The sequence below is a fragment of the Streptomyces resistomycificus genome (assembly GCF_001514265.1).
GTDB lineage: Bacteria > Actinomycetota > Actinomycetes > Streptomycetales > Streptomycetaceae > Streptomyces > Streptomyces resistomycificus.
In genome coordinates this window covers 686,606-744,102 of record NZ_KQ948989.1, presented here as the reverse complement: position 1 = coordinate 744,102, position 57,497 = coordinate 686,606, and the positions used below count along the sequence as shown (strand labels likewise).

Sequence of the window (57,497 nt, the reverse complement as noted above, 5' to 3'; positions counted from 1 at the left end):
CGGTCACGAGGGACGCGCCCCTCGACGGCGGCCCGGAAGTTGCCGGTCCAGCCGACGCGTTCCATCCAGTCGCGGCAGTGCCCGAGTGTGGCGGTGGCGTTGGTGTGCCGGCGCCGGGCCCAGAACCCTCCGGTGATCCGGACCTCGTCGAGACCGAGCGGCCGCAGCCGGCCTCGGCTCGGTGCCACCGGCACGACCGGTGACCCCAAGGTGTTCTCCTTCACGCGTCATCCCTTCAGCGCACCTGACATGAAGCCCCGTACGTAGTGCCGTTGCAGCAGCAGGAAGAGCAGGAGGCAGGGCACGGCGAGAACCACGACACCCGCCTCGGTGGCGCCGTAGTCGACTGCGCCCATGCTCTGCTGCCGCAGGTTCGCGACAGCCAGTGGGAGGGGCGCCTTCTCGCTGTCCGAGATGAGGATCAGGGGGGCGATGAAGTCGTTCCAGGCGGCGAGGAAGGCGAAGAGCCCCACGGTGATCAGCCCGGGTCGCACCGCCGGGAGCAGGACGCGGCGCAGCGCGCCCGCCGTACCGCAGCCGTCGACGAGCGCCGACTCCTCCAGCTCGCGCGGCACCGCCTCGAAGGAGATCCTCATCATGAAGGTGGCGAACGGGAGTTGGAACATGGCCAGCACCAGGCTCAGCCCGATCAGCGAGTTCTGCAGGTGGAGTCTGCCGAGCAGTACGTAGAGCGGGATGAGGAGGGTGGCGTACGGGACCATGAGGATGGCCAGCGTCAGCAGGAACAGCAGGTTCTTGCCCGGGAAGTCGAAGCGGGCGAAGGCGTATCCGCCGAGCAGGGACACACCGAGGGTCAGGGCGACGGTGAGCGCCGAGACGACCGTGCTGTTGAGGAGGTAGCGCCACAGGCCGGCGTCGTAGTCGAGGAGCGTGCGGTAGTTGCCGAGGCCGTAGCCGGACTCCTGTGCGGTGCCGGGCTGTGCGCTGACCGAGGCCCAGGTGTTCCACAGCAGGGGGAAGAGGAAGATGACGGCCAGTCCGCCGGCGACGACGTAGTAGGGCGTGCGGCCGAGGACGCGGGTGAGCACCGTGGGGTTCCTCCTCAGGACTCGTCGGCGTGGCGCAGACCGCGGAACTGCAGGGCGTTGAGCAGGAGCAGCGCCGCCAGCACGATGATCGAGAGGGCGGCGGCGGTGCCGAGGTCCAGCCGCTGGAACGCCTCCCGGTAGATCAACTGCACGACGGTGACGGTGCTGTTGTCGGGCCCGCCCTTGGTGAGGACGAAGAACTGGTCGAACGCGAGCAGTGACCCGGTCACGCACAGCAGCAGGGACAGGGCGAGGGAGGGCCGCAGCAGCGGCAGGGTGATGGAGCGGAAGATCTGGCCGCGGCTCGCCCCGTCCATGCGTGCCGCCTCGTACACCTCGTGCGGGACGCGCTGGAGGCCCACCAGCAGGATCAGCATGTAGAAGCCGGCGAACTTCCAGACGACGAGGAAGACCGTCGACAGCAGGGCTGAGGTCGGGGTGCCGAGGAAGGACACCGGGTCGTCGACGAGGCCGAGCCCTTCCAGGGTGCGGCCGAGGGGTCCGGTGGTGGGGCTGTACAGGCCCCAGAACAGCAGGGACGCGGAGGCCAGTCCGAGGGCGCCGGGCAGGAAGTAGACCGTACGGAAGAACCCGGCACCGGGGCGGGACTCCTGGACCAGCAGCGCGAGCAGGAGCGCCAGGCCGAGGAGGACGACCGTGACGATGCCGGTGTAGAGGAGGGTGAAGCGGACCGCCGGCCAGAACAGGCGGCTGTCGGTGACGTCGGTGTAGTTCTCGGGTGCGTTGCCGCCACGGTCGCCCGCGAGCAGCGGCCAGTCGCTGAGCGACATCTGCCCGACGAGCAGCAGCGGCAGCAGGAAGAAGACGGCGACGAAGACGGCCGTGGGGGCGGCGTAACCGAGCCCTTCGACCGTCCGGGAGCGCCACCTGGGGGCGGTGGACCGGGGTGGCCCAACCGCGCGTTGCGGCCGGTTTCGGGGTTCGGCCGCCGACGGCTCGGCTGCCTTCACCTGCATGACTCTCCTCTGCCGTGTGACGTGGGAGGGCGCGCCGAGGGTCGGTGCCGGTCAGTCCGCCAGGGACGCGGTGACCGCCTCGTTGTCCTGGTCGACCGACGCCCCGTCGCCGAAGACGGCGTCGCGCATCAGGCTCAGCCAGGGCCCGTTGGGGTCGTTGAAGGTCTGGCCGAACTTCAACGCGTAGGGGGTACGGCCGTCCGCGACGAGTTCGTTGATCGTCACCAGCCGCGGGTCGGCCTGCGAGTGCTTGTTGGACGCGAGGTCGGTGCGCGCGACGACGTCCTTGTGGGCGGCGACCACGTCGACCTGCGCCTCGTCGCCCAGGGACCAGGCGAGGAAGTTCCAGGCCTGGTCGGCCGACTCGCTGGTGGCCGACACGCCGATGGCGTCACCGCCGACGAAGGTGGACCGGCCGCCGTCGGGGCCGGGGATGGGCGCGACACCGAGGTCGAGGTCCTTTGGCATCAGCCCGAGGGTGGTCGAGGGCATGGGCATGACGCCGACCTTCCCCTTCGGGAACACCCCGGTCCAGGTCGTGCCCGTCTCGTCTCGTGCGCCGGGCGCCACGATGTCGTCCGCCACCCATCCGCGGTAGGTCTCGTAGACCTTCTTGGCGGTGTCGGACGAGAGCTCCGCCTCGGTGCCGTCCTGGTTCAGCACCTCCTCCCCCGCGGCCCAGATGGACGGCCACCAGGTGAAGACACCGCAGCCACCGCAGTTGCCGCCGAAGAAGGTGCCGTCGACACCACCGCCGAGCGCGTCCACGGCCCGGGCCTGCTCGTCCCACTCCGCCAGGGTGGTGGGCGGCTTCTCGGGGTCGAGCTTCGCCTTGCGGTAGAGGTCCTTGTTGTAGAAGAGCACCGACAGGTCGAGAGTGTGTGGCACGACGTACTTCCTGCCCTCGTACGTCCCGGCCTTGATGTGCGACTGGGCGAGGCTGTCGGCGAAGGGCAGGGCCTCGACGCGTTCGGTGAGGTCGGCGAAGAGTCCGCTGGAGGTGTAGTTGGGGACGAACACCACGTCGGAGGCGAAGAGGTCGGGCAGGTCCTTGGACCCGGCGGCGGCACCGACCTTGGCCTGGTAGTCGTCGGTGGGGACGACGGTCAGCTCGATCTTGTTCTCGTGGCCGGCGTTGTACGCCTTGACCAGTGCCTCGCTCTGCGGCCGGGTCGCGGCGCGCGTCCACATCGTCAACGTGGTGCCGTCGTCGACACCCCTGACGTTGGCCGCTCCGGCTCCGGAGCCTCCTGTGCCGTCCGAACCACCGTCCCCGGAACCGCATGCCGTGACCAGGCTCGCGGCTGCGAGCAACGCGATGGCACCGGTGACGAGGCGGCGTGCGGTTCCAGGCGGTCCGGCCGTGCTCCCCATGGCAATCCCCCTGTGTCGCGGCGGCCACGAGCAGGCCGACCGATCGGGACGACGGATGTGGTGGCACCGAACCTGAGAGAGAAAGCGACCGAAAAGGCTTTCAGAAAGCTAGAACCGGACTGACAGTCCGTCAATCCCCCTGCACGCAAAGGCCGCAGGGCGGTGAACGAAACCAGTGGAATCCGTCCGCGCCCACCTCGACCGAAACAAGTCGCGTACGGTTTTACGCGCGACGTGCCGCCCTGCCACCCCGCCAACCCGCCACACCGCCACCCCGACGGCTTCGGCACGCGAGCGCGAGACAGGAGATCACCCGTGACCCAGACCGCCGACCCCGCTCGTTCGCAGCCCGCCACACTCAACGACGTCGCCCGGCTGGCGGGCGTCTCCATCGCCACCGCCTCCAAGGCCCTAAACGGCCGCAGTCAGGTCCGCGCCGAGACCCGGCAACGGGTGGTGGAGGCGGCCGAGCGGCTGTCCTTCCGGCCCAACCAGCTGGCCCGCGGGCTGCTGGCCGGCCGGACGGGCACGGTCGGGCTGCTCACCAGCGACCTGGAAGGCCGCTTCAGCATCCCGATCCTGATGGGCGCCGAGGACGCCTTCGGAGCGGGCGAGGTGGCGGTCTTCCTCTGCGACGCCCGCGGCGACTCGATCCGTGAGCAGCACCATGTCCGGGCGCTGCTGGGGCGCCGGGTCGACGGCCTGATTGTGGTGGGCAGCCGGACCGACCCGCGTCCGTCCCTGGGCCGCGAGCTCGCCGTCCCCGTCGTCTACGCGTACGCGCCCTCGGACGATCCCGCCGACCTGTCCATCGTCCCCGACAACGTCGACGCCGGCCGGATCGCGGTGGAACACCTGGTGGCCTGCGGCCGTACCCGGATCGCGCACGTCACGGGTGACCCCGGATACCTCGCGGCGCGGGAGAGGGCCGACGGAGTGCGGGCCGCCCTGTCCGACGCCGGGCTCGCCCTGGTCGGGGAGCCGCGGTTCGGCGCCTGGTCGGAGGGCTGGGGGCGGGCGGCCACCGCGCTGCTGCTCGACCGGCATCCGGAGGTGGACGCGGTGCTGTGCGGCAGCGACCAGATAGCCCGCGGGGTGATGGACGTGCTGCGCGAGCGCGGCCACCGGGTGCCGGAGGACGTGTCGGTCATGGGCTTCGACAACTGGCAGGTACTGACCTCCGGCTCCCGCCCGCGGCTGACCAGCGTCGACATGAACCTGGAACAGGTCGGGCGCACGGCCGCGCACGCCCTGTTCGGTGCGATCGGCGGTGCCGCGCGCTCGGGCGTCGAGGCGCTGCCCTGCCGGGTGGTGATCCGTGGGTCGACGGCTCCCCTGTCCTGAACCGTTCGTACGGTGAACTCGGCTCTCACACACCTCTCTTGACACTCCGTCAGCTCGCTCCTACGTTGCGAAAACCTTTTAGGTCGTTTCAGCAAAGGGGAGCCTCCGATGCGAAGACGAACAGCACCCTTCCTCCAGCGCCTGCTGCTCGCCCTGGCGCTCGTCATCTGTTCCGTCCTCACCGCGACCCCGGCCCACGCCGCGCAGACCATCGGGTTCCCCACGTTCAGCGGCCCCTCGGTCCCGGCGCCGCCCGTCGCGCACACCACGGGCGACATGATGCGGGCGATCTACGACGCGGAGAGTTCGGGCACCGACTTCTGGATGGACCGTCTGCTGGCCCGTTCCGGCAACGACCCTGCCGGTCCCTGGCTGATGAGCCGTGGACGGGCGCTGTTCATGAAGACCCACGACCCGGCGGTGCTCGGCTTCGGCGGTCACGTCGCCTACTGGGAGAGCGTCAACGACAACAACGCCTACACGGTCGCGGTCTCCCCGGGCACCTTCACCGAGCAGGTCTCCCAGCGCCGTCAGACGCCCAGCCACTGGAAGAGCGTGCACACCGGCGGCTCGGTCACGATCGACCAGACCAAGTTCGTCACCGACAACAACGTCGCCGTCACCAATCTGTCGATCAGGAACAACGGCAGCGGGTCCACCACACTGCAGCTGCGGGCGACGTCGCCGTACGCCACCACGGGCACCGGCAGCGAGCTGACCGGGCAGGTCAACACCTACAACAACCTGACCACCCTGCGCCCCCGGCTCACCGGCGACGGGTTCGCCGTCTCGAACGGCGGTCTGAACCGGTCCGTGACGATCGCGGCAGGAGCCACGGTGACCGTCAAGGTGGTGATGGGCTTCGTCGCCGACGAGATCCCACAGTCCCTCAGTGACTACAACGCCTACGCCGGCTACTCCCCCGCGACCGCGTTCGCCACCCACGTCAAGGCCTACAACCTGTGGTGGGCACAGAACGTGCCGTACATCGACGTTCCCGAACCCGCGATCAAGAAGAACATCTACTACCGCTGGTGGCTGATGCGCTTCAACAGCCTCGACGCGGACATCCCCGGCCAGACCTTCCAGTTCCCGACCTCGACGGAAGGCGTCCTCGGCTACAACAACGCGATCGCGCTCACCCAGCCGATGCACATCGACGACCTCAAGTACCTGCGCAACCCGGCCTACGCGTACGGGGACTGGCTGAGCGTGGGCCAGACGTCGAAGGGCGGCCGCTTCCTCGACAATCCGGGTGACCCGGAGAACTGGTCCAACAGCTACACGCAGTACATCGCGGAGGCGGCCTGGAAGAGCTACCAGATCCACGGCGGCCAGCCCGCGATCGCCGCGAGCCTCGCCCGCTACGCGGAGGGCGACGTCAAGGGTCAGCTCGCCCACTACGACCACGACAACAACAAGCTCATCGAGTACGACTGGGGCGCGCTGACCGGCAACGACGCCGACGCGGTCTCCTTCCACTGGAAGCCCGGCACCATGGACCGGGCCGAGTCCGCCTACCAGTACAGCGGCGCCCTGGCCGCGGCGCAGGCCTACGAGGCGAGCGGCAACACGGCCAAGGCCACCGAGATGCGCACGCTCGCGGCGCAGATCAAGGACGCGATCGTCAACGTGCTGTGGAACCCCGACCGGCGGTTGTTCGAGCACCGGCTCAAGTCGACCAACGAGTGGGTGCCCTGGAAGGAGATCAACAACTACTACCCGTTCTCCGTCGGGGCCGTCCCCGACACCACGACGTACAAGCAGGCCCTGCGCCTGTACGACGACCCTGCCCAGTACCCGGTCTTCCCCTTCTACACGGCCAACCAGGTCGACAAGAAGGCGGCCGCCGACGCCGGGGAGCCCGGCTCCAACAACTTCTCCACCATCAACTCCACGGTCCAGTTCCGGCTGTACTCCTCGGTGCTGCGCAACTACCCCAACTCCTGGATGAACGCGACCGACTACAAGAAGCTCCTGTACTGGAACACCTGGGCGCAGTACGTCGGCGGCAACACCCAGTGGCCCGACGCCAACGAGTTCTGGGCCGACTGGAACGGCAGCACGATCGACTACCGCTCCTGGATCCACCACAACATCCTCGGCAGCAGCAACTGGACGGTGATCGAGGACGTCGCCGGTCTGCGGCCCCGCAACGACGCCAAGGTCGAGCTCTCCCCGATCGACATCGGCTGGAGCCACTTCACCGTCAACAACATCCGCTACCGGGGTGCCGACCTGTCCGTCGTCTGGGACGACCCGGCCGACGGTGTGGTGCGCTACCCGGGTGTGCCGCAGGGCTACTCGATCTACGTCAACGGCAGCCGGGCCGCCACCGTGAGCTCACTGGTGCCCTTCACCTGGGACCCGGCCACCGGCGACGTCACCACGAGCGGCACGGTCACCCACCGCACGGCCGTCCCCGGCCTCAAGGCCCCCCAGCAGGTCGTGCAGGACAGCCCCCGGATGGTCGACATGCTCGCCAAGGCCGGCGTCGACCTGACCGCCGACCTGACCAACCTCGCCGCCGGGGCGACCGCGTCCGCCTCCCACACCGGGTCCGGCAGCACCGTCTCCGGCGCGGTCGACGGCTACCCGACGAACGAGCCGTTCTGGGGCGCCGGCGGTTCCGCCGACAGCCAGGACTGGTACGAGCTGGACTTCGGCACCGCCCGCACCCTGAACGAGGTGCGCCTGCACTTCAAGGACAGCCGCCCGGCGAGCACCGCCTACCGGGCGCCGTCCGCGTACACCATCCAGTACCACAACGGCAGTTCGTGGGTGAGCGTGCCCGGCCAGACCAGGAGTCCGGCCACGCCGCGGGCCAACTACAACGTCGTGCAGTTCCCCGCGGTCAGCGCCGGGCGGGTGCGGGTCCTGGCCACCCACGCCTCCGGAGCCAGGACGGGCCTGACCGAGGTCAAGGTCTTCCACCGGGGTGGCGTCCAGCCACCGGCCAACCAGGCCACGTCGGCGACGGCGTCGGCCTCGTACACCTCGCCCTGGGAGAGCGTGAGCGCGGTCAACGACGGGCTCGACCCGACCTCGTCCAACGACACCGTCAACCCGCGCTGGGGCACCTGGCCGGAGACCGGGCAGCAGTGGGCCGAGCTGACCTGGCCGTCCGCCAAGACGCTCGGCAAGGCCGAGGTGTACTTCTTCGACGACGACCAGGGCATCGACATGCCCGCCTCCTGGAAGCTCCAGTACTGGAACGGCAGCGCCTACGTCGACGTGCCCGGTGCGAGCGGCTACCCCCTGGCCAGGAACCAGTACAACACCGTCACCTTCACCGCCACGAGCAGCACACGTCTACGGGTGCTGCTCACCGGCAACGGCACCAACTCCGTCGGCCTCCTCGAAGCGAAGGTGTACAGCCCGTGACCCGGTCCAGAAGTCTGTCCGTACTCATCGCCCTGCTCACCCTGGCGGTCGCCTTCCTGGTCGCGCCGCCACCCGCTGCCGCCGCCGTCACGTTCACCTCGACCGGCGTCAACCAGAACGGCGGCAACTGCCTGGACCTGCCGGGCGGTTCGTCGGCGAACGGAACACAGCTGCGCGCTTTCACGTGTGACACCGGCACGAACCAGAACCTCGGGTTCGCTCCGGTGTCGGGAACGGGTGACACCTACACCATCACCACCCGGTCCGGTCAGTGCGTCGACGTCCACGGAGCGTCCACGGCGGACAACGCGGCGATCATCCAGTGGCCCTGCCACGGCGGGAGCAACCAGCGGTGGCGGCTCGCGCCGGTGGCGGTGAGCGGAACCGACAAGACCTTCCACCTGGTCTCCGTCAGCTCCGGCAAGTGCGTGGCGCCGAGCGGTGGTTCGTCGGCCTCGAACACCAGCCTGGTGCAGCTGCCGTGCGGTTCGGCGAACGGCAGGGTGTGGCGGCTGCCCGGATTCACCGATGGCGGCACCGGCCCGGGCACGTTCACCAACCCGCTCTCCCAGCGCGGCCCCGACCCGTGGCTGACGTACCACGACGGCTTCTACTACCTCGCCACCACGACCTGGAACTCCGCGGTCACCATGCGCAAGGCGAGCACCCTGGCGGGACTCGCCACCGCCACCGACCAGGTGATCTTCAACCTGACCCGGCCCAACGGGGCCGGCACGATGTGGGCTCCGGAGTTCCACCTGCTGGACGGCCCCAACGGGAAGCGGTGGTACTTCTACTACACGGCCGGGCGGGAGCCGTACGACCTGGGCACCCAGCGGATCCACGTGCTCGAGAGCGCCGGCCTGGACCCCATGGGGCCCTACACCTTCAAGGCCGACCTGCTCGACCCGACCCAGGACAACACCTGGGAGCTGGACCCTGGCATCCTCCAACTCAACGGTCAGCTCTATCTGTTGGGCACCTTCTACAACGGCTCGCAGCCCATGTTCATCCGACCGCTGTCCAACCCGTGGACGGCGAGCGGCACCCGCCGGGTGCTGTCCACCCCGACCTACAGCTGGGAGACGGTGGGCGGCGCGGTCAACGAGGGCGCCGAGGTGCTCCAGCGGGGCGGAAAGACCTTCATCGTGTACTCCGCGAGCCACTGCTCCACACCCGACTACAAGCTGGGCATGCTCACCTACAACGGAGGTGACCCGCTCAGCTCCTCGTCCTGGGTCAAGTCGCCGAACCCGGTCTTCCAGCGGTCCAACGCCAACGGCGTGTACGGCCCCGGCCACAACGGCTTCTTCAAGTCACCCGACGGGACCGAGGACTGGATCGTCTACCACGCCAACAGCTCGGCGAGCGGCGGCTGCGACATGAACCGCTCCACGCGAGCGCAGAAGTTCACCTGGAACGCCGACGGCACGCCGGACTTCGGCACCCCGGTGGCCCTGGGGGTCCCGCTGACCGCCCCGTCAGGGGAGTGACCGGTCCGCGTCGGTGGGGCGTCGCCACGACGTCCCACCGACGTGCGGCGGCAGTTCTTCAGGGGGCGCACCCTCCCACGCGCTTGCTGCTCAGCGCCACGTCGTCCATGCGGACGTCGTACGCGGAGGGCGTGGGGCCGGACTGGTACAGCTGCCAGCCCAGCTTGAGCGTGTCGAAGCGCGGGAAGACGAAGTCGTCGCCGGTTCCGCCGTGTTGCTTGGTGGAGACCGTCAACTCTGACTGCTCCCTGCCGTCCAGATAGACGGTGACGCGGTTGTCGGTCGCGTCGAGGTGGAACTCGACGCACTGCCAGGTCCCGGCCTTCGCGGGCGCGGAGGTCTTCCACGCGGTCCAGTCGCCCGTGGGCCCCAGGTCGGAACCGACACCCCAGAAGTTGCCCTGGTCGGTGGGTGCGTACTGCCCGCCCAGCGGGCGTACCAGCGTGGGGGTGTCGGAGCCGGCGGCCTCCGCGATGGTCCAGTGCGCCCAGTCCGGGGCGGTCGGGAAGTCGGCCACGCGCAGCCTCAGCCGGGCCCAGAAGCTGTTGTGGGCGGGCGCGAGGTCGGACAGGACGAGGAAGGCACGGCCGTTGCCCTCCGTGCGCAGCCGCAGCTCGCGGCCGTGCCCTCTGGTGCTGGGTTCGACGGTCAGCGAACCGTCGGCGGTGTCGGTGGTCCAGCCGCGGCCGGCGGTGACCGGGCCGAGGGGAAGGCGGTCGAAGCTCTCCCGTACGAACGTGGCGTGCGGGACAGGGGCGGCGGAGGCGGTGGTGGGGGGTATCGCGATCAGTACGGCCGCTGCGGCCGACAGGGCGGCAGCGGCCTTCCTCATGCGTCTCATGCGGCCAAGTCTGCAACATCCGCAACAGGATTCACACCGTCTCCGTGGAGGAGCTTCCGGCGCAACGGCCCGCCGGGACAACGGACTTGGGAGCGGACGTCCTGGGGACGGCCGCCTCGTCGGCGGTCGGTTTGCGGATCAGGAGCAGCGCCGCGTCGTCGTGTAGGCGCCCGCCCACATGGTCCAGCAGCTCGCCGTGGAGCGCGCCCAGGGTGCCCGCCGGGTCGTCCGACACATGGCGCGCCAGTCCGTCGACGAGGGGGTAGAACTCCCGGCCGGGGTCCCGGGCCTCGGTGACCCCGTCGGTGTACAGCAACAGCTGATCCCCGTCGGCGAAGGGCAGCGACTGGAGGCGGGGGGTCTGGTCGGAGAGCGCGCGCAGCCCGAGGGGCGGGGTCGGATGGGTGGGCTCGACCGCCGCCACGTCTCCGGAACCTCGCACCAGCAGCGGAGGCGCGTGTCCGCAGTTCACCATCTGCAGTTCCCCCGCCTCCGGGTATCCGGCGACGATGGCGGTGACGAAGTCGTCGTGGCCGAGGTTTCGCGCCAGGCTCCGCTCGATCCGGTCGACGACGGCGAGCAGATCGGGCTCGTCATAGGCGGCCTCCCGGAAGACACCGGTGACCAGCGCGGCGGTCCCCACGGCCGGCAGCCCCTTGCCCCGCACGTCGCCGACGATCAGCCGCACTCCGTACGGGGTCGACATGAGTGCGTAGAGATCGCCGCCGATACGGGCCTCCGCCGCCGCGGCACTGTAGCGGACGGCCACCTGGAACGGTCCGACCGTCGCCGGTACCGGCTTGAGCAGGGCGTGCTGGGCTGCCTCCGCGACCGAGCGGACGTCCGCGAGCACCCGTTCACGGCGCCCGCGCATCGCGCTGGCCAGGCCGCCCGCGAGCGTGACGGCCACCAGGGCGGACAGTACGGCCGCCAGTTCCGGGCCCGGAATGCCGTCCCGTGCCCCGAGGCTCGCGCCGAGCGCCGCGCCGATCAGGCCGACGCAGAAGACGCCGCGCGGCCCGTTGGTGGTGGCGGCCAGCGCGGGTCCGGCCGCGAGCATGGGCAGCCAGATCATGCCCGCCCCGCCGACGAGGTCGACGATCGCGATGACCGAGACGACGAGCACGGGCAGTACGGGTGTTCCGGCCGTCAGGTGCGCGGCGGCGCGCCTGCGGGCCGAGGCCCGGGCACGGGCCGATCCATGCCTGGACGGCCGTATGGGCTGGTGCTCGCCACCACGGTCTCGGGCCTGGCTCATATGTAGTCCGCAGTCCTCACCTGTGTACGGGGCACACTCCCGAGATGCCCCTTTCATCCAGGAAACGAGGAAAGGTCCGGTCGCCACAAGAAGAGGGATTTCAGATAGTGAGCGACAGGCTCCTGGTGACGCGGCTCGCGGTCGGAAGCAGCCGCCCCAGGACCTCCTCGATCCGGGCGCGCCGGCCGACCGGCAACGAGACGCCGAGCGAGCCCAGGGTGTCCCCGCTGTAGACGGGCACGGCGACACAGACCGTGCCGAGGGAGTACTCCTCGAGGTCCGTGACGGCCGGAGCCAGGGGTGAGGCGTCCAACTGCCGGACCAGTTCCGGCAGGCTGGTGATCGTGCGTGGCGTGAGGTCGGCCAGGTGATGCCGGGAGAGGTAGTCCTTGCGGGCCTCGTCGTCGAGTTCCCGCAGCACGGACTTGCCCAGCGCCGTGGCGTGCCCGGCGTCCTCGAACCCCACCCAGAGGTCGACCCGGGGCGCCCGGGGGCCGTCGACGATCTCGGCGACCCGGATCTCGCCCTCCTCGTAGAAGGTGAGGTAGGCGGCGGTGGCGAGTTCGTCCCGCAGGGCGGCGAGGGTGGGGCGCACCCGGCTGAGCATCGCCTGTCCCCGGCTCATGGTCTGCAGCGTCTGCATCTTGTCGCCCAGCACGAACCCGCCGTCGTCCAGCTTGCGCAGATACCCGTCGTGCACCAGCGTCCGCAGCAGGTGGTAGGCGGTGGCCAGGGGCAGACCCGCCTCGCGCGCCAGCTGCTTGGCCGGCGCGCCGTTCACGTGCGCGCTCACCACCTCCAGCAGCCGCAAGGCCCGCTGCACGGACGTGATGAGCGTGGGGCCCTCCTGCGCACCCATACCCCCAGCGTGCGTCAGGGGGAGGGCGCGGGCAAGCCCATGGTGGTCGGCGGTCCGCGTCAGCGGGTCGGTTCGTACGTCAGCTGTTTGACCTGGCGCAGGGTGAGAGTCGTCTCGACGGCCTGGACGCCCTGGAGGGCTCCGATCTTCTCGCTGAGGTAGTGGTAGAGCCTGCCGGTGTCGGGGGTGGCGACGGAGGCGACCAGGTTGGCCTGGCCCGTGGTCGCCGCGGCGAAACCGACCTCGCGGTGTCGCGCGAGCGCCCGGCCGGCGTCGGCCAGTGCGGAGGGGGCGACGGTGAGCCAGAGCATGGCGCCGACGTCCAGGCCGACGGACTCACGGTGGTGCTGCACTTCGAAGTAGAGGGCTCCCGAGGCGCGCAGCCGTTCCACCCGTCGCTTGACGACGGACTCCGACTGGCCGGTCGCGGTCTGCAGTTCGCTGAACGTGGCCCGGCCGTCGCGGCGCAGCAGGGCCGTCAGGGCCTCGTCGTCCGCGTCGAGGCCGATGATCGCGTCGTCCGGCTCGAGCCGGGACGGACGCAGCGCGTCCGCCTCGTGCGGGGAGAGCGCCTGGATCTTGTCGAGCCAGCCGAGCCGGCCGCCGTAGAACTTGTGGAGCAGGCAGTGGGCGCTGACGGAGATGACGCGCGGCGTGCGCTGCAGTCGGTCGAAGAGGAGCTCGTCGCGCTCCTCCCGGCTGCGGGGCTTCATGGCGCACAGAACCTCGGTGCCGGCGGAGATGAGGTCGACGTAGGAGGTGTCGGAGCGGCGGGCCAGGGCGTTGGCCAGCTGTCCGGCCACGTCGGGGGTGCAGCGCAGCCGGACGAGCCAGCTGGTGCGGCCCAGCCTGCTCTCGTCGACCATGCCGACCACCCGCAGTCCAGCCGTGGTGCGCAGCCGCCGGAAGCGTCGCGCCACGGTCTGGTCGGACACTCCGAGCACCTCGCCGATACGGCTGAAAGGTGCCCGTCCGTCGAGTTGCAGGGCCTGCAACAGCTTCAGGTCCAGCTCGTCGAGAGGCTGGGAGTCCACGGTGACCCTCCTGGTTCGGGGCGGTGGCGGCCGGCCGTCGAGACCGGGGAACGCCTGCGGCTCCCGCCGCGCGACGGGGCCCGGGACCATCCTGCGTGATCCCGGGCCCCGGTGAGGCGCCGCGCCCGTCCCCACGGACGGCGCCGGTACCGGGCCGGCGTTCCGCTGGTGCGCGGGCCCGGTACGTCAGCGGTCAGCCGCCGGAGTGGCTGCCGGCCAGGGAGCCGGCGTCATCATGGCCCTGGGCCGGGGTGCCGGTGGGGCTCTCCCCGGCGGCCCCCGGGCGGGGGGTGACGATCGCGGGCGGTGCCGTGTGCGTCGGGCGGCGCAGCAGCACCGCGCCGACGGCTGCGGCGAGCAGGGTCAGCACGGCGGCGACGACCAGGCAGAGGTGCAGTCCGTCGAGGAACGCCTCCGACAGCGCGCCCAGGACACGGGGGGTGTCCGCGCCGAGGTCGGCCCCGCCGACGGCGCCGATACCGCCCTGCTCGGCGAGCGTCGTGACGTGCTGGACGGTCCGGCCGCTGAGGCCCGCGTCGGTGAGGTGGCCGGGCAGGGCGTCGACGGCCCTGGTGGTGAGCAGGGCACCGAGGACGGCGGGGCCGAGCGCGGCACCCACCTGCCGGAAGGCGTTGTTGCCGGCGGCTGCCATCCCCGCCTGGTGGAAGGGCACGGAGCTGACCGCGGTGGCGGTCATCGGCGTGATGACGAAGGCCATGCCGAGGCCGAGCAGGGCCAGCCGCCAGGCCAGCGACCCGAAGGAGGTGTGCACACCGATGTCGGTGAGGGTCAGCAGCGCGACGGTGGCGACCAGCAGACCGCCGGGGATGAGCAGCCGTGGCGAGACCCGGTGTACGAGGCGGCCGACGGGGGCGCCCAGCACGAGCGGGACCATGGTCACCATCAGCAGGCGCCAGGCCGCGTCGAGCGTGGACAGCTGCTGGACCAGGCCGAAGTAGAGGCTGAGGGCGAAGAAGAAGCCGATCAGACCCAGGAAACTGATCATGGCGATCAGGGTGGTGGCGGTGAAGGCCGGGCTGCCGAACAGGGTGAGGTCCAGCATGGGGTCGGCGCTGGACCGCTCCACCAGCACGAAGGCGACGGCCCCGACCGCGGCCGTCGACAGCGCCACCATGACCTTGACGTCGGAGAAGGACGCGGCGCCGCCTTCGATGATCCCGTAGACGAGGGCGGTGATCGTCAGCGCGGCGGTGATCTGGCCCGGCCAGTCCAGTCGGCGCACACCCGGTGCGCGGGAGTCGGTCAGCAGCTTCGCGCCACAGGCCGACGCGAGGAGGGACGCGGGCACGGGCAGGAGGTAGATCCAGCGCCAGTCGACGTGGTTGAGGACGGTGCCGGCGATGACCGGGCCCAGGGCCAGGGCGGCGGTGAGGGCGGTGGCCCACAGGCCGATGAACCGGCCGCGCTCGCGCGGGTCGGGCACCGCGTGGCTGATCAGGGCGAGGGTGGTGGGCATCAGGGCCGCCGCGCCCAGTCCGGCCAGCGCCTGGCCGGCCCAGACGACCTGGACGTTCTGCGCGCACAGCGCGACGAGGGCGCCGATGCCGCTGAGGGCGAGACCCGCCTGGTAGACCTTCTTGCGTCCGTGCACCTCGCCGAAGACCCCGGCGGTGAGGATGAGGGCGGCCATGGGCAGGACGAACGCGTCGGAGACCCAGGCCAGCTCGGAGGTCGAGGCGCCCAGGGCCCGCTGGATCGCGGGCAGGCTGGCCGAGACGGTGGTCACCGGCAGGTAGGCGACGAACACGCCGACGCAGGCCATGACGAGCGTGGCGGCCCGTCGGTCATGCGGCGCGTTCGCCTTGGTCGTGGGATTCACGAGAGATGCTCCCTTGCGGCGCCGTGAGGCGCTGGGCACTGGGTGAGGCTGACGTGCGCCACTCTCGGCCGCGTGAGCCACCCTGAACCAGCCACCGTCCGCCGAAGGTCGGACATCCGACATCCCGAGCCCGTTTTCCGGGGATTCTCGACCCCGCGCTCACCTCGGCAGCGGCGGGCCCGTGGCGTGCGGCCGCATGCCGAGCGGCCCCGGCTGCCCGGCCGGGACCTCGCTGCCGGTCATGCCACGCGAGAGCGCTGTCGCGCCGCGCGTGCGGGCGTGGCCGACGTGCGTACCGGCGTGGCCGACGTACGGGCAGCCTCGGCCGACGTGCGCGCGGGCGGGGCCGACGTGCGCGCTGGTGCGGCCGACGTGCGTGCGGGTCGGACGCGGTAGGTCGACTTGGCCGGATCGAGGACGGCCTCGCCGAGGGTGATCCGTCCCGCGGAGTGCAGCGCGTCGCACTCGGCGGTGGGCAGTGCGGCGTAGCAGCTCCCCCTGCCGGTGTCGGGGTCGAACGGCTGCCAGTAGCTGTATCTGCGGCGTCCGTCCGCGTGCACCGTGAGGAACACGGGAGTGCAGGGGGCGGAGACGATGCGCAGGATGTCGTGGCCGGTGGTGCTGACCGGGGCGCTGGACCGGCCGCGGTAGGGCAGCAGCATCGTCACTCCTCCCCTGCTGTGGCGGCGGGGTCCTGTACTGGTTCGGGGCTGAGGCGCATCGGCGGTGGCCTTCCTGGGCGGGGACGCAAGATCGCCTACCCCGGCTGGGCAGTCTTGATCTTGCTTTCTCGGCATTGTTCAACACACCACTGACAATGCGTCGGACGCGAGAACGGATGACCGGCTCGCCCGCCCTCCCCCGTTCCCCGCGAGGCCCCTGCCCAACGGGTCGTCAGGAGAGGGACCTGGCGGGTTCAGTGGGATTCGCGGCTCACCTCCGAGCCGCTGGAGCCGATGAGGAAGTCCAGGTCAGCGCCGGTGTCGGCCTGGAGGACATGGTCGACGTACAGCCTCTCCCACCCGCGACGGGGGTCGGCGAAGCCCGCGACCGTGGCCTCGGCAGGGGTCCTGCGGGCGAGTTGGTCCGGGGGCACGTCCACGTCGATCCGGCGGGCTTCGACGTCGAGGCTGACGAAGTCGCCGGTCCGAACCAGCGCGAGGGGCCCGCCGGCCGCGGCCTCCGGGGCCACGTGCAGCACGACCGTGCCGTAGGCGGTGCCGCTCATCCGGCCGTCACAGACGCGGACCATGTCGCGGACTCCCCGTTCCAGCAGCTTCTTCGGCAGCGGCATGTTCGCCACCTCGGGCATGCCCGGGTAGCCCTTGGGGCCGCAGCCGCGCAGGACGAGGACGGAGTCGGCGTCCACGTCGAGGTCCGGGTCGTCGACGCGGGCGTGGAAGTCCTCGATCGAGTCGAAGACGACCGCCCGGCCACGGTGTCGCAGCAGGTGCGGGGAGGCAGCCGCGGGTTTGACGAGCGCACCGTCGGGTGCGAGGTTGCCGCGCAGCACGGCGATGCCGCCCTCGGTGACCAGCGGTTCGGCGCGGGCGCGGATGACCTCTCCGTCCAGGATGGCGGCCTCGTCGAGGTGGTCGACGAGCGGCTTGCCGTTGACGGTGAGGGCGTCCGGATCGAGCAGGTCGCGCACTTCGCGCAGGACGGCGAGCAGGCCGCCGGCGCGGTGGAGGTCGTCCATGAGGAAGCGGCCGGCCGGCTGGAGGTCCACGAGGACCGGTACGCGGGAGCCGATGCGGTCGAAGTCGTCGAGCGTGAGATCGATGCCGAGGCGGCCCGCGATGGCCAGGAGGTGGACGACCGCGTTGGTCGACCCGCCGACGGCGGCCAGCGCCACGATCGCGTTGTGGAAGGAGGCCTTGGTGAGGAACGTGCCCGGGCGCCGGTCGGCGGCGACCATGTCCACCGCCAGCCGCCCGGTGTGGTGCGCGGCCTCCAGCAGCCGGCTGTCGGGCGCGGGGGTCCCGGCCGTGCCGGGGACGACCGTGCCCAGGGCCTCGGCCACGATCGCCATCGTCGAGGCGGTCCCCATGGTGTTGCAGTGCCCGCGGCTGCGGATCATCGCCGACTCGGAGCGGACGAACTGCTCCTGCGAGAGCGTGCCGGCCCGGACCTCCTCCGACAGCCGCCACACGTCGGTCCCACAGCCGAGCGGGGTGCCGCGGAACGTCCCGGTCAGCATCGGGCCACCGGGCACGACGACGGCGGGCAGGTCCACCGAGGCGGCGGCCATCAGCAGCGACGGGATCGTCTTGTCGCAGCCGCCCAACAGGACGACACCGTCGATGGGGTTGGCCCGCAGCATCTCCTCGGTGGCCATCGCCGCCATGTTCCGCCAGAGCATGGCCGTGGGCCGCACCTGCGTCTCGCCCAGCGACACCACGGGCAGGTCCAGTGGGATGCCTCCCGCCTCGTAGACGCCGTTGCGCACCGAGGCCGACACCTCGTCGAGATGCGCGTTGCAAGGGGTCAGGTCCGAAGCGGTGTTGGCGATGGCGATCTGCGGCCGACCGGCGAAGGCGTCGCCCGGCACGCCCCGTCGCATCCACGCCCGGTGGATGTAGGCGTTGCGGTCCTGGCCGTCGTACCACCGCGCGCTGCGGAGCGTCACCCAGGGCTCCTTCCAACAGTCGGTACGGCGGTCTACTGTTCGGAACGCGATGAAGCCTACGCAGACGTACGACGGGGCGACAGACCCCGGCGAGTGTGGCCCGGGTGGCGCCGACAACGCCCTCCGGCGCGCTGAACGTCAGCGCACCGGTCCACCACAGGACGCCCCCGGAAACGCCGGCCGACGTGCTCGACGAGATCCGTCTCCTCCTGGGGCCACTGGGGCTGTCGCGCCGACGAGAACGGACCTCCCGAACCACCACGGTGAGCGTCCCCCGATGCGCGCGTTCGTCCTGACCGCCCCGGGCCGGTACGCGGTCGAAGAGGTGCCCGCACCCGTGGCGGCGCCGGGGGAAGTCGTCGTCGACGTCGAGCGCGTCGGAGTGTGCGGCACCGACATGGAGTTCTTCACCGGCGAGATGGCCTACCTCCACCAGGGACACTCCTCCTACCCCATGCGGCCGGGCCACGAATGGGCGGGCCGTGTGGCGGCGGTCGGCGCGGGCGTCGACCCCCTCTGGACCGGCCGCCGCGTCATGGGCGACACGATGCTCGGCTGCGGCACCTGCCGCCGCTGTCTCCGGGAGCGTGGGCATGTGTGCGACAGCCGGCGGGAGGTCGGCATCCGCGGGGCCCAGCCCGGCGCCCTGGCCGAGCAACTGGCCGTACCCGCCTCCTCGTTGCACGTCCTGCCGGACTCCGTCGACCCGGTGCTCGGTGCCCTCGTGGAGCCGGGCGGCAACGCCCTGCGCGCCGCCCGGGCAGCGGCGCCGCGCCCGGGCGAGCGCACCCTGGTCCTGGGGCCCGGGACCATCGGTCTGCTGGTCGCGATGTTCCTCCGCGCCGCCGGGGCGGAAGTCCACCTGATGGGTCGCTCCGGCGACTCCCCCGCCTTCGCCCACAGCCTGGGCTTCGAGCACGCGTGGGCGGAGGACTCCGTGCCGGACCTGCCCTTCGACGCAGTCGTCGACGCCTCGAACGCCGTCCATCTGCCGCGCCGGGCCCTGGAGTTGGTCGAGCCCGGCGGTCGCGTCGTGTACATCGGGCTGGCCGGCGCACCCAGCGGGATCGACACCCGCGCGCTCGCCCTCAAGGACGTCACCGCCGTGGGGGTCCTCTCCGCCTCCCCCGGTCTCGACGCCACCATCCGGGCCTACGCCGACGGCTCGGTGGACCCCAGACCGCTGGTCGCCGCCACCGTGGGCCTCGACGAGGTCGGCCCGGTACTCGCGGGCGCACGCCCGGCCGGCGCCGGCCCCGGTCCCAAGATCCACGTCGACCCCCGAGCGGGTCGGGCGGGGGACCCGCCGAGGCCGGAACGGCCGAGCTGCGGTGCCTACGGGGGCGGCCGACAATAGGGGTGGCGGGGCGCCCTACCGGACCCCACGACACCTCGGCGGCGTCGGCCCGAGAGGAACGTGCTCATGCGCGCTGAGTCTTCGCCGGCCGCGCGGACGGGGGCCTTGGTCGCGGTCGCCCTTGCCCTGTCCCGCGTCCAGCGGGCGCTGATCCTGGCGGCTTCCCCTCGCGTCGCGGCCGTACGCCACCGGCTCGTGGTCCTGGGCGGGGTTTTTCCGCTCGGCTCGCGCGCGACGCGCGGCGGGAGTCCGCCGTGAGGAGCGGGGCCGAGCGGGCCGCGGTCCTGCACCGGTCGGCGCGGGTGACGCTGGCCGCGTCCGCGGGCTTCTACGCCTTCCGGTACGGCCTCGACGAACCGGTGCCCGCGTTGTACTCGCTGTTCGCGCCCATCGCCCTCGGGCTGCTCTCCTCGATCCCGGGCTCGGGGCGGCAAAGGGCCGCGGTGATGCTGAAGGCGCTGCCGGTGGGCCTGGTCCTGGTGGCGCTCGGGACCGTGCTGGCGGTGCGGACCTGGGCGGCGGTGCTCGGGATGCTCGTCGTCGGCTTCCTCCTCGCCTTCGCGGCCGTCGCCGGACCGCGGCCGGCCGGAGCGGCGCCGGGACTCCAGCTCTTCTACATCCTGGCCTGCTTCCCGCCGTACGAACCGCGGACCCTGGGGCTGCGGCTGACCGGGCTCGCCGTGGGCGTGGTGCTGCTGGCGCTGTGCGAGTGGTTCGTCCTGCCGCAGCCCGCGGGCGAGACGTACCGGTGGAGCCTCGCGAGAGCCGTGGCGATCGCCGGGGACACCCTGGCCGGCCGCACCAGCCCCTCCCCCGGGTTCCTGCGCGCCGCGGGCGCGCGGCTGCGCCTGTCACAGATCCCGCCCGCGGAACGCCCCGCGGGCCCGGGCCGCGCCGTCCGCGGTCTCGCCCAGGCGGGTTCCGCGGTCCGGCGACTGCTCGAACAGCTGGCCCATCTGACCGAGACGGGACGACTGCGCGACCTGGTCCAGGGCGGGGGTCGGGGGGACGTCAAGGGCGGGGGCCGGGGGGACGTGAAGGACGGCCGGTGTTCCGACGCGGCAGCCGAGTGGCTGCTGCCGCGGGTGGTGCTCCGGTGCGACGAGAGTGCCGCGGCGCTGCGAGCGGGGCGGGGCGCCCCGGCCCCCGCGCACATGGACGAGGCGATCGGCGCCTTCCAGGCGATGCGCGTGCGACAGGCGGCGGAACCCGCCGTTCCGGGGCGGGCGTCCCTGTCGGTGCTGCGTCGGCAGGCGGCGCTGCTGGCGGTCGCCGAGTCGGTACGTGTCCTGGAGATCTCCGTACGGGTCGGCCTCGACGGTCGGCGCACCCGGCCGATCGAGCCGCGGGAGCTGTTCTGGTACACGGAGGCGCCCACGTCCCGGCTGTGGCTGCGCCGGATCGTCGGCAACCTGACGCTCCGGTCCGTGCTGTTCCACAACGCCGTCCGGATCGCGCTGGCCCTCGGCGCGGCACGGCTGGTCGCCGGCACGCTCGACCTGACCCACGGGTTCTGGGTGCTGCTGGCGGTGCTGACGCTGAGCAGGACCACTTTCGGTCAGACGTGGGCGGCCATGCGCGAGGCGGTGGCCGGGAATCTCGTGGGTGCCGTCGCGGCGGGTGTCCTGCTCATCGCTGTCGGACAGCACACCGACGCCTACGCCGTGCTCCTCGCACCGGGCATGCTGCTCGCCTTCGCGCTCGGGCCGCTGCTCGGCATCGCCTGGGCACAGGGCCTGTTCACGCTGGTGGTGGCCACCGCGTTCTCCCAGATCGCCCCGGCGTCCTGGCGGCTGGCCGAGGCACGGATCCTGGACGTGGTGACCGGCAGCGCCATCGGTCTGCTGTGCGCGATGCTCGCCTGGCCGGCCGGTGCCCGCCGGGAGGTGCGCAGGACCATGGCGGGGCTGCTGCGCGAGTGCGCGCCGCTGATCAGGGACACCGTCGCCGCCCTGACGGCCGCGCCGCCGGGCTCCGTGCCGCCCCCGTCGACGCTCCGCGCCCTGCACCGGCTACGCCTGGCCGAGTCCGCCTACGCCCAGTTCCGCAGCGAACCGGTCGGCGGCGCCCCCGCCGGCGCCGACTGGCACGGCGTGCTGATCGCGGCCCACCAGATCCTGCTCGGTGCCCACTGGCTGCCCCGCTTCGACCTGCCCGCGACCGCCATGCCGCCCGCAGCCGTGGAGCAGGCACGCGTCGATGGCCGGGCGGCGGTCGCGACCGTCGAGCGGCTGGCCGCGCTGTGCGGCGGGGACCCGCCGCCGGACGCGACGCGGCCGGAAACCGCGCGCCCGCCCCCACCGCCGCCGGCCCCGCTGCCGACGCTGGTCGACCTCGAGGCGTGGCTGACGAGCCTCACCGCCCGGCTCTCCCGCGCCGAGACCGCCCTGACCCGTACGAGCGCCGACACGGCGGCTGAGGCGACGGGCGGGACGGCGGGCGTCACGGCGGCCGGCGGAACTGCCCGTTCCGCGACCGGGCGGGGCGGGCATTCAGGCCGCCCGCCGGAGTGACACCTCGCCACGGCCATGGCGAAGCGCCACGGTGGGGGCGTAGTTGTCGGCGCTGCGGTGAGATGTGCATGAAAGGCTGGGCCGAAGGCTCACCCAGAAGGAGCGAGACGCGGAGGACACATGGACTGGGGTCGGTTCGCGCAGCAGATGGCGTCGATGGCGCGCGATCTGCTGGCGCAGGAATCCGTGAGCTCCACGCTGGATCGGATCACCGGCTCGGCCACCGAACTGGTGGAAGGCTGCGACGCGGCCGGCATTCTGGTGCTGCACGGCAGCAAGGCCGAATCACTCGCCCCCAGCGACCAACTGGTCATCGACAGTGACCGTCTGCAGGAGCGGCTGGGCGAGGGCCCCTGCTTCGATGCCGCGCGCAAACGGGAGGGCGAGCGGGTCTTCCGTATCGCGGACTTCACCGACGAGCAGCCACGATGGCCCGCCTACGCGCCCCAGGCCCACGCGCTCGGCGTGGGCAGCATGATGGGGTTCCTGCTGTTCACCGAGGACGAGCAGTTCGGCGCGCTCAACCTCTACTCCCGCCGGGCCGGTGCCTTCACCGAGGCCAGCGAGCTGGCCGGGTGGCTGCTGGCCTCCCATGCGGCGGTCGCCTTCTCCAGCGCCCGCACCCATGCGCAGATGGAGCACGCCGTCGCCACCCGGCACGTCATCGGGGAGGCCATGGGCATCCTCATGGGCAGCCACCACCTCAGCGAGAAGGAGGCTTTCGACGTGCTACGCCGCTTCGCGCAGGAGAACAACATCAAACTGCGCGAGGTCGCCCGCCGGGTCTGTGAACGAGGCAGCCTGTCCTGACCCGACGCGCGCGGCTCCTCCAGCTCGTGGGCTGAACCAGAGGAGCCTGGCCTGGCCGGCCCCCAGGGGAACGCCGCCGACCCCGGCTTGCCCATCAAGTCCCCCACCCTGGGCTTCTCACGCGTACGGAGCGTCGATCCCGCCCAGGATCCGTGCATGACGACCCCCAGGACGGGCGGTCCGGCACGTCGATCAGCGGGAGAACACGGCCTCAGGACGGCGCGACAGCGTCGTGACGCCCTCTGTGACCGACGCCGAGGCGCCCCTACCATCGAACCCGTGGACTGGGGGACCCTCGCGGGCACGGTACTGGGCGCCGTTCTGGGCGTGAGCACGACCTTGCTGGCCGAACGGTCGCGGTGGCATCGGGAGAACTCGGCCCGTGAGCGCGCGGTCAAACAGCAGCTGTACGCCGAATACCTCGGGGCGCTCTCGCTCACCACGCACCGCCTCCGGGACCTGAGGCGGAGCACCGGCCTGACCAGGGAGGATCGCATCGAACAGGCGGGCGGGATCCTCGGGTCCACCAACGCCTACCACCTCCGCTACCAGATGCTGATCATCGCTCCCGAGCACCTCGGCGCCTTGGCGGACCAGGCGTTCATGCGAGTCCGGGACCTGCGGGACCTCTTCGACGAGCCCGACGTCGCCACGGATCCGGGGTGGCCGGCGAGCCAGGCCGCCCTCACCCAGGCCCTCCAGGCCCTTCGCGCCGCCATGCGCTCCGAACTCACCGCCGACTGAAAGTGACGCGCCCGGGCGCGGAGAGTGACCTGCCTCCAGATTGGTCCGAGTTCCGTCATGCGCTCACTGACCTCCCACGAACACTGGCTCCTCGGATCTCTCATCTCAGGCGGCTGGAGCCGACGACGGCCTCAGGCCGACTGGACGGTCGGCGAACGCGTTCTCCGAGTCGACCTCGTAGCAGATGTTGACACTCGAGTCCCCGAGAGTCGCGTCGGCGAAGCGCTGGACGTCCTCAATGGACGTCGTCTCCCAGAGGCACGTCACGACGGACCCGTCGACATGGGGGTAGAACTGCAGCACCCGGGTGCCGTCGGGCGCTCCGATGCCGTCAATCAGGGCCTGGCCACGGGGAAACGCTGTCTCCGGGTTCAAGATCTTGTGCTGGACCACGACGTACATGGGGCCCTCCTGGTCTGGTGTCGTGTCGTTCGACGATTCGACGCTGGGCGTGCGGAGGTGGACGCCGCGTCGCACATGTTCACCACTTCCATTGTGGACTGGGACAGTCTTTCCCGGCCACGTGACTCAGACCGGGGCGAACGCCACCAGGGCGGCACTCCTGACGGCCGACGAAGCGCGGCAGCAGGCCGGAGCCGGCGGTCCACTGCCTCACCACCGAGGTCGCCGGTGGTTTCACCCTGCCGAAACGGCGAGGACCGGAGGGCCGGGCGGTCAGTGGGCAGCGGCCAGCGGTCAGTGGTCAGCGGTCACGGCAGTGACTCCCCTTTCTGCTGTCGACCCGGCCGTCCGAGGCATGATCGGTACGGTGGTACCGGGACGACGAGAGGGGCGGCGCGACCGTGGGCGAGGAAGCGGAGATCAGAACGGCCAAGGAGGCCGCGGACAACGACCTGATCCTGGCGTTCGGACGGCTGCAGGGGGCGGCGAACCGACTGGAGTACGTCCTGGGCCGGGCACTCGAGGAGGAGTGCGGCATCAGCCATCTGGTGTTCGAGGTGCTGCTGATCCTCGGGCGGGCCGGCGAGCCGGGGCTTTCGATGCGGGCCATCGCCCAGGAACAGGTCCTCACCACCGGCGGCGCCACCCGGCTGGTGGACCGCATGGAGGCGGCTGGGCTCGTGACACGCGCGGAATCCCCTGAGGACCGGCGCGGAAAGCTGGTGCGGCTGACGCCACAGGGCGAGGAGACCGTGGTCCGCGCGTCCCTGGTCCACGTGGAGAACATCAAACGGCACCTCGTGGAACCCCTCCCCGCGGCCGACCGCGAACGCTTCGCGGAGGATCTCCGGATTCTCAGCCATACGGCACGGGACGTTCTGCCCCGCCTGCCCTGATCTGCGGGCGGGCGCAACAGTGATCTGATGACGCGGGCCAAGCCCACGTGTCCCACGTCACAGGAATGGAAAAATATCTGACGCGTCAGTTACTGTTCTGTCAGATACACCGCTCGCATCCGGCGGGCGCCACACTGCCGAGGTCCCCGATGAAGCTCGTCTACGTCTTCGACGCCTACTGCGGCTGGTCACACGGGTTCTCCGGAACGCTGAGCGAGGTCGCCTCCCGTCATCCCGACCTGCCGGTCGAGGTCGTCTCCGGCGGCCTGTTCACCGGGTCACGCCGGGTGCCGATCCGCGAGTTCGGCTACGTCCAGGGCGCGAACGCGAAGATCGCCGAGCTGACCGGCGCCGAGTTCGGCCGGGCGTACGAGCGGCTGATCGCCGACGGCTCGTTCGTGATGGACTCCGAGGCCGCCGCGCGCGGTGTCGTCGCGCTGCGGCAGGCCGCTCCCGCCCGTGCGGCGGAACTGGCCGCGGCGCTCCAGCGGGCCTTCTACGTCAACGGCCTCGGCCTCTCCGACCCGGCGACCTACCGGCAGGTCGCCGAGGCGGCCGGACTGGACGCCGACGCCGTGGTCGCCGCCTTCGAGACGCCCGAGGTGCGGGTGGCGGTGGACGGCGACTTCCACCGCGCCGCCTCGCTGGGCGTCACCGGCTTTCCCACCCTCCTCGCCGTCGACGGCGACCGGGTGACCTCGCTGGCCCATGGCCACGCCACCGCCGACGAGGTCGACCGTCGGCTCGCGGACCTGCGTACTCACTGAGCGTCCCCGCCCCCGTCTCCAACCCCCCTCACCGCAAGGAGTCACCCATGAGCCCCCTCTCCTTCAAGGTCCTCGACCTCGACTTCCCGGCAGGCAGCAAGAACAAGACCGCCACCCTCGTCACGGGTGAGAACGAGGCGTTGCTGGTGGACGCCGGCTTCACCCGGGCCGACGGCCACCGTCTGGCCGCCGAGATCCTGGACTCGGGCAAGCGGCTCACCACCGTCTTCGTCAGCCACGGCGACCCCGACTTCTACTTCGGCGCCGAGGTCCTCGCCGACGCCTTCCCGGACGCCGAGTTCGTCGCCACCCCGATCGTCATCGAGCACATCCGGCACTCCTACGAGGGCAAGCTGAAGGCGTGGGCCGCGCTCGGCCCCAACCTGCCGACCCGCCTGGTCGACCTGCAGCCGCTGACCGGCGGCCTCACCCTGGAGGGCCACCGCTTCGAGCTCAAGGGCGGCCCGGCCGGCCTGCCCGACCGGCACTACCTGTGGCAGGCCGAGCACCGCGCGATCCTCGGCGGCGTCCTGCTCTTCCAGCAGGAGCACGTCTGGGTCGCCGACACCCCGACCTCTGACGACCGCGCCTGCTGGGTCGACCTGCTGGACGAGATGACGGCGCTGGAGCCGGAGTTGGTCGTCCCCGGGCACCGTCTGCCCGGTACCGCGGCCGACGCCTCCGCCATCACCGCCACCCGCGACTACCTCCTGGCCTTCGACGAGGAGTTGGGCAAGGCGGCCGACGGGGCGGCACTGACCGAGGCGTTGGTGGCGCGTTACCCGGACAACGGGATGCTGATCGCCGCGCAGCTCGGGGCGAAGGTCGCCAAGGGCGAGATGACGTGGGGCTGACATGAGCGAGTTCGCCACCTCCGCAGCGCCCCGCGACGTGGTGCGCCGCCAGTATCTGGCCTCCGCGGCCGGTGACCTGGAGGCCCTGCGGGCCACCCTCGCCCCCGACGTGGAGTGGACGGAGATGGCCGGCTTCCCCCTCGCCGGCACCTACCGCACGCCCGACGGGGTCACCTCCCACGTCATGGAGAGGCTCGGCAAGGCCTGGGACGGCTGGACCGCCCACGACGACACCTACGTCGTCGACGGCGAGAACGTCGTCGTCCTGGCCCGCTACACGGCGGCCAACAAGGCCACCGGCAAGCCGATCGACGTCCGCGTCGCCCACCACTTCGTCGTACGCGGCGGCCTGATCGTGCGCTTCGAACAGTTCGTGGACACCGCCCTCGTCCGCGACGCCATGAGCGACTGACGGCGACGGTTGCGGCGGCGGCGAGTTCCGCTCACCGCCGCCGGAACCGTTCCTGCGGGGACAGCCGCCACCGCGGCCCTGGAGCGGGCGCCATTGGCGGTGCTCGACGCGGATGCGCCGGGAGGACTGGCGGCGTTGTCACCGTACCGGCTGAGTACGATCACCTGTGCCGGTCTGAGTACGCGAGTGGTTGCCCGCCCCGCGCCACGCCGGAAGGGTGGACACATGCGCCGACTTCTGCTGCTCGCCCCGCTGTTGTTGTTCACCGCCGGCTGCGGGGTGGTGCAGTCCTCCGAGGACGAGGCGACGGACGCCGCACGGGAGGTGGCCAGGAAGGCGGGCGAGCGGCTCTACGGCCAGCGTCCGCGCACGGCGGCGGAGGTAGGGCGATCCGCCTCCGGCATCGACGGGGTGGAGGTACTGCGGGTGACGGGTACCTCGACACACGACGGGGACGGCATCGACGTGGTCGTCCGCACGTCCGGCTCGGCGTACGACGGATGGCTCGACCCTCAGGAGGTCGCCGTGCGGCGCTGTTTCGCGGTGCGGGTGTCGCCCAGGTCGAAGTGGCGTGGGGATCCCCGTGACGTGGACTGCCCGGATGGCCCGCCGCTGACCTTCGCCCCGCCACCCGAACCGCCCCGGCTGCCGTACGAGGAGCTCCGCGCGAAACTCCTTAGGGTGCCGGACGGCGGCCGGGTGGACGAGGCCGAGGTCCGCCGTACGCTCGCCGCCCTGGATCTGCATCCGGCGATCCGTACCGAGGTGAAGGGGGACGGCGGCCGGGTCGGTGTTCTCCTGTCGGTGAAGGGCAACGGCTTCGACCCGCAGGACTGCCTTCTTGCCCGCGTGAGCCCCGGCGCCACCGAGGTGTGGGTGCCGCCCCGGATCCAGCGGATGCCCGGAGAGGGCGGCTGCACCGTCGGCAACGCCCTGGACCCGGCACCGTCACCGCACTGAACGGCGTGCCTGGCTCCCTCGGGCCACCGGCCCGCGTCTCCCATCAGGATCACGATCACCGGGACGACGTGGAAGAGCCGCTGGGCCCTGACCGCACGCGCCGACGTCCGCTTCGGCGCAGCGGTTGCCCACCCGACGGGCGGTCAGTCGAGCGGCACGCCCGTGTGGTTCTCCAGGACCCGGACGAGGCGCGCCTGGAACTCCTCGTTTTGCGACGCGGGATGCGGTGTCCGAGTCCGCTGGTGGTACCAGTAGCCGCCGGTCGCCGGGGTCACGTCGTGGTGGGTGGCGAGCCACACCTGCGTCCGGTGCCCGGCCGCCAGGTCGTCCGATGCGCCGGCACCTCCCATGCGGGTGGGCACCCAGCCGGGGTCGACCGCGTGACTGGAGGTTCCCTCCCACCGGGACGCGAAGGCTAGCGCGAGGGTGGTGACCCACAGTTTGGTGTCGTCGTAGGAAGCGGTCCCGGCGGCCGGCCGTCGCAGGTCGGTGGAGCCGGTCCGGTGCATGGAGCTGCTGAGGTAGATGAGCCTGGCCGGTTTGTCCATCAGGGCTGTCAGCAGGTAGGGCGCGACGGTGTTGACGGTGAACTGATCGGAGGAGTGCAGGACGCCGGCGTTGTGGATGACGGCGTCGAAGCGGCCGAACTCGCCGGCCTGCCGGGCAACCCCACGGATCTCGTCCGGATCGGCGAGATCCCCGACCACCACGCCCTTCCACCGGCCGGGGTCGTCCCCCTCGGTGAGCCGGGCCGGGTCGCGGACGTGGACGACGACGTCGTGCCCGTCGTCGGCCAACGCGTCCGCCGTGTTGCGCCCCAGACCGCTGGATGCCCCGGTCACCAGAACCAGTGCCATGTCAGACTTCTCCCCCACGTGCGGTGAAAACTGCGTCTCTCGCCACGGCCGTCGGCGGATCGTCCGCCCTCCTCCGGTCAGTGCGGAGGAGTGGTCGGTGGCCGCAGAGAAAGATCGGCAATGGTGTCCTGGGTGGCCGCCCAGGAGGCGAGCAGGTCGAGGCCCTCCGCGGAGGGTGAGCCGGGCTCGGCGGTGTAGACGGTGAGGGTGAGCCCGGGTTCGGCGGTGATGCCCAATGCTTCCCAGGAGAGGGTGAGGTCACCGACGACCGGGTGGCGGAAGCGTTTGGTGCCGGTGCCGTGCCGGGTGACGTTGTGGGAGCCCCAGCGGGTGCGGAAGGTGTCGCTTCGCGTGGACAGCTCACCGACCAGGTCGTGGAGGTCCCTGTCGTGGGGGTTGCGGCCGGCTTCGGCGCGCAGCACGTCCACGGTCATGTCGGCGGCGAGGTCCCAGTCGGCGTAGAAGCGACGGGCGGCGGGGTCCAGGAACTGGTATCGGGCGAGGTTCGGCGGCTTGGCGTGGCCGGCGTGCGTGTCGCTGAAGATGTCGCTGAAGAAGGCAAGGGTTAGTTGGTTGGCGGCCAGCAGGTCCAAGCGGCCGTTGACGACGTAGGCGGGGCCCGCGGTGACGGCGTCCAGGGTCCACTGCAGGCTCTTGTGCAAGGTCCGCTGCCTGCTGGAGCGCGGCCGGGGGCGGGCGAGGGTGTCGGAGCCTTCCTGGGCCTGGGCCAGATGGAGCAGGTGCGCCCGTTCCGCGTCGTCGAGCCGGAGGGCGCGGGCGACGGCTTCGAGCACGGCGGGTGAGGCGCCGGCGAGGTTGCCGCGTTCGAGCTTGGCGTAGTACTCGACGCTGACGTCGGCGAGGGTGGCGACCTCGCTGCGGCGCAGACCGGGTACGCGCCGCCTGGTACCGGCCGGCAGTCCCGCCCGCTCGGGGGTGATCTTGGCTCGTCGCGAGGTGAGGAACTCGCGGACCTCTTCACGGTTGTCCACACGACGACCGTACGGCCGCGCCCGCCAGATTGGGATGTACTGCCAGTACACCCATCGTCAGTGACTCGCTGCCCGCCCGGGACGGGGGTTACCTGGCTGCCGTGGTCTCTCCGCTCCGCCGTCGCCGGTGGCGCGGAGGTCACGAGCCGACACCCCCCGAAGACGAGGAGACGCAGACATGCGTGGAGTAGTCATGCACACGGCCGGAGACGTCCGGGTCGAGGACCGTGACGACCCGAAGATCATCGAGCCCACCGACGCGATCGTCCGGCTGACGGCGACCTGCATCTGCGGCTCCGACCTGTGGCCCTACCGCGGTGTCGAGCCCGCCGATCACACGAACATGGGGCACGAGTACGCGGGCGTGGTCGAGGAAGTCGGCTCCGACGTGAAGAACGTCAAGGTGGGCGACTTCGTCGTCGGGTCGTTCGTGATCTCCGACAACACCTGCGAGATCTGCCGCTCGGGCTACCAGTCCGGCTGCGCGCACCGGGAGTTCGTGGCGGGGACGATCGGTACGCAGGCGGAGAAGGCCCGCATCCCCCACGCGGACGGCACCCTCGTTCCCACGCCGGGACAGCCGGACGAGGACTTGATCCCCTCGCTGCTGGCCGCCTCCGACGTGCTCGGCACCGGCTGGTACGGCGCCGTCGCGGCCGAGGCCGGCCCCGGCAGGACGGTCGCGGTCGTCGGCGACGGCGCGGTCGGCCTGATGGCCGTCCTGGCCGCCAGGCAGCTGGGCGCGGAGCGGATCATCGCGATGTCCCGCCACCCCGAGCGACAGGAGCTGGCCCGGTTCTACGGCGCGACCGACATCGTCGAGGAACGCGGTGACGAGGGCGTCGCGAAGATCAAGGAACTCACGGGCGGGCTGGGCGCGCACTCGGTGGTCGAGGCCGTCGGAACCCAGGAATCGACGATGCAGGCGATCGGCGCCACCCGCCCGGGCGGGCACCTGGGCTTCGTCGGCGTCAACTACGACGTCACGATCAAGGGAATCGACCTGTTCTTCGCCGGCATTCACGTGGAGGGCGGCCCCGCCCCGGTGCGCCGGTTCCTGCCCGAGCTGATCCAGCTCATCTGGGACCGCAGGATCGACCCCGGCAGGGTCTTCGACCTCACCCTGCCGCTGGAGCAGGCCGCCGAGGGCTACAAGGCCATGGACGAGCGACGCGCCACGAAGGTTCTCCTCACCTTCTGAACCCGGCGTGCCGACACACCGACGCGGGACGGGTGGGCACGGTCGCCGGACCGACCCGTCCCACCGCGGCGTCAACCTCTGCTTCCCGACCGGCCATTGAGCACTCCAGCCTCGCAACCACCCGTATCCACAGGCATGACTCGGCAAGTCGGACGGGAACCTCGGGGTCGAACGCGAAGGATCCGGGCACCGATGGATGGACGGGCGCACGTAGCGCCGGGCGAACAGGCGCGGCGCCCACACGTTCACCGACGGGAGAGGCAGACGATGGTCCCACCGGAACCGGAATCCCAGCGGATAGGCATTGCCGCCGAGTCCACTGCGGGCGAGACGAGGGTGGCGGCGACACCCGCCACCGTGGCCGCACTTGTCGCGCTCGGGTACCACGTGGTCGTCGAACCGGGAGCGGGAGAGTCGTCCCGCTTCTCCGACGCGGCCTACGAGGAGGCGGGAGCCCGCATCGGCGACCCCTGGCCTGCGGAGATCGTGCTGAAGGTGAACGCCCCCTCGAACGAGGAGATCGGCCGGCTGAAGGACGGAGCGACGCTGATCGCGCTGATCGGTCCCGCGCTCCACCCGGAACTGGTCGAGGAGCTGGCGCGGCGGCCGATCACCGTGCTCGCCATGGACGCCGTCCCGCGCATCTCGCGCGCCCAGTCCCTGGACGTCCTCAGCTCGATGGCGAACATCGCCGGATACCGGGCCGTGGTCGAGGCCGCGCACGCCTTCGGCCGCTTCTTCACCGGCCAGGTGACCGCCGCCGGCAAGGTGCCCCCGGCCAAGGTGCTGGTCGCGGGCGCGGGTGTGGCCGGCCTCGCGGCGATCGGCGCGGCACGCAGCCTCGGCGCAGTCGTCCGCGCCACCGACCCCCGGCCTGAGGTCGCCGAGCAGGTGCGCTCACTGGGCGGGGAGTTCCTGGCCGTGCAGACCGGACAGCAGGCCAGTAGCGACGGGTACGCCAAGGCCACCTCCGACGACTACAACCGGCTCGCCGCGCAGCTGTACGCCGAGCAGGCCGCCGACGTCGACATCATCATCACCACCGCCCTCATCCCGGGCCGGCCGGCGCCGAAGCTGATCACCGCCGAGGACGTCGCCCGTATGAAGCCCGGCAGCGTGATCGTCGACATGGCCGCCGCGCAGGGCGGCAACGTCGCAGGGACGGTCGCCGACAAGGCGATCGTCACCGACAACGACGTGACCATCATCGGCTACACCGACCTGCCCGGCCGGCTCCCCGCCCAGGCCTCCCAGCTGTACGGCACCAACCTCGTCAACCTGATGAAACTCCTCACCCCCGGCAAGGACGGCCACCTCGTCCTCGACCTCGACGACGTCGTGCAGCGCTCGATGACCGTGGTCCGTGACGGCGAGAAGACCTGGCCGCCGCCACCGGTACAGGTGTCCGCCGCGCCCACCCCCACCGCGGCCCCGGAACCCGCCAACCTTTTCGACGTACCGGCGAAGTCCCCGCGCTCCGCTCGGTCCGGGTACGCGCTCGTCGGCGCCGCAGCGTGCGCGCTGTTCCTGGTGACCGCCTTCTCGCCGCCCCAGCTCATCGCCCACCTCACGGTCTTCGTCCTGGCGATCGTCATCGGCTTCTACGTCATCGGCCAGGTGCACCACGCCCTGCACACCCCGCTGATGTCGGTCACCAACGCGATCTCCGGGATCGTCGTGGTCGGCGCGCTGCTGCAGATCGGGCAGGCAAGCACCGCCGTCACCGTCCTGTCGTTCGCCGCGATCCTGCTGGCGAGCGTCAACATCTTCGGCGGCTTCGCCGTCACCCGCCGCATGCTCGCCATGTTCTCGAAGGGCTGATCACGGATGACCACCACCACGGCCGCACAGGCCGCCTACGTAGTCGCCGCGCTGATGTTCATCCTCAGCCTCGCCGGACTCTCGCAACACCGGACCTCCCGCTCGGGCATCGTCTCGGGCATCGCAGGCATGGTCATAGCACTGGCCGCCACCATCGCACTCGCCTCCCGGAGCATCAGCGCCACCGGCCTCGTGCTCATCGTCGTCGCGACGGCTGTGGGTGCGGGTATCGGACTGTGGCGTGCCCGGGTGGTCGAGATGACCGGCATGCCGGAGCTGATCGCCGTCATGCACAGCCTCGTCGGCCTCGCCGCCGCACTCGTCGGCTGGAACGGCTACCTCGACGTCGAGGCCGGGAGCCACGCCGGGCAGGAGATCACCGGTTCGCTGCTGCGCATCCACCACGCCGAGGTCTTCATCGGCGTGTTCATCGGCGCCGTCACCTTCACCGGCTCGATCGTCGCCTACCTGAAACTGTCGGCACGCATCAAGTCGAGGCCGCTCGTCCTCCCCGGCAAGCACGCCCTCAACCTCGGCGCGCTCACCGCGTTCGTCGTGCTCACCGCGGTGTTCGTCGCGCGCCCCCACATGGGACTCCTCATCGCGGTCACCGTGATCGCACTCGCCCTCGGCGCCCACCTGGTCGCCTCCATCGGCGGCGGCGACATGCCGGTGGTCGTCTCCATGCTCAACAGCTACTCCGGCTGGGCCGCCGCGGCCTCGGGCTTCCTCCTCGCCAACGACCTGCTGATCGTCACCGGCGCACTGGTCGGCTCCTCCGGCGCCTACCTGTCCTACATCATGTGCAAGGCGATGAACCGCTCCTTCCTCTCGGTGATCGCGGGCGGCTTCGGGGCCCCGGCCGCGGCGAGCGACGACACCGACCACGGGGAGCACCGGGAGATCAGCGCCGAGGAGACCGCGGGGCTTCTGCGCGACGCCTCCTCGGTCATCATCACGCCCGGCTACGGCATGGCCGTCGCCCAGGCCCAGTACCCTGTCGCCGAGTTGGCGCGCACGCTGCGCGAACGAGGCATCGAGGTGCGCTTCGGCATCCACCCGGTCGCCGGCCGGCTGCCCGGTCACATGAACGTGCTGCTCGCCGAGGCCAACGTGCCCTACGACATCGTCCTGGAAATGGACGAGATCAACGACGACTTCGCGTCCACGTCGGTCGTCCTGGTCATCGGCGCCAACGACACCGTCAACCCGTCCGCCGCCGAGGACCCGACCAGTCCCATCGCCGGAATGCCGGTCCTGCACGTCTGGGAATCGGCCCACGTCGTCGTCTTCAAACGCTCCATGGCCCCCGGATACGCCGGCGTCCAGAACCCGCTGTTCTTCAGGGAGAACAGCCAGATGCTCTTCGGTGACGCCAAGCAACGGGTGGAGGACATCCTGCGCGGCCTCGACGCCACCGACGCACCGGCCCGGGCCATGGCCGGCACGGCCCGGTGACCAGGAGGCAAGGTACTGAGGGGAGTTCGGCCCGACGTCACCAGGACCGGTTGAGCGTTCCGGAGCGTTGAGCGGCACGGCGTGCCCGTCCCGGCCTGTGACCTGCGCGAGCGGCGTCGACGCGCTGTGTCGCACACCGCAGGGGCCGTTCCTCGCGTCGTCGGATGCGAGGAACGGCCCCTGCGGCTCGTCCTGGCCGAGCCAGGGCGTCTGCGGCTCATACGAAGGCGCTCTGCCCGGTGATCGACTTGCCGACGATCAGGGTGTTCATCTCCCGTGTGCCCTCGAAGGAGTAGATCGCCTCCGCGTCGGCGAAGAACCGCGCGATGTCGTAGTCCAGCACGATCCCGTTGCCGCCGAAGATCTCCCGGCTCCAGGCGACGACCTCCCGCATCCGCGTGGTGACGAACGCCTTGGCCAGCGAGGAGTGTTCGTCGCGGAAGATCCCGGCGTCCTGCAGCCGGGCGAGCTGCACCAGCATGCCCCACGAGGCGGTGATGTTCCCCAGGCTCTTCACCAGCAGGTCCTGCACCATCTGGAAGCGGGCGATCGGACGGCCGAACTGCTCGCGCTCCTTGGCGTAGTCCAGGGCGAGTTCGTAGGCGCCGATCATCACGCCCAGCGCCTGCCAGGCGACCCCGCCGCGGGTGGCGCGCAGGATCTCCGCGACGTCGCGGAAGGAGTTGATGTTCTGCAGGCGGTTCGCCTCCGGCACCCGGACGTCGGTCAGGGTGATCTCGGCGTTCTCCACGATCCGGAAGGCGATCTTGCCCTCGATCTTCACCGGGTCGAATCCGGGCGTGCCCTTCTCGACGACGAACCCCTTCACGTGGTTGTCGTCGACGTCCCGTGCCCACACCACGACGTAGTCGGCGAAGGTCGCGTTGCCGATCCACTTCTTGGCGCCGTTGAGGATCCAGGTGTCGCCGTCTCGCCGGGCGGTGGTGCGCATGCCGCCCCCGACGTCGGATCCGCCGAGCGGCTCGGTCATGGCGAACGCGCCGATCTTGTCCATCGCGGCCATCTCGGGGAGCCAGCGGTCCCGCTGTTCCTGGCTGCCGCCGGAGTTGACGGAGTACATCGCGAGTCCGTTGTGGACGCCGAAGAACGTGGACACCGAGGCGTCGGTACGAGCCATCTCCATCGCCAGCATGCCGCTGAGCAGGTTGCTGACGGCGGGCCGGTGCTCGCCGTAGCCCTCGTAGGGCAGGCCGGCCAGCCCGCTCGCGCGGAAGATGCCGACGAGCTCCTTCGGGAACCGGTCCTTGCCCCAGTTCTCGTTCACCAGCGGCTTGACCTCGTCGTGCATGAGGGCGCGGGCCTTGAGGAGGATCTTGCGCTCCTCGTCCGGCAGCAGCGTCTCGTAGGCGTAGAAGTCCGCGACCAGCTGGTCGTCGAGGGGTTCCATGGTGGTGGTCATCTCAGTTCTCCTCCTTGTCGGCCTTGTCGGCGCGGTCCAGCGCGGACAGGACAGCGAGTTGCCTGCGGTCGCGCGTCTCGGTGAGTTCCGAGTACGTGGAGGAGCCGTAAGCCTTTTCCACGGCTTCGATGAGCCGTTCCTGTTCCTCCTCGTTCTGGGACGGGGTGCCGAGGTCCGCCCACATCTGCCGCATCGAGGCGCCGATGTGCCCGGCCATGTGCCGGTAGCCGCCGGGGCCACCGCCCAGGTGCGAGCCGAGGAACGGCCCGACCGTCGACCAGCGGATGCCGAGCGAGTTCGTCATCACCCGGTCGAGGTCCTGGGGGGTCACCACGCCCTGTTCGACGAGGTGGACCGCCTCACGGCTGAGCACGTTCTGCAGGCGGTTGCCGACGAAGCCGGGGATCTCCTTGCGCTCGACGACCGGGGTGCGGCCGACGCGGGTGTAGAAGTCCACCGCGGCCTGGACGGCGTCCTCGCCGGTCCGCTCACCGGGGACGACCTCGACCAGCGGGATCAGGTGCGGCGGGTTGAACGGGTGACCGATGAGGACCCGGCCCGCGTCGTCGAGTTCCGCGGTGAACGCGGTCGACGGGATCGCCGAGGACGAACTCAGCAGCAGTGCGTGCGCCGGCGCTTCGCGGACCAGGATCGCGAACAGGTCCTTCTTGAACTCGACGCGTTCGGGGCCGTTCTCCTGGACGACGTCCGCGTCCCGGACCGCCTCGGCGACATCGGCCGCGACGTGGACCCGGTCGGCGAGGCCCTCGACGTCCAGGCCCCGGGCAGCGAGGTGCGGGGCGAAGTCGTCCAGGGCCGCGGCGACGGCCTCGGCGAGGTCGGGCCGGGGGTCGGTCACCCGGACGGTCAGTCCGTGGCCGGCGAACAGCGCCGTCCACGACAGTCCGATGGTGCCGGCGCCGATCACCGCGGCGTTACGGAACTCGCGTGTCGTCAACTCCTGTGTCGTCAACTCCTGTGTCATGACGCCCTTCCTTCCAGGTAGTCGTAGACCGGCTTGACTCCGCCGAGCGTCAGGTCGGTGAGGATGTGGCTCGCGGAGACGACCTCCCGTACCGGCAGGTCGGCCAGTGGGGCGAGGACGTGCTGGAACAGCTGGAGCCTCGCCGGGCCGGTGTAGGCCCACTTGACCGCGATGTCGGTGATCTCGGTGCGGACGAGTTCCTGCACCCGTGGCGAACCGTCGTAGCCCACAACCGTCTTGAGCATGAAGGTCGGCACCGTGATCTGGGCCTCGGCCTCGCGCCGGTCGAGCTCGTGGTGCTTGTAGCCCATGGTCGCGGTGGCGACCCGCAGCGTCCCGTAGTCCAGGGAGCCGACCAGCACGCCGTGGTCGACGTAGAGGTTCGGCGCGCCGATCGTCTTCGGGTAGGCGCTGACCTCGCGCCCGGACGCGGTCGCGGGGAAGTTGTCGAGGTACATCGCGTGCAGGTACTCGCCCCGCTCGCCGTCGAGGCTGACCGGGATGGCCTGGCCGGACTCGGTGTAGGGGCCGTATCCGCTGACGTCGCCCATCCTCATGACCTCGAACCGGACCAACGGCTCGTCGATCCGCAGAGGTTCGGGGACGACGGTGCGCAGGGCCTCGGCGTCGGTGCGATAGACGATGTTGAGGTACTCGCGGTCGGTGAACCTCGGGACGACGGGCGCGAACGCCGGGCTGGTCAGCGGGGTGGTCACGTGTCGGCGGACTTCTTCGACCCTCATGTCACTCGCCCGTCCACTGCGGGGCGCGGCGCTCGGCGAAGGCGTTCATGCCCTCGCGGACGTCGGCCGAGGCCGTCAGGTCGCCCATCTCCTCGCGCTGCACGGCGAACGCGTCGGCCTCGGGCACTCCGTCGGCGGCGCGCACGATCCCCTTCACCGCGGCCAGCGCCAGCGGGGCGTTCATCGCGACCTGCTCGGCGAGTTGCAGCGCCACTGCGGTGGCGTCGCCCGTGTCGGTGACCCGGTTGACCAGGCCCAGGTCGCCGGCCCGGCGACCACTGACCGGTTCGCCGGTCAGCAGGAACTCCATCGCCAGGTGGTACGGGATCCGCTTGGGCAGCCGGATCACGCCGCCGCCCGCTGCGATCAGGCCGCGCTTGACCTCGGGCAGACCGAACCTGGCGTCGCCGGCGGCGACGATCAGGTCGCAGCCCAGGGCCAGTTCGAAACCGCCGCCCATGGCCCAGCCCTCGACGGCGGCGATCAGCGGCTTCGTCGGCCCCGCCTCGGTCAGGCCGCCGAAGCCACGGCCCGGCACCTCGGGCGATTCGCCGCGCAGGGCGGCCTTGAGGTCCATGCCGGCACTGAAGGTTCCGTCCGCGCCGGTCAGGACGCCGACGCGGAGCGCGGGGTCGGCTTCCAGTTCGTCCAGCGCGGCAGCCAGGCCGGTGGCGACCGCGGCGTTCACCGCGTTGCGCGCCTGTGGGCGGTCGATCGTGATCAGCAGGGTGGAGCCGATTCGTTCGGTGCGTATGTCGGTCCGTACGTCGGTGCGTACTTCGGTGGTGCTCATGGCTTCTGCTTTCTTCCTTCTGGCGGCGGGCAGGTGCCCTGTGCTGTTCGCCTGCTCGCCTGCTCGCCTGTTCGCTTGTTGCCTGTTCACCTGCTCGGTGGCCGGAAGTACCGGTTCGGTCGGCTCAGCGGGTGGCCAGCTCACCGAGCACGTCCGCGGTGTCCTGGCCAGGGACCCGGGCGAGGCGGCGGATCGAGCCGGGCGTGGCGGAGAACCTCACCGGGATGCCGACGGTGCGGATGGAACCCTCGGTCGGGTGCTCGACGGTGTCGAGGAGGTGGCCGTCGCGGACGTACTCGTCCTCGTGGGCCCGGTCCAGCTCCAGCACCGGTGCCATCGGGATGCTGTGCTTGCTGCACACCTCGGTCCACTGAGCGGTGGTCAGCGCCGGAGCGCACTGGTCGATCAGCTCGGCCAGGGCCTCGTGGTCGGCGCCGTCGATGGCCTCGCCGTTGACGCGCGGGTCCGCGGCCAGGTCCGGGCGCCCTGCGGCGGCGAAGAAGTCGCGGAAGTTGCGCGGGTTGTAGGGGATCACACACGCGAGACCGTCCTTGGTACGCACCGCCCGGTGTCCCTTGGTCATGGACAGCGGGAACCCGGTGCTGCCCTGCGTGGGCTCGTACACGTGCCCGGACAGGTGCTCGACCAGGTTGAACGCGATCAGCGTGTCCGTCATGGGGATCTCGATCCGCTGGCCCTGCCCGGTCTTGTCGCGGTGCACCAGCGCTGCCAGGACGCTGTAGGCGATGGTCAGCGAGGAGACCTTGTCGCCGAGGATGGTCGGCAGGTAGACCGGTTCGCCCAGCGCGCGGTTGGCGATGTCGACCAGACCGGAGGAAGCCTGCACGGTCTCGTCGTAGGCGGCGTCCCCGACCCGGTCGGAGTCGCTGCGGAAGCCCTGGGCGTGTGCGTAGACCAGGCCCGGGTTGCGCTCGGCGACGTCTTCGTAGGTCATGCCCAGGCGGCTGAGCGCGTTCGGGCGCATGTTGGTGATCAACACGTCCGAGGTGTCGATCAGTTCGAGGGCCTGTGCGCGCTCGGCCTCGTTCTTGAGGTTGAGCTCGACGCTGCGCTTGTTGCGGTTGACGTTGAGGCTGAGCGGGGTCATGCCGGGCGTGGTGCGGTACTGGCCCACTCGCACGGTGTCGGCGGGCGACTCGATCTTGATCACGTCGGCGCCGAGGTCGCCCAGAATCTGGGCCGCGTACGGGCCCATCACCACCGTGGAGAGGTCGATGACGCGGACACCGTCCAGGGGGCCGGTGATGGTGTCGGCAGTTGTTTCGGTCGCGGCGCCGGTCGTCGTGCCGGTCGTGGTGATGTCCGTCATTGTTCTTCCTTTCACACCCTGCTTCGTTGCTCTGTCATCGAAGTTAGTGGCGAAGGAAGAAAAACGGAATGATCTTGTTGCGAACAGCGGTATGACCACAGCGATAACACCATCGCGGGACGCGACCGGACGCGATCCCCCTCTCAATTCCTGTCAGATATCGAGAGGTTCACCGAAGATGTCACGAGCGGCGTCGACGAGCTCTTCGAGGTCGCCACCTTGAGCGCGCTCACGGTGCCAGAGCAGGGCCGTGTCCAGGCGGGGCCGGAAATCCGAGAAGGGAAGAATGGTCACGTTCTCCACCCGGTAACCCTGCATGGGGCTTCTGGCGTCGAGCATCGAAATGGAGAATGCCAGCCCGCAGGAAATGATTTCGGAGGCCGCGCCGAAGCCCGTGTTGGTGAGCTTGATGCGTTTCCTGACCCCGAGTTCCGACAACTGACGGTCGAGCTCGTCGAAATACGCCGGAGTTATCTCCGCGGGTGAGGCGACGTAGGGGAGGTCGGTCAGCTCGGCCAGTGCGATGGAGTCCCGCTCGGCGAACCGGTCCGCCGGCACCACCGCGCCGAGCCGCTCCGACATCACCGTCAGCTGTTCCAGCGCCGGGTCGGCGACCGGGAGCCGGGCCAGCGTCAACGCGAGTCTGCCGTCGCGCACGGCGTTGACCAGGTCGGCGGTGGCGCCGGGCCAGCGCTTGAGCTCGAACCGCTCACGGACGCGACCGGCGAGGGCCTTGACCCGTTCACGCAGGTCCGGGTGAACACCGGCGGGCATGCCGAGGAACACGGTGCCGCGCTGCGGCCGCATGGCCTCGCGCAGCCGCCAGGGAATGGAGTTGACCTGCTCCAGTACGTCGCGCGCGATGGGCAGCAGCGCGGCGCCGGCCGGGGTGAGCATCACGTGGTGGGTACTGCGGTCGAACAACCTGTGCCCGATCTCGTGCTCGAGATCCTTGATCCGCTGACTCAGCGGGGGCGTCGACATGTGCAGTCTGCGGGCTGCGGCGGTGAAGTTCAGTTCCTCGGCGACGGCGACGAAGTATCGCAGGTGCAGCATCTCCACCCGGCCAACCCTATCCGGCGGGAGGGATTCCGCTCCGCCCGGGCTTCACCATCCGCGCGTAGGGCGCGTCGGCCTGGCCACCGGCAACGGCGACGCGCCGATACACGGTGGGACGTGGCAACCGGCGCACTCAGCAGGACCTTGAACGGGCCCACAGAGTGCGAACCGTCGTCGACGTTCAGTCCTGACGGGCCCGGACCGGTCCGGCCCGCCCTGCTGAGCCGAGGGGCATGACCCCGCCGGTACCCGCCATGGCGACGACCGCGGCGGGTATGTGGCGAAGCCGGCGCAACGTACCGTGGCCCTCCGCGCGGCAGGTCGCGCGGAGGGCCACAGTGCGAGCGCTAATGCTCCCGAGGACTCTGACCGTCGCGTGGCGACGAGCCCCCCAGGCGGACTGTCACGGCGCCATCTCGTACGCCCCGGACAGTGCCTCCACGCGCTCCCAGACGCGCCCCGACCGCGCTTCGTCGACGACGGGACGCCGGACGGCACCGAGCGCCCAGCGCTGCTGATCCACGGTGGCGGAGTCCTTGCCGTGCAGTTCGACGGCGAAGGCGGAGAAGTCGCGGACGAGGACCGAGAACAGCTCGTCGAGCACGTCCTCGTCAAGGTCCGTCAGGCGGGCCTGCTCCAGGATCAGCTGGCCGTGCACCACCAGCGCGAACAGCTGGCCCACGGCGAGAAGAAGATCGAGGTCGCGGCTCTGCTCCTCGTCGGGGGCCGCGGTGGCGACGAACTCGCACAGGGCGTCGGCCTGCTCGCGGAACCGGGCGACGTTCGGCACGCCGGCGTACGCGTCGTAGGCGGGGCGCCAGTCGTGGAAGCGCACGGAGCCCAGGCCACGAGCCGGTCCCTGTTCGAAGAGGAACGTGTCGTCGGCCGCGTCGAGGCGGGTCGGTACGGCCGCGAACTCGGCCGGGTTCAGGAGGTGGTTGCGCATGAACTTGAGGATCAGCGCCAGGTTGACGTGGACCGTGCCCTCGAGCTTGGGCAACCCCCTGATCTCGACGGCGGCCTGGGCGAAGTAGGTGTCCTTCTCGAAGCCCTTGGCGGCGATCACGTCCCACATCAGGTCGATGACCTTCTCGCCCTCCGTGGTCACCTTCATCTTCGTCATCGGGTTGAAGAGCAGGTAGCGGCGGTCGTCCGGCGAGGCGGAGCGGAAGTAGTCGACGGCGCGGTCGCTGAACAGCTTCATGCCGACGAGACGGACGTACGCGTCGGCCAGCTCGCGGCGCACGTGTGGGAAGGCGGTGACGGGGCGGCCGTAAAGGATGCGGCTGTGGGCGTGGGTCACCGCCTCGTACATCGCGTGCTCGCAGATGCCGATCGAGGCGGTGCAGAGATTGAACTTGCCGACGTTGACGGTGTTGAGGGCGGCGTCGAAGGCGGCGCGGCCGGTGTGCAGGACGTCGTCCGGGCCCACCGGGTAACCCTCGAGGCGGAACTCACTGACGTACTTCGAGGAGTCGACGACGTTCTGCACGAGGTGATAGGCCGGGTGGCGGCTGTCCGCGGCGAAGAACACGTAGCCGTCGGGGCCCTCCACGTCGGTGCGTCGACCGAAGACCGAGACGAGGCCGGCGGCATTGCCGTTGCCGATGTAGTACTTGGAGCCCGTCGCCGTGAAGCCGCCGCTGCCGTCCGGCGTCAGCAGCATGTCGGTGGAGTAGATGTCGGCGCCATGGGTCTTCTCGGAGAGACCGAAGGCGAACACCTCACCCTGGGCGAGGAGTTCTGCCGCACGGGTGCGCGCCGCGGTGTTGTCGCTCTGCCAGACCGGTCCGAGACCGAGGATGGTCACCTGCCACGCGTACCAGTAGTCGAGCCCGTAGAACCCGAAGATCTCGTTGAGGGCGGCGATCCGGGCCGTGTCCCAGCGCCGGCCCTCGCGTCCGGCGGCGGACGCCGGGGTGAGGAACGTGGCGAACAGCCCTTCCTTGGCTGCGAACGCGAGGAAGTCGGCCAGCCAGGCGCGGGAACGGTAGTCCTCGATGAGCCTGCGCTTGCCGCGGTCCTCGAACCAGTCGACGGTGGCACGCAGCAACCTGCGGGTCTCGGGGTCGAACCGCGCCGGGTCGTACGTACGGGGGTTGAAGAGGAGGGAGTCGGCCACAGGGGTCCGCCTTCCGAGGGTTGAGGGTTGCGGGATGAGGGATGAGGGTGCAGGTCTGAAGGTCGCGGAGCGCGGGCCGCGGCGGCCGGCAGGTCAGGCCGGCGAGGGTGACGTGCCGAGCCGGCGGAGTGTGCCGAGTACGTCGTCGAGCCAGGCGATCGTCATCCGCTCGTACGCGATGCCGCCGCGCAGCACGACATGCTGCAGCTCCTGACCGGCGTCGAGCGGGGTGGGAGCCGCCGGGCCGGTGAAGTCGCGCAGTTCCCCGGCCTGATAGTGCGCCAGCCGGTCGATGTGCACCTGGCGGTGCCGTTCGACCTCACGGATCAGCACAGACGGGTCGTCGAAGGCCGCGCCTCGGATCTTGACGGCGAGTTCGTGCCGCATGCTCTCGGGTTGGATCGACTGGTGCAGCCACTGAGAGAGGACGGCGCGGCCGGGGCCTACGACGGAGTACTCCTTCTTGTCCGGTCGGCTCTGCTGCGACAGCTCGCGGACGGCGAGCAGGCCCTCGCTCTCCATGCGCTTGAGAACGCGGTAGATCTGCTGATGCGTGGCGGTCCAGAAGTATCCGATGGACCGCTCGAAACGCCGGGCCAGCTCATAGCCGGAGCCCGGCTTCTCCAGCAGGGAGACGAGGATCGCGTGCTCGAGCGCCATAGCCCGATCCTTCTATGCAACTCGTTGCATAGCCAAGGGGTGCCGGCCAGGTGAGACGGGGCTCACGCGGGGCGGCAATGTGACTGTCCCCCGACGCCGCAACGGCCGCCCACACCGCCGGGCGTGTCCCTGGTCAGCCCCGTGCCCTGATACACAAGGAAGTGATTAGTCATTTTCTTGAGTATGATGCAGCTGCGGACAAGGGAAGGAAGGGGCTGCTTCGATGGCCTTGCGACACGCCGTGCTGGCGGCGCTGCTGGACGGCGAGTACAGCGGATACCAGCTGGCGAAGGCGTTCGACGTCGGCGTCGCGAACTTCTGGCACGCCCTGCCCCAGCAGCTGTACGCCGAGCTGACCAGGCTGGAGAAGGAAGGGCTGGTCGCGGGTCGGCAGGTGATCCAGGAAAACCGGCCCAACAAGCGGTTGTTCCACGTCACCGACGCCGGCCGCGCCGAGCTGGAAGAGTTCGCCGCAGCCGTGGCGAAGCCCTCGTTCATCCGCGACGATCTGCTCGTCAAGGTCCAGGTCGCCGACCGCATCGGTACCGCGTCGGTGATCGAACAGCTCGAAGAGCGAGCGTCTGCGGCCGAGGCCAAGATCGAGCTTCTCGGCAAGCTGCTGCGTCAACTTCGCGGTGACGCGGACGAGGAGGAGTTCCTGCGCCGAGGCGAGCGGATCGGGCCGTACCTCACCTGCCTGCGCGGCATCGCCTTCGAGCAGGGCCACCGGGACTGGTGCCTGCGGATCGCAACCGTCCTGCGGGAAAGGCGGACGACTCATGCCGAGCGGTGAATACATGCGCTACGTCGCCCTGGGCGACAGCCAGACCGAGGGGCTGGGCGACGGGGACGACACCGTCGGCCTGCGCGGCTTCGCCGACCGGCTCGCCGAGCACCTCGCAGCCGTCAACCCCGGGCTTCGGTACGCCAATCTGGCCGTACGAGGACGTACCGCCGGCCAGATCCGCACGGAACAGCTGGGGCCTGCCCTGGCCCTGCGTCCCGACCTGGCCACCGTCGTCGCCGGGGTCAACGACCTGCTCCGGCCCCGGTTCAACGCCGCAGAGGTGACCGGGCACCTGGAAGAGATGTTCGCCGCGCTCACGGATGCTGGGACCCACGTGGTGACACTGACCTTCCCCCACATCGGAGCGATCGCGCCCCTTGCCCGGCCCATCAGGTCCCGCGTGTTCGACCTCAATGCCGGCATCCGCGCTGCGGCCGCCCGCCACGGGGTCGCGGTCGCCGAAACCGGCCGACCGGCCGTCACCACCGACCCGCGGCTGTGGACCGCGGACCGTCTGCACGCCAGCCCCCTCGGCCACGAACGGATCGCCGCAGCCCTCGCCCAAGCCATCCACCTGCCCGGCAGCGACGACGCCTGGACGCTCCCCCTCCCGCCGCAGAGGCTTCCCAGCGGCTGGCAGGCCGCGGGAGCCGAACTGCGCTGGGCGGCCGCACACCTCGGCCCCTGGCTCGGACGCCGTCTGCGCGGCCGGTCCTCCGGTGACGGCCGCACCGCGAAACGCCCCCAACTCCTGCCCGTGAGTACCACGTCCGACTCCGCGGCGGACACCGGTCACCGGCACTCCGCGTAGGGACGGCATCGCGCGGGACCCAAGGACCAGGTCCGGGGAGCAGGATCGATCACGATCCGGGCACGCCCCATGAAGAAGCCCGCTGATCCGCGTTGCTCAGCCGCCCGGTCCGGTCACCGTGAGCGGGCGTACCGCCGGTTCGAGCAGCGACAATGTGAGCTGCTGCGCGTCGAGGGCGACGCGGATGCCGACCGGCATCGGCAGATTCGGGCCGGCGTGTCCGACCTCGACGTTGCCCAGGACCGGGATGTCACGGTCGCCGAGGACGTCGAGGACCATCTCTTGCAGGGTCGGGGACGCGTCGGGCGAGTCGAGTCCGTCGATCGCGGTCGGGATGCCCACGACCATGCCGGCGATTCGATCAAGGACGCCGGCGTGCCGCAGTACCTGTAGGTAGCTCCACACATGCGATGCCTGGCCGCCCAGCTCCTCCCAGAACAGCACCGCGCCGTCGAACCATTCGAGCGGCAGCGCGTAGCGCGTCGCCTGGTTCAGCACGATGCGATTGATCACCCCGCCGATCAGCCGGCCTTCGGCGCGACCGGCACGCCAGCACTCCCACGACGGGGTGGCCGGCAGCGCACCGATCGGCTCCGTCCCGGTCAGCAGCGTCAAGTAGAGCTTCTCCAGCACCGCTTGGCGCGCTGCGGGCGCGGCCTGCCAGTGCCCGCCGAGTCCAGGGGTGGCCACGTCGGCGTGGAACCCGACCAGACCCGTGCGCGCGTAGAGCGCCAGATGCAGAAGCGAGATGTCGCTGTAGCCGAGGATCGGCTTGGGGTCGGCCATGATCGCCTCGACGTCGATCATGTCGAGGTAGCCGAACACCGTCTGGCCGCCGTCATGCGCGATGATCGCGCGCACCTCAGGATCACGCAGCAGACCGTTGAGTTCCCTGGCGATCTCCGCCGGCGTGGCCGCGCTCCACCAGCGGTGCCGCCCCGCTTCGAGCAGCGGCGCCCGACGCACGCGGAATCCCATCCGCTGAAGCACGGCTACCGCCTTCTCGAGGTCGGGCTCATGAACGGCGTGGAGGGGCCCGGACAGCGATGCGACGACGACGAGATCTCCCGGCCTCAGGGCACGAGGCCGAAGCAGTCGAGGCAGTTCGGTAAGAGGCACCGAGGCAGTATCCCGACACCCTCAGCGACACGCGACATATTTACCGATCAACCACCCAGCAGGGTTTGCCCCCATCCGGGTCACCCCGCACCAGGTCGGGTCATGCGCCGCACGATGTCCACCCAGGCGGCCTGCAAGCGCGCGACGGGCACCTCGCGCTCCTTGCGCAGGTAGTCACGTCATCGGCTCGTCGGTGCCGTTCTGGTGCTCGTGGAAGGCCCAGCTCGGCGTCAGCAGCAGATCGCCGCGGCGCATCGCCACCGCGGCACCGTCGACGTTGGTTCACACGCCCTCGCCGTCGACGACGAACCGGAGGGCACCCTGGCGGTGGGAGGGGGCGACCTCGCGCGGGCCCAGATAACGGACGCGGCCCGCGAGACCACTCACCTGATGGTCCTGGAGGGCAACGGAACCCGTTTCCTGGACGGCGTGGAGGGGCCCCAGACGCTGCGCGTCGGCTTCCGGACCGGCACACTCCTGCCCGCCCACCCGACCTCAGGCGGCAAGGACCTGCTCGGGGAACTCCCGCTGGACCGACTCAGGGCGCTCTACGCCAACGGGCTCCCCGGCGACGGGGCGGTCGCGCCGCGCGACTTCGAGCGCCTTGCCACTGTTGCGGTTCACCAGTCCGCACTAAACGCCGCTGCCGCTCCCGCCAGGAGCCTCGGTCACGCCGCCACGAAGGTGGTCACGCTTCGAGCGGGAAGCGTGGCGGTGAAGGAGCCGTTCGACACGCCGGTCGCGCCCTGGGGTGCGACGTTCCTGCTCGCGTCGGTCAACCAGGACGAGGCGCTGGACGCCGTGCTGTTCGCCAGGGTGAACCGCTGACTCACCGCGGATGTCCCCTTGTTGACGGCCACCACGACGACCGTGGACCTACCGCCCCGGTACGCCGAGACGTAGACGTTCGACGCCGGGTTCGCCGTCGCCTCGATCCGCACGTACCCGGGGCGGACGAACCTGGCGAAGTGCGCCATGCCGGCGCCGCGCTTGCTGATCCGGCCGTCCTCCCGCATGGGACCGTAACTGCGCCGGATGTACCACCAGATGTACGCCTGGAACTCGGCGTCCACCATGGCACGGTGGATGTGCTCCGCCACGTCCAGCGCCTGCGGCCAGAGGTCCGCCGAATCGCTGCTGTTGGGGTAGTAGACCTCGGTCATCCAGAGTTCCTTGCCCGCCCCCTTCTGCTTGAAGAGGGGGTAGGGGAAGTCCGCGAACTGCGTGCCGTAGAGGTGGGCCCCGATGATGTCCACGTTGGCGAGCGCCGCGGAGTCGTTGAGGATCGGGTCCGAGATGTTCTTCCGGTACTGGAAGGACTCGGGCGCGATGACCCTGGTGCCGATCGAGCCGGCGTTCTCCCGCAGGAAACGGACCATTTCGGCGGGAGTCCACCACGTCCAGTCATGAGCGTAGTCGGGCTCGTTCTGCACCGATATGCCGTACAGGTTCACCCCGTTGTTCCTCAGGAACCCGTTGAAGTCGTTGAGGTGCTGGGCGTAGGCGCCGTACATGTCGTGCCTGAGGCGTTTCGCGTCCGTCTGAGTGCCGCGGACGAAGGTCTCGACCATGCGGGCGGGGGGATTCCACGGCGACGCGATGACAGTCGCCCCGAGCTCGGTCGCGCGCCTCGCCGTCGCCAGGTCACGGCTCCAGTCCGTCTGGTTCTCGGGGACGGGGATCCTCAGCACGGAGAAGCCCAGTCGGCCCTCGCCGGTGCCGAACGCCGTGTCCCGCTGGGCGGCTGACAGGTCGCCGATCCAGGCGGTATGGGTCATGCCGCCGAAGCCTCGGATCGTCTGCCGCTGCGCCGACGGGTCGATGACCGCCGTGGCGGCGGCCGTCACGGCCGCCGCTCCCGAAGTCCCCACGGTCGACGCCGTGGCCGTGAGGACCGGCAGGGCCCCCATCGTCGCCAGGACGGTCCTCCGGCTCGGCGATCTCCGCTCGCTGCTCGCGGGCTCATTCCGACCTTGCGTCATGTCTCCTCCTCTTGGCCGTTGGCACTGATCCGCGCTGTACCTATGGGAGCGCTCCCATCATCAGAGATGACTACGCGCTGGTCTCGCTCGGGGAGAGGTGCTTCTGGCGCTGCTCGGCCTGCCCTTGACGGCTTCGACCGCGTGGCGGTTGACGCGACGCCAAGACGGTTCGACATGACGAACGGCATGCAGAATCTCGAGGATTTGGTAAGCGGGTAAATTAACGACTGGTCACGCCACCGTCAAGCCTCGGCGTGCGATGCAGCGCGAGCGGGGACGCAGGGCCAGTTACCGAGGTGCGCCCGATCCGGCCCGCATGCCGGATCCACATGGTGCCCGAACAGTGCGACGCGGGCAGCGCTCTCGCCGGCTCGACTGCGGCTCTCGCAGAGGCTCCGGTCGCGCCCTCATGGTGGACGCACGCACGGGCGGCGGGTGGCCGGACCCGCCGCCGGTGCGCGAGGGAGGGCTGGAGAAGTCCGGCATGACCGTCACCGTCACCCGTGGGGTGAACCTCAACTCCCGTACGGTCTACGCCTTCGGCCTACGACACCTCCGGCGATGCCGTGAGCGGGTCGAGCTGTTCTGATTCCTCATTGGCTTGTTCCGGGGCTCTGTGCGGCAGTGATGCGGGCGATCACATGGCGCAGGAATCCGGCCGCGACACCGCCGTCGCAGACGCGGTGGTCGAAGGTCAGAGACAAGTGAACGACCTTGCGTACCTCCACGCGGCCGTCCACCACCCAGGGACGGTCGACGAGGCGGCCGAAGCCGAGCATCGCCGTCTGGGGGTGGTTGAGGATCGGGGTGGCACCGTCGACCCCGAGGGGACCGTAATTGTTGAGGGTGAAGGTGCCACCGGTGAGGTGGCCGGCGGGGACCGCGTCACGCCGGGCGAGGTCGGTGAGGCGGCGCAGTTCGGCGGCGAGGGCGTCGAGCGGCAGCCGGTCGGCGTCCCGCACGACGGGAACGACCAGGCCGTGGTCGGTCTGAGCGGCGAAGCCGAGGTGCACGTGCGGCAGCCGGACGATCTCCGCCCGGCCGGCGTCCACCCGGGCGTTCAGTTCGGGGAAGGCGGCGAGCCCGGAGAGGCAGGCCTGGGCCAGCAGCGGAAGCAGACCCGTGCCGTGGGTGTCGCGGGCAGTGAGCAGGCCGGTGGCATCGGCGTCCGCCCAGATGGTGAGGGCGGGTGTGTCGCGGTGGGCGCGGAGGAACTTCTCGGCGGCTGCGTCGAGGGGGATGCGGATGCCCGGCTGGTGAGAGGTTTCGAGCTCACCGTCCTCCGAGGGGCCCGCCTTGTTCCCGACGAGGGCACGTCGCGCTCCGGTTCCGTACCCGGTGAGCACTGCCCCCGACCCGGTCTCGGCAGAGGTGTCCGCACTCGAGCCTGCCCCAGCAGACGAGTCCGCACTCACCCCGCCCTCCCCCGAAGTCTGCGCCACCGACATCAGCGGCGCCCCGACCTTGACGACCTCTCCGGCAGCGCAGTGCAGGGCGGTCACCGTCCCGGCGAACGGGCTGGGCAGCGTGACGACGGACTTGGCCGTCTCGACCTCGGCCACGGCCTGGTCGTGGGTGACGTGATCGCCCACGGCGACCGTCCATTCCAGTACCTCGGCCTCCGCCAGACCTTCACCCAGGTCCGGCAGTTGGAAGGTTCGTACGGTCCGGCTGTCGGTGCCCGTCCCGGCGGCGGGCACCGGAATTGCCCGTCCTACGCCCGCGCCCGATCGTCCGCCGTCGGGCAGCAGCCGCCGCAACCCCTCCAGCACCCGCCCGGCACCCGGCAGATGCGCGCTCTCCAGCAGCGGTGGCGGGTAGGGGATGTCGAGGCCCGTGACGCGCAGCACGGGGGCCCGCAGAGCGTCGAAGCAGCGCTCCTGGACCTGCGCGGCGATCTCTGCGCCGACCCCGGCGAAGCCCTGTGCCTCGTGCACGACCAGGCAGCGGCCGGTGCGCCGTACCGACTCGGTGAGGGCGTGGTCGTCGAGCGGGACGATGGTGCGCAGGTCCAGCACCTCGACGTCCATGCCCTCGGTCGCCGCCTCCCGGGCGGCCTCCAGGGCGACGGCGACCGACGGGCCGTACGCGACGAGCGTGGCGGCGGTGCCGGGGCGGCGGACCGCTGCGGTACCGAACGGCTCGGTGCGTGACGGCAGTCGGACGTCTTCCTTCGTCCAGTAACGGCGCTTGGGTTCCAGGAACACCACGGGGTCCGGGTCGTCGATGGCCTCCCGCAGGAGTGAGTACGCGTCAGCCACCGTCGCGGGGGTGACGACCTTCAGGCCCGCCGTGTGCGCGTAGTAGGCCTCGCTGGAGTCGCTGTGGTGCTCGACTCCGCCGATCCCGCCGCCGTAGGGGACGCGTATGACGAGGGGGAGGGTGAGGGCACCGCGTGTGCGGTTGCGGAGCTTGGCGATGTGGGAGGCGATCTGTTCGAACGCCGGGTAGGCGAACGCGTCGAACTGCATCTCCACGACGGGCCGGAACCCGGCCATCGCCATACCGACCGCGAGTCCCGCGATGCCCGCCTCGCAGGCCGGGGTGTCGAAGCAGCGCCGTTCGCCGAAGGTGTCCGCGAGCCCGTCGGTGATCCGGAAGACTCCGCCGAGCCGGCCGACGTCCTCCCCGAAGACGACGACCCGCTCGTCCGCGTCGAGCGCGTCCCGCAGGGCGGAGTTCAGGGCCTTCGCCATCGTGGTGGCCGTCGCACTCGTGGCCGTCGCACTCGTGGTGGCCGTCGCCCGATTCGTCACCGTCATGTCAGCGTCCTTCCAACTCGGCACGCAGGGCGGCCCGTTGCTCGGTCAGTTGCGGGGTAGGGGCGCTGAACACATGGTCGAGGAGAGCGAGCGGGTCCACGGCGGGGTCCTCGGCGAGGCGGGTGCGGAGGCCGGCCGCGTACTCCTCGGCCTCGGCCGCCGTGGTGGTGATGTCGTCCTCGGTGAGCAGGCCGCGGTCGCGCAGGCGGGTCTCCAGCCGGTCGATCGGGTCGCGCCCACGCCAGTGCTCGGCCTCCTCCACCGGACGGTAGCGGGACGGGTCGTCGGCGCTGGTGTGCGGGCCCATGCGGTAGGTGTGGGCCTCGACCAGCCAGGGGCCGCCGCCCGCCCGCGCGTCCTCGACGGCGGCGGTCAGGACGGCGAGTACGGCCACCGCGTCATTGCCGTCCACCTGCTCGGAGCGGACGCCGTGGCCAACGCCCTTGTACGCCAGGCTCGGTGCCGCCGTCTGGTCGGCGAGCGGCACGGAGAGGGCGTACCGGTTGTTCTGCACGAGGAAGACCACCGGTGCGCGCAGGACACCCGCGAGGTTCAGGGCCTCGTGGAAGTCCCCCTCGCTCGTGGCGCCGTCCCCGAGCAGGGCGAGGGCAACCGTGTCCGTGCCCTTGAGGCGCTCGCCGTGGGCGAGGCCGGTGGCGTGGACGGCGTGGGTGGCCAGCGGGGTGCACTGGGGCGCGGTGCGGTGCCGTGCGGGGTCGTAGCCGCAGTGTCCGTCGCCGCGCATCAGGGTCAACGCCTCGACGGGGTCGATGCCACGGCTCATCAGGGCCGTGCAGTCGCGGTACGTGGGGAACAGCCAGTCGGTGTCGCGCAGGGCGAGCGCGGCGCCGACCTGGCAGGCCTCCTGGCCGAGGCTGGACGGGTGGACCGCGAGCCTGCCCTGACGGGCGAGCGCGGTCGCCTGCACGTCGAAGCGGCGCCCGACAACCATCTTCCGGTACGCGGCGAGGAGTTCCTCGGGCTCGGGCTCCTTGTATTCCCGGGCGGATTCATCGTTCGACCGGCCGAACATTCCTGGGTTCGGCAGACCGAACGCGTCCGGCGGGGCGGATTCCCCGACTTTTGCATTCGTTGGGGAAAAGCTGACCGGAATATAGGAAGGGAGCCATGGCGAAGGTGAAGAACCCGCCCACTCCGCCGCGACTTCACGAGTCGACTCTTCGCCCATTTTCCCCGCCGTTCCATCGTCGAGACACGTGCGCCACGGATCGTCACCCAGGGCCCAAGGAAGCTCAACTACGCCACTGAGAAGGGAAGATGAAGCGGAACTGAACACTCCATTGGTATATACCTACTCGCGCTCGGGAACGGAACGTCAACTGTGCGTTAGGGAAATGGCAATATGCAAGTCGCTCCGCATTTGCAGTGTCCCGGTTGCAATTGACGCCGAAGCGCGGCTCTGCGGAAGGCACTGGAAAATGTCCCGAGTACACCCCCAAGTACGCCCGGGAAATCGGCACTACACGCTAGTGTGCTCCTCCTGCGGAGCCCGGTACGAGGACGACGGCCTCATCCTCGACTGCTCCCGTCGGCATGAACCGGCGTTTCTGCGCACCGAGTACGACGGCACCGCCGAGCACACCGGCACCGGGCTCTTCCGCCACGCCCGACTCATGCCCGTGGTGCGGACGTTCCCCGACGTACCCGGCCCTGTCGTGTACCGTGCGGGCGAGCTCGGCCGGCGTCTCGGTCTGACCCGACTCTGGATCGCCTTCAACGGGTACTGGCCGGAGCGCGGGGCGCAGTTGCCGACGTGCACGTTCAAGGACCTGGAGGCGTACACGGTCCTCGGCCGTCTGCCGGCCGACCCGCCTGTCCTCGTGATCCCCTCGGCGGGCAACACCGCCGCCGCGTTCGCCTGGGCCTCCACCCGTCACCAGGTCCCCTGCCTCATCCTCGTGCCCGCTCCCGCCCTGGACGGCATGCGCTTCCCCGGTCCGCTCGACCCCTGCGTCCGCATCGTCGTCCTCGACGGCGACGCCACCTACAGCGACGCCATCACGTGCGCCGAGCTGCTGGCCCTGCTGCCCGGCCACCAAGCCGAGGGCGGCTCCCGTAACGTCGCCCGCCGCGACGGTCTGGGCACCGTGATGCTCGCCGCCGCCGAGGCGATCGGATGCCTTCCGCAGACGTACGTCCAGGCCGTCGGCAGTGGTACGGGCGCCATCGGCGCCCACGAGGCGGCCCGCCGCATCCGGTCGGGCGACGAGCCTCTGCCACGCCTGCTGTTGTGTCAGAACACGCCGTTCGCCCCGCTGTACGAGGCCTGGCACTCGGGCGGGCAGGCCCGCGCCGACCGTGAGCACGAGCCGCTGGCTCGCGAACTGACCAACCGCCGCCCCCCGTTCACCGTCCGGGGCGGCGTGCGCGAGGCACTGTGCGAGAGCGGCGGGGACGTCCTGTGCGCGGACAACGAGGCCGCCCTCGCCGCCATGGCGCTGTTCGAGGAGATCGAGGGCATCGACATCGAGCCCGGCGCCGGTGTCGCGCTGGCCGCGCTCGCCGACGCCGTACGGTCCGGGCGCGTCGACCGCGACGAGCTGATCCTCCTCAACGTCACCGGCGGCGGCCGGGCCCGTCAGGCGGGCGACCTCGCGCTCGTCCCCGCCGTACCCTGGCTGCGCGCCGTCTGGACCCCCGGGGGCGAGGGCCCGCGGGCGGTCGCCGAGCAGGTGGGGCGCCAGCTGTCCACCGCCACGTCGGGAGCCGGCCGATGACCGCGCCACGCGGACTCACGCCGTCCGCCGCCCAGCGCTCGATGTGGTTCGGCCAGCGGCTCGACGCAGCCGGTGCCGCCTACAACGTCGGCGAGTACACCGAGATCCACGGCTCCGTCGATCCGATGCTGCTCCGCGCGGCCGTACGACAGGTGGTGGACGCGACCGAGACGCTGCGGTCCCGGTTCGCGTCCGACGACGACGGCGTACGCCTGTTCGTCGACGCCGAGCCCGGTGGGAGCGGTCCGGGCTGGACCATGCCTGTCGTCGACGCGTCCGGAGCCGAGTCCGCGCGGGAGTGGATGGCGGCCGACTTCGCCACGCCCTTCGGCCTCGAAAGCGGGCCCCTGTTCCGGTACGCGCTGCTGCGGCTCGCGGGCGACCACTGGATCTGGTACCAGGCCTACCACCACATCGCCGTCGACGGCTTCAGCTGCTCACTGATCGCCCGGCGGGTGGCCGACGCCTACACCGCGCTCGCCGAGAGCACCCCGTACACCCCGCCACCCGCTCCCCTGACCCCGCTGGTCGCCGCCGACGACGCCTACCGCGCGGGCGAGCGGCACGAGCAGGACCGCGCGTACTGGACGCGTGCCCTGGCCGACCGGCCCGACCCGGTGGGACTGACCAGCCGCCCGCCGCACGTCGCCGATCGCTTCCTGCGCCGCACCGGCCACCTGCCCGGACCGGCGGGCGATCTCGTGCACTCGGCCGCCGATCGCGCCGGCACCCGCTGGTCACGGGTCGTCCTCGCGGCGACCGCCGCCTATCTGCACCGGCTCACCGGCGCCCGGGACGTCGTCCTCGGCCTCGCCGTCACCGGCCGCGAGAGCGACACCGAGCTCGCCACCCCCGGCATGGCGTCCAACGTGCTCCCGCTCCGGCTGTCCGTACGCCCCGACACCCCAGCCGTCGACCTCGTACGGCAGACCGCCCGCGCCACCCGCGAGCTGCTGGCCCACCAGCGCTTCCGGGGCGAGGACCTGCGCCGCGGGCTGGACTGGCCGCAGGACGGGCGCCGTTTCTTCGGCCCGGTCGTCAACATCATGGCCTTCGGTCCCGAGTTGCGTTTCGCAGGGCATCCGACCACCCGCCACAACCTGTCCACGGGGCCGGTCGAGGACCTCGCCGTCAATGTCTACGACCGCTCGGACGGCAAGGGAATCCGGGTTGACCTGGACGCGAGCCCCGAGCACTTCACGGAGGCCGGGCTGACCGCCCACCACCAGCGTCTGCTCCGCTTCGTGGAGCGGTTCGCGGTGGCGGCCGTGAGCCCCGGCACCGTGGTGGGCCGGGTGGAGCTGGTGGCGCCCGGAGAGGGGACCCGGCTGGACGGGCCGATTCCCGTCCAGCCGGGTCGCCGTACCGTCCCCGGCGTCTTCGCGGCGCGCACGGCCGCCGAACCCGGCGCCACGGCCGTCGTCCACGGCGACCGCGAGAGCACCTGCGGTGACGTGAGCGCCCGCGCCAACCGGCTCGCCCACCGCCTGCTCCGGCTCGGAGTCCGCCCCGAGGACCGGGTCGCCGTCCTGATGCGCCGCTCCGACGACCTGATCGTGGCTCTGCTGGCCGTCCTCAAGGCGGGTGGCGCATACGTCGGCCTCGACCCCCGGGCCCCGGCCGCGCGCACCGCGCGGATCCTCGACGAGACGGGCGCGGAGGTCCTGCTGACCGACGGCACCGGCGACGGAAGCGGCACGGACGGCACAGAGGGCACGTACGACGGTCTCCGCGTCGTGGGCGCCACCGACCCGTCACTCGCCGCCGAGCCCGACACCGACCCCGACGTGCCCCTGCACCCTGACCGGCTGGCGTACGTCAGCTACACGTCCGGTTCCACCGGCACGCCCAAGGGTGTCGCCGTCACCCACCGGGACATCACCGCCCTCGCCGCCGACTCGGCGTTCGGCGGCGGCGCGCACGCACGGGTCCTGGTCCACTCGCCGACCGCGTTCGACGCGTCCACGTACGAGATGTGGGTGCCACTGCTGGGCGGCGGCACGGCCGTGGTCGCACCGGCGGACGAGGACGTGAACGCCGCCGGGGTCGCCCGCCTCACGGCACGGCACGGACTGACCGCGCTGTGGCTGACGGCAGGGCTGTTCCGGCTGGCCGCCGAGGAGGACCCCGGCTGCTTCGCCGGGCTGCGCCAGGTGTGGGCAGGTGGCGAGGCCGTCCCCGCGTCCGCGGTGCGCCAGGTCCTCACGGCCTGCCCCGGTCTGACGGTCACCAACGGCTACGGCCCGACCGAGACCACCACCTTCGCCACGTGCCGCCCCTGCCCCGACACGGCCTCGGTGCCCGACGCACTGCCCATCGGCCGCCCGCTCGACGGCATGCGCGCCTACGTGCTCGACAGCGCCCTGCGACCGGTCCCACCGGACACGGTCGGCGAGTTGTACGTGGCCGGGCCCGGTGTCGCCCGCGGCTATCTCGGCCGCCCCGACGCCACCGCCGAACGTTTCACCGCCGACCCGTACGGCCCGCCGGGCAGCCGTATGTACCGCACCGGGGACCGGGTGCGGCCGGCCGAGGACGGCGAGCTGGAGTTCCACGGGCGCGCCGACGGCCAGGTCAAGCTGCGCGGGTTCCGTATAGAGCCCGGCGAGATCGAGGCGGCCCTCGCCGCGCACCCGGAGATCGCCCAAGCGGTCGCGCTCGTCCGTGAGGACCGTCCCGGCGACCGCCGCCTGGTCGCGTACGCGGTCCCCGTCGAGGGCACCGCACCGCACACGGACGCCCTGCGCGCCCACCTCACCGGCCGCCTGCCCGACTACATGGTGCCCTCCGCGGTCGTACGGCTGGACCGACTGCCCCTGACCCCCAACGGCAAGCTGGACCGTGCCGCCCTTCCGGTTCCGTCGGTGCAGAGCGGCAGCCGCGCCCCGCGCACACCGCGGGAGGAGGCACTGTGCGGCCTCTTCGCGGATGTCCTGGGCCTGCCCGCCATCGGTTTGGACGACAGCTTCTTCGGCCTCGGCGGCCATTCCCTGCTCGCCCTGCGTCTGATCGGCCGGATCCGCGACACGCTGGGTGCGGACCTGACGCTGCGGGACCTGTTCGAGGCGCCCACTCCGGCGGCCCTGGCCGGGCTGCTCCGCACGGACGCCGTCGTTCGGCCCGCCTCCCGGCCGTTCACGCCAGGTGTCGTCGTCGACGAGGCTCCGCTGTCGTCCGCGCAGCGGCGGCTGTGGTTCCTCGACCGGCTGGAGGGGTCCGGTGCGGCGTACCACATCCCGCTCGCCGTACGGCTGACAGGCGCCGCGCTCGATCCGGACGCCCTGCGCGCCGGCCTGGCCGACGTCGTCACCCGGCACGAGATCCTGCGCACGGTCTACCCGGACGCCGACGGCACACCGCGCCAGCGGCTCCTCGACCCGGCGCAGGCCCGGCCTCGGCTGCACGTCGAGAGTGTCGCGGAGACCGAACTGCCGGACCGGCTGGCCGAGTTGGCGGGCCACGAGTTCCTGCTCACCGAGGACGCCCCGTTCCGCGCCCACCTCCTCGTCCTCGGTCCCGAGGACCACGTCCTGCTGCTGGTGCTGCATCACATAGCGGCGGACGGCTGGTCCCTGGAGCCCCTCGTCCGCGACCTGACCACGGCGTACCGGGCGCGGCGGGAGGGGCGGGACCCCCGGTGGGCGCCGCTGCCGGTGCAGTACGCAGCCTTCGGCGTCTGGCAGCGGGAACTGCTGCTCGACGGTGAAGTGATGAGCCGTCAGCTCGCGCACTGGAAGAAGACGCTGACCGGACTGCCGGACGAACTCGCCCTGCCTGCCGACCGTCCCCGCCCCGCCCGCGCCACGCACAAGGGCGGTGACATCCCCGTACGGCTCGACGCGGCGCTGCACGGGCGGCTGTGCGAACTGGCGGGCGAGACCGGCACGACGGTGTTCATGGCCGTACAGGCGGGCCTCGCCGCGCTGCTCACCCGGCTCGGCGCGGGCACCGACATCCCGCTCGGCACACCGGTCGCGGGCCGCGCCGACGAGGTGCTCGACGACTTGATCGGCTGCTTCCTCAACACACTCGTCCTGCGCACCGACACCTCCGGCGCCCC

The 57,497-nt window shown here is 71.0% G+C and carries 48 protein-coding genes and 1 pseudogene (2 of these 49 running past the window's edge); 22 read left to right on the top strand and 27 right to left on the bottom strand.

The features are described from left to right. The 4 genes in view from AQJ84_RS08350 to AQJ84_RS08335 are tightly spaced (at most 51 nt apart) and all read right to left on the bottom strand, a layout consistent with a single transcriptional unit that may run on beyond the window. A protein-coding gene (locus AQJ84_RS08350) for a glycoside hydrolase family 127 protein (RefSeq protein WP_030044714.1) crosses the window boundary here: on the bottom strand, nt 1-224 show its start. Its footprint begins 1,702 nt before the window's first position; only the first 224 of its 1,926 coding nucleotides appear in the window; it begins with the start codon at nt 222-224; its stop codon lies off the left edge, out of view. A gap of 3 nt (nt 225-227) precedes the next feature. Then, nucleotides 228-1,049, bottom strand: a complete 822-nt coding sequence (locus AQJ84_RS08345) for a carbohydrate ABC transporter permease (protein WP_030044715.1) — start codon at nt 1,047-1,049, stop codon at nt 228-230. A 14-nt stretch (nt 1,050-1,063) separates the two neighbouring features. Then, nucleotides 1,064-2,026 (bottom strand): carbohydrate ABC transporter permease, encoded by a 963-nt coding sequence (locus AQJ84_RS08340; protein WP_030044716.1) that lies wholly within the window; start codon nt 2,024-2,026, stop codon nt 1,064-1,066. Nucleotides 2,027-2,077: 51 nt separating this feature from the next. After that, entirely contained in the window at nt 2,078-3,400 is a 1,323-nt protein-coding gene (locus tag AQJ84_RS08335) for an ABC transporter substrate-binding protein (protein WP_030044717.1), read from the bottom strand. Between the two features lie 315 nt (nt 3,401-3,715). On the opposite strand from AQJ84_RS08335, the gene AQJ84_RS08330 reads away from it, so the two are divergent. From AQJ84_RS08330 to AQJ84_RS08320, 3 genes are all read left to right on the top strand, one after another. Next, complete coding sequence (locus AQJ84_RS08330) at nt 3,716-4,744, top strand: LacI family DNA-binding transcriptional regulator (RefSeq protein WP_030044718.1); 1,029 nt, start codon at nt 3,716-3,718, stop codon at nt 4,742-4,744. Nucleotides 4,745-4,852: 108 nt separating this feature from the next. Further along, nucleotides 4,853-8,128 (top strand): discoidin domain-containing protein, encoded by a 3,276-nt coding sequence (locus tag AQJ84_RS08325; protein WP_053191995.1) that lies wholly within the window; start codon nt 4,853-4,855, stop codon nt 8,126-8,128. Continuing rightward, complete coding sequence (locus tag AQJ84_RS08320) at nt 8,125-9,621, top strand: family 43 glycosylhydrolase (protein WP_030044721.1); 1,497 nt, start codon at nt 8,125-8,127, stop codon at nt 9,619-9,621. The genes AQJ84_RS08325 and AQJ84_RS08320 overlap by 4 nt, the downstream gene beginning before the upstream one ends. A 58-nt stretch (nt 9,622-9,679) precedes the next feature. Here AQJ84_RS08320 and AQJ84_RS08315 read toward each other — a convergent pair whose 3' ends face one another. From AQJ84_RS08315 to AQJ84_RS08285, 7 genes are all read right to left on the bottom strand, one after another. Then, nucleotides 9,680-10,462, bottom strand: a complete 783-nt coding sequence (locus tag AQJ84_RS08315) for a LamG domain-containing protein (protein ID WP_030044722.1) — start codon at nt 10,460-10,462, stop codon at nt 9,680-9,682. A gap of 31 nt (nt 10,463-10,493) precedes the next feature. After that, nucleotides 10,494-11,720, bottom strand: coding sequence for a PP2C family protein-serine/threonine phosphatase (locus AQJ84_RS08310; protein WP_198536342.1), 1,227 nt, complete (start codon nt 11,718-11,720; stop codon nt 10,494-10,496). Nucleotides 11,721-11,820: 100 nt separating this feature from the next. Then, a complete protein-coding gene (locus AQJ84_RS08305; RefSeq protein WP_030044724.1) occupies nt 11,821-12,579 on the bottom strand; it encodes an IclR family transcriptional regulator in 759 nt (252 codons plus the stop codon). 59 nt (nt 12,580-12,638) lie between these two features. After that, complete coding sequence (locus tag AQJ84_RS08300) at nt 12,639-13,613, bottom strand: Lrp/AsnC family transcriptional regulator (protein WP_030044725.1); 975 nt, start codon at nt 13,611-13,613, stop codon at nt 12,639-12,641. 193 nt (nt 13,614-13,806) lie between these two features. Next, nucleotides 13,807-15,396, bottom strand: coding sequence for an MFS transporter (locus AQJ84_RS08295; protein WP_078632401.1), 1,590 nt, complete (start codon nt 15,394-15,396; stop codon nt 13,807-13,809). Between the two features lie 296 nt (nt 15,397-15,692). After that, entirely contained in the window at nt 15,693-16,115 is a 423-nt protein-coding gene (locus AQJ84_RS43710; RefSeq protein WP_063753209.1) for a ribosomal eL19 family protein, read from the bottom strand. Between the two features lie 254 nt (nt 16,116-16,369). After that, on the bottom strand, nt 16,370-18,082 hold the full coding sequence (locus AQJ84_RS08285; protein WP_030044728.1) for an IlvD/Edd family dehydratase: 1,713 nt from the start codon (nt 18,080-18,082) through the stop codon (nt 16,370-16,372). A gap of 277 nt (nt 18,083-18,359) precedes the next feature. On the opposite strand from AQJ84_RS08285, the gene AQJ84_RS08280 reads away from it, so the two are divergent. From AQJ84_RS08280 to AQJ84_RS08260, 5 genes are all read left to right on the top strand, one after another. Further along, complete coding sequence (locus AQJ84_RS08280; protein WP_053191993.1) at nt 18,360-19,439, top strand: zinc-dependent alcohol dehydrogenase; 1,080 nt, start codon at nt 18,360-18,362, stop codon at nt 19,437-19,439. A 66-nt stretch (nt 19,440-19,505) separates the two neighbouring features. Next, nucleotides 19,506-19,697: a hypothetical protein gene (locus tag AQJ84_RS08275; protein ID WP_030044731.1), complete on the top strand. Its 192-nt coding sequence runs from the start codon at nt 19,506-19,508 to the stop codon at nt 19,695-19,697. Beyond that, nucleotides 19,694-21,952, top strand: a complete 2,259-nt coding sequence (locus AQJ84_RS08270; RefSeq protein ID WP_053191991.1) for an FUSC family protein — start codon at nt 19,694-19,696, stop codon at nt 21,950-21,952. The genes AQJ84_RS08275 and AQJ84_RS08270 overlap by 4 nt, the downstream gene beginning before the upstream one ends. 120 nt (nt 21,953-22,072) lie before the next feature. After that, entirely contained in the window at nt 22,073-22,762 is a 690-nt protein-coding gene (locus AQJ84_RS08265; RefSeq protein WP_030044732.1) for a GAF and ANTAR domain-containing protein, read from the top strand. Nucleotides 22,763-23,041: 279 nt separating this feature from the next. Next, nucleotides 23,042-23,506 (top strand): hypothetical protein, encoded by a 465-nt coding sequence (locus tag AQJ84_RS08260; RefSeq protein WP_051870259.1) that lies wholly within the window; start codon nt 23,042-23,044, stop codon nt 23,504-23,506. A gap of 105 nt (nt 23,507-23,611) precedes the next feature. On the opposite strand, the gene AQJ84_RS08255 is transcribed toward AQJ84_RS08260, so the two are convergent. After that, nucleotides 23,612-23,908: a hypothetical protein gene (locus AQJ84_RS08255; RefSeq protein WP_030044734.1), complete on the bottom strand. Its 297-nt coding sequence runs from the start codon at nt 23,906-23,908 to the stop codon at nt 23,612-23,614. A gap of 401 nt (nt 23,909-24,309) precedes the next feature. Between AQJ84_RS08255 and AQJ84_RS08250 the strand changes: the two genes are divergently transcribed. The 5 genes from AQJ84_RS08250 (at nt 24,310) to AQJ84_RS08230 (ending at nt 27,797) form a co-directional block, all read left to right on the top strand. Further along, entirely contained in the window at nt 24,310-24,804 is a 495-nt protein-coding gene (locus AQJ84_RS08250) for a MarR family winged helix-turn-helix transcriptional regulator (protein WP_030044735.1), read from the top strand. 149 nt (nt 24,805-24,953) lie between these two features. Beyond that, nucleotides 24,954-25,571 (top strand): DsbA family protein, encoded by a 618-nt coding sequence (locus tag AQJ84_RS08245; RefSeq protein WP_030044736.1) that lies wholly within the window; start codon nt 24,954-24,956, stop codon nt 25,569-25,571. A gap of 47 nt (nt 25,572-25,618) precedes the next feature. Continuing rightward, nucleotides 25,619-26,425: an MBL fold metallo-hydrolase gene (locus AQJ84_RS08240; protein ID WP_030044737.1), complete on the top strand. Its 807-nt coding sequence runs from the start codon at nt 25,619-25,621 to the stop codon at nt 26,423-26,425. A gap of 1 nt (nt 26,426) precedes the next feature. Next, a complete protein-coding gene (locus tag AQJ84_RS08235) occupies nt 26,427-26,837 on the top strand; it encodes a nuclear transport factor 2 family protein (RefSeq protein ID WP_030044738.1) in 411 nt (136 codons plus the stop codon). A gap of 225 nt (nt 26,838-27,062) precedes the next feature. Beyond that, nucleotides 27,063-27,797 (top strand): hypothetical protein, encoded by a 735-nt coding sequence (locus tag AQJ84_RS08230; protein ID WP_030044739.1) that lies wholly within the window; start codon nt 27,063-27,065, stop codon nt 27,795-27,797. A gap of 143 nt (nt 27,798-27,940) precedes the next feature. On the opposite strand, the gene AQJ84_RS08225 is transcribed toward AQJ84_RS08230, so the two are convergent. Further along, nucleotides 27,941-28,654, bottom strand: a complete 714-nt coding sequence (locus tag AQJ84_RS08225) for an SDR family NAD(P)-dependent oxidoreductase (RefSeq protein ID WP_030044740.1) — start codon at nt 28,652-28,654, stop codon at nt 27,941-27,943. A gap of 77 nt (nt 28,655-28,731) precedes the next feature. Further along, nucleotides 28,732-29,646, bottom strand: a complete 915-nt coding sequence (locus AQJ84_RS08220; RefSeq protein WP_051870260.1) for a helix-turn-helix transcriptional regulator — start codon at nt 29,644-29,646, stop codon at nt 28,732-28,734. A 178-nt stretch (nt 29,647-29,824) separates the two neighbouring features. On the opposite strand from AQJ84_RS08220, the gene AQJ84_RS08215 reads away from it, so the two are divergent. From AQJ84_RS08215 to pntB, 3 genes are all read left to right on the top strand, one after another. After that, the gene (locus AQJ84_RS08215; protein ID WP_030044742.1) at nt 29,825-30,847 is read left to right on the top strand and encodes a zinc-dependent alcohol dehydrogenase family protein; all 1,023 of its coding nucleotides are present in this window, start codon (nt 29,825-29,827) and stop codon (nt 30,845-30,847) included. A 267-nt stretch (nt 30,848-31,114) separates the two neighbouring features. Further along, complete coding sequence (locus AQJ84_RS08210) at nt 31,115-32,668, top strand: Re/Si-specific NAD(P)(+) transhydrogenase subunit alpha (RefSeq protein WP_030044743.1); 1,554 nt, start codon at nt 31,115-31,117, stop codon at nt 32,666-32,668. A 6-nt stretch (nt 32,669-32,674) separates the two neighbouring features. Further along, nucleotides 32,675-34,126 (top strand): Re/Si-specific NAD(P)(+) transhydrogenase subunit beta, encoded by a 1,452-nt coding sequence (gene pntB, locus AQJ84_RS08205; protein WP_053191989.1) that lies wholly within the window; start codon nt 32,675-32,677, stop codon nt 34,124-34,126. Nucleotides 34,127-34,343: 217 nt separating this feature from the next. Here pntB and AQJ84_RS08200 read toward each other — a convergent pair whose 3' ends face one another. From AQJ84_RS08200 to AQJ84_RS08165, 8 genes are all read right to left on the bottom strand, one after another. Beyond that, the gene (locus AQJ84_RS08200) at nt 34,344-35,546 is read right to left on the bottom strand and encodes an acyl-CoA dehydrogenase family protein (protein WP_030044746.1); all 1,203 of its coding nucleotides are present in this window, start codon (nt 35,544-35,546) and stop codon (nt 34,344-34,346) included. 1 nt (nt 35,547) lies between these two features. Next, nucleotides 35,548-36,531 (bottom strand): 3-hydroxyacyl-CoA dehydrogenase NAD-binding domain-containing protein, encoded by a 984-nt coding sequence (locus AQJ84_RS08195; RefSeq protein ID WP_051870261.1) that lies wholly within the window; start codon nt 36,529-36,531, stop codon nt 35,548-35,550. Beyond that, nucleotides 36,528-37,274, bottom strand: coding sequence for an acetoacetate decarboxylase (locus AQJ84_RS08190; protein ID WP_030044748.1), 747 nt, complete (start codon nt 37,272-37,274; stop codon nt 36,528-36,530). The genes AQJ84_RS08195 and AQJ84_RS08190 overlap by 4 nt, the downstream gene beginning before the upstream one ends. A 1-nt stretch (nt 37,275) precedes the next feature. Continuing rightward, nucleotides 37,276-38,067: a crotonase/enoyl-CoA hydratase family protein gene (locus AQJ84_RS08185; RefSeq protein ID WP_030044749.1), complete on the bottom strand. Its 792-nt coding sequence runs from the start codon at nt 38,065-38,067 to the stop codon at nt 37,276-37,278. 124 nt (nt 38,068-38,191) lie between these two features. Next, nucleotides 38,192-39,397: a CaiB/BaiF CoA transferase family protein gene (locus AQJ84_RS08180; RefSeq protein ID WP_078632397.1), complete on the bottom strand. Its 1,206-nt coding sequence runs from the start codon at nt 39,395-39,397 to the stop codon at nt 38,192-38,194. A 153-nt stretch (nt 39,398-39,550) separates the two neighbouring features. Next, a complete protein-coding gene (locus tag AQJ84_RS08175) occupies nt 39,551-40,453 on the bottom strand; it encodes a LysR family transcriptional regulator (protein ID WP_225877451.1) in 903 nt (300 codons plus the stop codon). A 406-nt stretch (nt 40,454-40,859) separates the two neighbouring features. After that, the gene (locus AQJ84_RS08170; protein WP_030044752.1) at nt 40,860-42,578 is read right to left on the bottom strand and encodes an acyl-CoA dehydrogenase family protein; all 1,719 of its coding nucleotides are present in this window, start codon (nt 42,576-42,578) and stop codon (nt 40,860-40,862) included. A 93-nt stretch (nt 42,579-42,671) separates the two neighbouring features. Then, on the bottom strand, nt 42,672-43,238 hold the full coding sequence (locus tag AQJ84_RS08165; protein ID WP_030044753.1) for a PadR family transcriptional regulator: 567 nt from the start codon (nt 43,236-43,238) through the stop codon (nt 42,672-42,674). Between the two features lie 223 nt (nt 43,239-43,461). Between AQJ84_RS08165 and AQJ84_RS08160 the strand changes: the two genes are divergently transcribed. Both AQJ84_RS08160 and AQJ84_RS08155 read left to right on the top strand, forming a co-directional pair. Further along, entirely contained in the window at nt 43,462-44,031 is a 570-nt protein-coding gene (locus AQJ84_RS08160) for a PadR family transcriptional regulator (protein WP_030044754.1), read from the top strand. Continuing rightward, nucleotides 44,018-44,836, top strand: coding sequence for an SGNH/GDSL hydrolase family protein (locus AQJ84_RS08155; protein WP_053191987.1), 819 nt, complete (start codon nt 44,018-44,020; stop codon nt 44,834-44,836). The genes AQJ84_RS08160 and AQJ84_RS08155 overlap by 14 nt, the downstream gene beginning before the upstream one ends. A 96-nt stretch (nt 44,837-44,932) precedes the next feature. Here the strand turns inward: AQJ84_RS08155 and AQJ84_RS08150 are convergent, their stop codons facing one another. Next, nucleotides 44,933-45,955 carry a S66 peptidase family protein gene (locus AQJ84_RS08150; RefSeq protein WP_374935410.1) on the bottom strand — a complete coding sequence of 341 codons (1,023 nt, stop codon included), beginning with the start codon at nt 45,953-45,955 and terminating at the stop codon, nt 44,933-44,935. 174 nt (nt 45,956-46,129) lie between these two features. Next, a complete protein-coding gene (locus AQJ84_RS43975; RefSeq protein ID WP_259294342.1) occupies nt 46,130-46,210 on the bottom strand; it encodes a hypothetical protein in 81 nt (26 codons plus the stop codon). Between the two features lie 135 nt (nt 46,211-46,345). Between AQJ84_RS43975 and AQJ84_RS45240 the strand changes: the two are divergent. After that, a pseudogene (locus AQJ84_RS45240) lies at nt 46,346-46,450 on the top strand (IclR family transcriptional regulator); the annotation flags it as partial. 173 nt (nt 46,451-46,623) lie between these two features. On the opposite strand, the gene AQJ84_RS08140 reads toward AQJ84_RS45240, so the two are convergent. Continuing rightward, nucleotides 46,624-47,937 carry a glycoside hydrolase family 30 beta sandwich domain-containing protein gene (locus tag AQJ84_RS08140; RefSeq protein WP_053191985.1) on the bottom strand — a complete coding sequence of 438 codons (1,314 nt, stop codon included), beginning with the start codon at nt 47,935-47,937 and terminating at the stop codon, nt 46,624-46,626. 409 nt (nt 47,938-48,346) lie between these two features. Between AQJ84_RS08140 and AQJ84_RS08135 the strand changes: the two genes are divergently transcribed. Next, on the top strand, nt 48,347-48,526 hold the full coding sequence (locus tag AQJ84_RS08135; RefSeq protein ID WP_030044758.1) for a hypothetical protein: 180 nt from the start codon (nt 48,347-48,349) through the stop codon (nt 48,524-48,526). 4 nt (nt 48,527-48,530) lie between these two features. Here AQJ84_RS08135 and AQJ84_RS08130 read toward each other — a convergent pair whose 3' ends face one another. Then, on the bottom strand, nt 48,531-50,699 hold the full coding sequence (locus AQJ84_RS08130) for a 2-oxo acid dehydrogenase subunit E2 (protein ID WP_079022699.1): 2,169 nt from the start codon (nt 50,697-50,699) through the stop codon (nt 48,531-48,533). A gap of 1 nt (nt 50,700) precedes the next feature. Further along, complete coding sequence (locus AQJ84_RS08125; RefSeq protein ID WP_051870263.1) at nt 50,701-51,732, bottom strand: thiamine pyrophosphate-dependent enzyme; 1,032 nt, start codon at nt 51,730-51,732, stop codon at nt 50,701-50,703. A 457-nt stretch (nt 51,733-52,189) separates the two neighbouring features. Between AQJ84_RS08125 and AQJ84_RS08120 the strand changes: the two genes are divergently transcribed. Further along, complete coding sequence (locus tag AQJ84_RS08120; protein WP_259294340.1) at nt 52,190-53,437, top strand: cysteate synthase; 1,248 nt, start codon at nt 52,190-52,192, stop codon at nt 53,435-53,437. After that, nucleotides 53,434-57,497: the 5' portion of a non-ribosomal peptide synthetase gene (locus AQJ84_RS08115; RefSeq protein ID WP_053191981.1), read on the top strand. It continues 3,583 nt past the right edge of the window; the window shows 4,064 of its 7,647 coding nt (coding positions 1-4,064); the start codon lies at nt 53,434-53,436; its stop codon lies beyond the right edge, outside the window. Before AQJ84_RS08120 ends, AQJ84_RS08115 begins: the two co-directional genes overlap by 4 nt.

Excerpts from the sequence above, each read along its gene's own strand:
- AQJ84_RS08340 (WP_030044716.1), bottom strand. The coding sequence starts at position 2,026 with ATGCAGGTGAAGGCAGCCGAGCCGTCGGCGGCCGAACCCCGAAACCGG.
- AQJ84_RS08335 (WP_030044717.1), bottom strand. The coding sequence starts at position 3,400 with ATGGGGAGCACGGCCGGACCGCCTGGAACCGCACGCCGCCTCGTCACC.
- AQJ84_RS08325 (WP_053191995.1), top strand. The coding sequence starts at position 4,853 with ATGCGAAGACGAACAGCACCCTTCCTCCAGCGCCTGCTGCTCGCCCTG.
- AQJ84_RS08315 (WP_030044722.1), bottom strand. The coding sequence starts at position 10,462 with ATGAGACGCATGAGGAAGGCCGCTGCCGCCCTGTCGGCCGCAGCGGCC.
- AQJ84_RS08310 (WP_198536342.1), bottom strand. The coding sequence starts at position 11,720 with ATGAGCCAGGCCCGAGACCGTGGTGGCGAGCACCAGCCCATACGGCCG.
- AQJ84_RS08305 (WP_030044724.1), bottom strand. The coding sequence starts at position 12,579 with ATGGGTGCGCAGGAGGGCCCCACGCTCATCACGTCCGTGCAGCGGGCC.
- AQJ84_RS08295 (WP_078632401.1), bottom strand. The coding sequence starts at position 15,396 with ATGGCCTGCGTCGGCGTGTTCGTCGCCTACCTGCCGGTGACCACCGTC.
- AQJ84_RS43710 (WP_063753209.1), bottom strand. The coding sequence starts at position 16,115 with ATGCTGCTGCCCTACCGCGGCCGGTCCAGCGCCCCGGTCAGCACCACC.
- AQJ84_RS08280 (WP_053191993.1), top strand. The coding sequence starts at position 18,360 with ATGCGCGCGTTCGTCCTGACCGCCCCGGGCCGGTACGCGGTCGAAGAG.
- AQJ84_RS08275 (WP_030044731.1), top strand. The coding sequence starts at position 19,506 with ATGCGCGCTGAGTCTTCGCCGGCCGCGCGGACGGGGGCCTTGGTCGCG.
- AQJ84_RS08265 (WP_030044732.1), top strand. The coding sequence starts at position 22,073 with ATGGACTGGGGTCGGTTCGCGCAGCAGATGGCGTCGATGGCGCGCGAT.
- AQJ84_RS08255 (WP_030044734.1), bottom strand. The coding sequence starts at position 23,908 with ATGTACGTCGTGGTCCAGCACAAGATCTTGAACCCGGAGACAGCGTTT.
- AQJ84_RS08245 (WP_030044736.1), top strand. The coding sequence starts at position 24,954 with ATGAAGCTCGTCTACGTCTTCGACGCCTACTGCGGCTGGTCACACGGG.
- AQJ84_RS08240 (WP_030044737.1), top strand. The coding sequence starts at position 25,619 with ATGAGCCCCCTCTCCTTCAAGGTCCTCGACCTCGACTTCCCGGCAGGC.
- AQJ84_RS08235 (WP_030044738.1), top strand. The coding sequence starts at position 26,427 with ATGAGCGAGTTCGCCACCTCCGCAGCGCCCCGCGACGTGGTGCGCCGC.
- AQJ84_RS08230 (WP_030044739.1), top strand. The coding sequence starts at position 27,063 with ATGCGCCGACTTCTGCTGCTCGCCCCGCTGTTGTTGTTCACCGCCGGC.
- AQJ84_RS08225 (WP_030044740.1), bottom strand. The coding sequence starts at position 28,654 with ATGGCACTGGTTCTGGTGACCGGGGCATCCAGCGGTCTGGGGCGCAAC.
- AQJ84_RS08215 (WP_030044742.1), top strand. The coding sequence starts at position 29,825 with ATGCGTGGAGTAGTCATGCACACGGCCGGAGACGTCCGGGTCGAGGAC.
- AQJ84_RS08210 (WP_030044743.1), top strand. The coding sequence starts at position 31,115 with ATGGTCCCACCGGAACCGGAATCCCAGCGGATAGGCATTGCCGCCGAG.
- pntB (WP_053191989.1), top strand. The coding sequence starts at position 32,675 with ATGACCACCACCACGGCCGCACAGGCCGCCTACGTAGTCGCCGCGCTG.
- AQJ84_RS08200 (WP_030044746.1), bottom strand. The coding sequence starts at position 35,546 with ATGACCACCACCATGGAACCCCTCGACGACCAGCTGGTCGCGGACTTC.
- AQJ84_RS08195 (WP_051870261.1), bottom strand. The coding sequence starts at position 36,531 with ATGACACAGGAGTTGACGACACAGGAGTTGACGACACGCGAGTTCCGT.
- AQJ84_RS08190 (WP_030044748.1), bottom strand. The coding sequence starts at position 37,274 with ATGAGGGTCGAAGAAGTCCGCCGACACGTGACCACCCCGCTGACCAGC.
- AQJ84_RS08185 (WP_030044749.1), bottom strand. The coding sequence starts at position 38,067 with ATGAGCACCACCGAAGTACGCACCGACGTACGGACCGACATACGCACC.
- AQJ84_RS08180 (WP_078632397.1), bottom strand. The coding sequence starts at position 39,397 with ATGACGGACATCACCACGACCGGCACGACGACCGGCGCCGCGACCGAA.
- AQJ84_RS08175 (WP_225877451.1), bottom strand. The coding sequence starts at position 40,453 with ATGCTGCACCTGCGATACTTCGTCGCCGTCGCCGAGGAACTGAACTTC.
- AQJ84_RS08165 (WP_030044753.1), bottom strand. The coding sequence starts at position 43,238 with ATGGCGCTCGAGCACGCGATCCTCGTCTCCCTGCTGGAGAAGCCGGGC.
- AQJ84_RS08160 (WP_030044754.1), top strand. The coding sequence starts at position 43,462 with ATGGCCTTGCGACACGCCGTGCTGGCGGCGCTGCTGGACGGCGAGTAC.
- AQJ84_RS08155 (WP_053191987.1), top strand. The coding sequence starts at position 44,018 with ATGCCGAGCGGTGAATACATGCGCTACGTCGCCCTGGGCGACAGCCAG.
- AQJ84_RS43975 (WP_259294342.1), bottom strand. The coding sequence starts at position 46,210 with ATGCGCCGCGGCGATCTGCTGCTGACGCCGAGCTGGGCCTTCCACGAG.
- AQJ84_RS08140 (WP_053191985.1), bottom strand. The coding sequence starts at position 47,937 with ATGACGCAAGGTCGGAATGAGCCCGCGAGCAGCGAGCGGAGATCGCCG.
- AQJ84_RS08135 (WP_030044758.1), top strand. The coding sequence starts at position 48,347 with ATGGTGGACGCACGCACGGGCGGCGGGTGGCCGGACCCGCCGCCGGTG.
- AQJ84_RS08130 (WP_079022699.1), bottom strand. The coding sequence starts at position 50,699 with ATGACGGTGACGAATCGGGCGACGGCCACCACGAGTGCGACGGCCACG.
- AQJ84_RS08125 (WP_051870263.1), bottom strand. The coding sequence starts at position 51,732 with ATGTTCGGCCGGTCGAACGATGAATCCGCCCGGGAATACAAGGAGCCC.